Annotated in this window: 53 protein-coding genes and 2 pseudogenes (2 of these 55 cut by a window edge); 24 read left to right on the top strand and 31 right to left on the bottom strand. The window is 57.3% G+C overall.

Annotation, left to right across the window (positions count from 1 at the left end):
• The 3 genes from M5B43_RS01795 to M5B43_RS01785 form a co-directional block, all read left to right on the top strand.
• Positions 1-257, top strand: partial view of a hypothetical protein gene (locus M5B43_RS01795; RefSeq protein WP_248748513.1) — the 3' portion only. Its footprint begins 28 nt before the window's first position; 257 of the gene's 285 nt are visible here — the last part of the coding sequence; its start codon lies beyond the left edge, outside the window; the stop codon is at positions 255-257.
• Positions 258-409: 152 nt separating this feature from the next.
• Complete coding sequence (locus tag M5B43_RS01790; protein ID WP_248748512.1) at positions 410-664, top strand: TIGR02647 family protein; 255 nt, start codon at positions 410-412, stop codon at positions 662-664.
• A 179-nt stretch (positions 665-843) separates the two neighbouring features.
• Entirely contained in the window at positions 844-3,684 is a 2,841-nt protein-coding gene (locus M5B43_RS01785; protein WP_248748511.1) for a class I adenylate cyclase, read from the top strand.
• Here the strand turns inward: M5B43_RS01785 and rnk are convergent.
• From rnk to cyaY, 3 genes are all read right to left on the bottom strand, one after another.
• Complete coding sequence (gene rnk, locus M5B43_RS01780; protein WP_034129049.1) at positions 3,681-4,094, bottom strand: nucleoside diphosphate kinase regulator; 414 nt, start codon at positions 4,092-4,094, stop codon at positions 3,681-3,683. The two genes, M5B43_RS01785 and rnk, sit on opposite strands and share 4 nt — an antisense overlap.
• Positions 4,095-4,225: 131 nt before the next feature.
• On the bottom strand, positions 4,226-4,444 hold the full coding sequence (locus tag M5B43_RS01775; protein WP_248748510.1) for a DUF1289 domain-containing protein: 219 nt from the start codon (positions 4,442-4,444) through the stop codon (positions 4,226-4,228).
• Positions 4,445-4,446: 2 nt separating this feature from the next.
• Positions 4,447-4,779 carry an iron donor protein CyaY gene (gene cyaY / locus M5B43_RS01770; protein WP_248748509.1) on the bottom strand — a complete coding sequence of 111 codons (333 nt, stop codon included), beginning with the start codon at positions 4,777-4,779 and terminating at the stop codon, positions 4,447-4,449.
• Between the two features lie 239 nt (positions 4,780-5,018).
• Between cyaY and M5B43_RS01765 the strand changes: the two genes are divergently transcribed.
• The 6 genes from M5B43_RS01765 to M5B43_RS01740 are packed head-to-tail and all read left to right on the top strand — an operon-like array spanning position 5,019 to position 9,595.
• Positions 5,019-5,180 carry a lipoprotein gene (locus M5B43_RS01765; protein ID WP_248748508.1) on the top strand — a complete coding sequence of 54 codons (162 nt, stop codon included), beginning with the start codon at positions 5,019-5,021 and terminating at the stop codon, positions 5,178-5,180.
• Positions 5,181-5,189: 9 nt separating this feature from the next.
• A complete protein-coding gene (gene lysA / locus M5B43_RS01760; protein ID WP_248748507.1) occupies positions 5,190-6,437 on the top strand; it encodes a diaminopimelate decarboxylase in 1,248 nt (415 codons plus the stop codon).
• Between the two features lie 3 nt (positions 6,438-6,440).
• Complete coding sequence (dapF, locus tag M5B43_RS01755; RefSeq protein WP_248748506.1) at positions 6,441-7,271, top strand: diaminopimelate epimerase; 831 nt, start codon at positions 6,441-6,443, stop codon at positions 7,269-7,271.
• A gap of 13 nt (positions 7,272-7,284) precedes the next feature.
• Positions 7,285-8,001, top strand: coding sequence for a DUF484 family protein (locus M5B43_RS01750; RefSeq protein ID WP_248748505.1), 717 nt, complete (start codon positions 7,285-7,287; stop codon positions 7,999-8,001).
• A gap of 2 nt (positions 8,002-8,003) precedes the next feature.
• Positions 8,004-8,903: a tyrosine recombinase XerC gene (xerC, locus tag M5B43_RS01745; protein WP_248748504.1), complete on the top strand. Its 900-nt coding sequence runs from the start codon at positions 8,004-8,006 to the stop codon at positions 8,901-8,903.
• Positions 8,900-9,595, top strand: a complete 696-nt coding sequence (locus M5B43_RS01740; RefSeq protein ID WP_248748503.1) for an HAD-IA family hydrolase — start codon at positions 8,900-8,902, stop codon at positions 9,593-9,595. Before xerC ends, M5B43_RS01740 begins: the two co-directional genes overlap by 4 nt.
• A 119-nt stretch (positions 9,596-9,714) precedes the next feature.
• On the opposite strand, the gene sutA is transcribed toward M5B43_RS01740, so the two are convergent.
• From sutA to glnK, 4 genes are all read right to left on the bottom strand, one after another.
• Positions 9,715-10,041: a transcriptional regulator SutA gene (gene sutA, locus M5B43_RS01735; RefSeq protein WP_248748502.1), complete on the bottom strand. Its 327-nt coding sequence runs from the start codon at positions 10,039-10,041 to the stop codon at positions 9,715-9,717.
• Positions 10,042-10,143: 102 nt separating this feature from the next.
• Positions 10,144-10,569, bottom strand: a complete 426-nt coding sequence (locus M5B43_RS01730; RefSeq protein ID WP_248748501.1) for a secondary thiamine-phosphate synthase enzyme YjbQ — start codon at positions 10,567-10,569, stop codon at positions 10,144-10,146.
• Between the two features lie 209 nt (positions 10,570-10,778).
• Positions 10,779-12,119 carry an ammonium transporter gene (locus M5B43_RS01725; protein ID WP_248748500.1) on the bottom strand — a complete coding sequence of 447 codons (1,341 nt, stop codon included), beginning with the start codon at positions 12,117-12,119 and terminating at the stop codon, positions 10,779-10,781.
• Between the two features lie 35 nt (positions 12,120-12,154).
• The gene (gene glnK / locus M5B43_RS01720; protein WP_002555808.1) at positions 12,155-12,493 is read right to left on the bottom strand and encodes a P-II family nitrogen regulator; all 339 of its coding nucleotides are present in this window, start codon (positions 12,491-12,493) and stop codon (positions 12,155-12,157) included.
• A gap of 421 nt (positions 12,494-12,914) precedes the next feature.
• Between glnK and M5B43_RS01715 the strand changes: the two genes are divergently transcribed.
• The 4 genes and pseudogenes from M5B43_RS01715 (at position 12,915) to M5B43_RS01700 (ending at position 16,262) form a co-directional block, all read left to right on the top strand.
• Positions 12,915-13,178 (top strand): accessory factor UbiK family protein, encoded by a 264-nt coding sequence (locus M5B43_RS01715; protein WP_248748499.1) that lies wholly within the window; start codon positions 12,915-12,917, stop codon positions 13,176-13,178.
• Between the two features lie 331 nt (positions 13,179-13,509).
• Positions 13,510-14,350: pseudogene (locus M5B43_RS01710) on the top strand (magnesium chelatase domain-containing protein); the annotation flags it as partial.
• Between the two features lie 999 nt (positions 14,351-15,349).
• On the top strand, positions 15,350-15,511 hold the full coding sequence (locus M5B43_RS01705) for a hypothetical protein (protein WP_248748498.1): 162 nt from the start codon (positions 15,350-15,352) through the stop codon (positions 15,509-15,511).
• On the top strand, positions 15,495-16,262 hold the full coding sequence (locus M5B43_RS01700; protein WP_248748497.1) for a reverse transcriptase domain-containing protein: 768 nt from the start codon (positions 15,495-15,497) through the stop codon (positions 16,260-16,262). The genes M5B43_RS01705 and M5B43_RS01700 overlap by 17 nt, the downstream gene beginning before the upstream one ends.
• Positions 16,263-16,727: 465 nt before the next feature.
• Here the strand turns inward: M5B43_RS01700 and M5B43_RS01695 are convergent, their stop codons facing one another.
• From M5B43_RS01695 to M5B43_RS01665, 7 genes are all read right to left on the bottom strand, one after another.
• On the bottom strand, positions 16,728-17,723 hold the full coding sequence (locus tag M5B43_RS01695) for a TIR domain-containing protein (protein WP_248748496.1): 996 nt from the start codon (positions 17,721-17,723) through the stop codon (positions 16,728-16,730).
• Positions 17,724-18,021: 298 nt separating this feature from the next.
• Complete coding sequence (locus tag M5B43_RS01690; protein ID WP_283099309.1) at positions 18,022-19,194, bottom strand: S8 family serine peptidase; 1,173 nt, start codon at positions 19,192-19,194, stop codon at positions 18,022-18,024.
• An 11-nt stretch (positions 19,195-19,205) separates the two neighbouring features.
• On the bottom strand, positions 19,206-20,198 hold the full coding sequence (locus tag M5B43_RS01685) for a caspase family protein (protein ID WP_248748495.1): 993 nt from the start codon (positions 20,196-20,198) through the stop codon (positions 19,206-19,208).
• Positions 20,195-20,584 carry a TIR domain-containing protein gene (locus tag M5B43_RS01680; RefSeq protein ID WP_248748494.1) on the bottom strand — a complete coding sequence of 130 codons (390 nt, stop codon included), beginning with the start codon at positions 20,582-20,584 and terminating at the stop codon, positions 20,195-20,197. Before M5B43_RS01680 ends, M5B43_RS01685 begins: the two co-directional genes overlap by 4 nt.
• Positions 20,585-20,620: 36 nt before the next feature.
• Positions 20,621-21,109, bottom strand: coding sequence for a toll/interleukin-1 receptor domain-containing protein (locus M5B43_RS01675; protein WP_248748493.1), 489 nt, complete (start codon positions 21,107-21,109; stop codon positions 20,621-20,623).
• 28 nt (positions 21,110-21,137) lie between these two features.
• Positions 21,138-23,354, bottom strand: coding sequence for a S8 family peptidase (locus tag M5B43_RS01670; protein WP_248748492.1), 2,217 nt, complete (start codon positions 23,352-23,354; stop codon positions 21,138-21,140).
• The gene (locus tag M5B43_RS01665) at positions 23,351-24,526 is read right to left on the bottom strand and encodes an ATP-binding protein (protein ID WP_248748491.1); all 1,176 of its coding nucleotides are present in this window, start codon (positions 24,524-24,526) and stop codon (positions 23,351-23,353) included. The genes M5B43_RS01670 and M5B43_RS01665 overlap by 4 nt, the downstream gene beginning before the upstream one ends.
• Positions 24,527-25,131: 605 nt before the next feature.
• Between M5B43_RS01665 and M5B43_RS01660 the strand changes: the two genes are divergently transcribed.
• Together M5B43_RS01660 and M5B43_RS01655 are read left to right on the top strand one after the other, a co-directional pair.
• Positions 25,132-26,784, top strand: coding sequence for a hypothetical protein (locus M5B43_RS01660; protein ID WP_248748535.1), 1,653 nt, complete (start codon positions 25,132-25,134; stop codon positions 26,782-26,784).
• A 92-nt stretch (positions 26,785-26,876) separates the two neighbouring features.
• A complete protein-coding gene (locus M5B43_RS01655; RefSeq protein ID WP_248748490.1) occupies positions 26,877-27,095 on the top strand; it encodes a hypothetical protein in 219 nt (72 codons plus the stop codon).
• 125 nt (positions 27,096-27,220) lie between these two features.
• Here M5B43_RS01655 and M5B43_RS01650 read toward each other — a convergent pair whose 3' ends face one another.
• The 4 genes from M5B43_RS01650 to M5B43_RS01635 form a co-directional block, all read right to left on the bottom strand.
• Positions 27,221-27,982 carry a hypothetical protein gene (locus M5B43_RS01650; RefSeq protein ID WP_248748489.1) on the bottom strand — a complete coding sequence of 254 codons (762 nt, stop codon included), beginning with the start codon at positions 27,980-27,982 and terminating at the stop codon, positions 27,221-27,223.
• A gap of 1,749 nt (positions 27,983-29,731) precedes the next feature.
• Positions 29,732-30,622: a TniB family NTP-binding protein gene (locus M5B43_RS01645; protein WP_248748488.1), complete on the bottom strand. Its 891-nt coding sequence runs from the start codon at positions 30,620-30,622 to the stop codon at positions 29,732-29,734.
• Complete coding sequence (locus M5B43_RS01640) at positions 30,619-32,547, bottom strand: Mu transposase C-terminal domain-containing protein (protein WP_248748487.1); 1,929 nt, start codon at positions 32,545-32,547, stop codon at positions 30,619-30,621. Before M5B43_RS01640 ends, M5B43_RS01645 begins: the two co-directional genes overlap by 4 nt.
• Entirely contained in the window at positions 32,534-33,088 is a 555-nt protein-coding gene (locus M5B43_RS01635; protein ID WP_315872754.1) for a TnsA endonuclease N-terminal domain-containing protein, read from the bottom strand. Before M5B43_RS01635 ends, M5B43_RS01640 begins: the two co-directional genes overlap by 14 nt.
• Before the next feature lie 255 nt (positions 33,089-33,343).
• On the opposite strand from M5B43_RS01635, the pseudogene M5B43_RS01630 reads away from it, so the two are divergent.
• Positions 33,344-33,997 (top strand): annotated as a pseudogene (locus M5B43_RS01630) (ATP-binding protein); the annotation flags it as partial.
• A 68-nt stretch (positions 33,998-34,065) separates the two neighbouring features.
• Here M5B43_RS01630 and M5B43_RS01625 read toward each other — a convergent pair.
• Positions 34,066-34,644, bottom strand: a complete 579-nt coding sequence (locus tag M5B43_RS01625) for a TetR family transcriptional regulator C-terminal domain-containing protein (protein WP_248748485.1) — start codon at positions 34,642-34,644, stop codon at positions 34,066-34,068.
• A gap of 111 nt (positions 34,645-34,755) precedes the next feature.
• Between M5B43_RS01625 and M5B43_RS01620 the strand changes: the two genes are divergently transcribed.
• The gene (locus tag M5B43_RS01620; protein ID WP_248748484.1) at positions 34,756-35,670 is read left to right on the top strand and encodes an ABC transporter six-transmembrane domain-containing protein; all 915 of its coding nucleotides are present in this window, start codon (positions 34,756-34,758) and stop codon (positions 35,668-35,670) included.
• A 3-nt stretch (positions 35,671-35,673) separates the two neighbouring features.
• Here M5B43_RS01620 and M5B43_RS01615 read toward each other — a convergent pair whose 3' ends face one another.
• Positions 35,674-37,650 (bottom strand): methyl-accepting chemotaxis protein, encoded by a 1,977-nt coding sequence (locus tag M5B43_RS01615; protein WP_248748483.1) that lies wholly within the window; start codon positions 37,648-37,650, stop codon positions 35,674-35,676.
• A 178-nt stretch (positions 37,651-37,828) separates the two neighbouring features.
• Positions 37,829-38,749 (bottom strand): LysR substrate-binding domain-containing protein, encoded by a 921-nt coding sequence (locus M5B43_RS01610; protein ID WP_248748482.1) that lies wholly within the window; start codon positions 38,747-38,749, stop codon positions 37,829-37,831.
• A gap of 152 nt (positions 38,750-38,901) precedes the next feature.
• Here M5B43_RS01610 and M5B43_RS01605 point away from each other — a divergent pair, with 152 nt between their 5' ends.
• Positions 38,902-40,305 carry a NorM family multidrug efflux MATE transporter gene (locus tag M5B43_RS01605; RefSeq protein WP_248748481.1) on the top strand — a complete coding sequence of 468 codons (1,404 nt, stop codon included), beginning with the start codon at positions 38,902-38,904 and terminating at the stop codon, positions 40,303-40,305.
• A 66-nt stretch (positions 40,306-40,371) separates the two neighbouring features.
• On the opposite strand, the gene M5B43_RS01600 is transcribed toward M5B43_RS01605, so the two are convergent.
• Positions 40,372-42,036 (bottom strand): bifunctional diguanylate cyclase/phosphodiesterase, encoded by a 1,665-nt coding sequence (locus M5B43_RS01600; RefSeq protein ID WP_248748480.1) that lies wholly within the window; start codon positions 42,034-42,036, stop codon positions 40,372-40,374.
• 257 nt (positions 42,037-42,293) lie between these two features.
• On the opposite strand from M5B43_RS01600, the gene rep reads away from it, so the two are divergent.
• Both rep and M5B43_RS01590 read left to right on the top strand, forming a co-directional pair.
• A complete protein-coding gene (rep, locus tag M5B43_RS01595; protein WP_248748479.1) occupies positions 42,294-44,303 on the top strand; it encodes a DNA helicase Rep in 2,010 nt (669 codons plus the stop codon).
• Between the two features lie 58 nt (positions 44,304-44,361).
• A complete protein-coding gene (locus M5B43_RS01590; RefSeq protein ID WP_053258645.1) occupies positions 44,362-44,934 on the top strand; it encodes a xanthine phosphoribosyltransferase in 573 nt (190 codons plus the stop codon).
• Between the two features lie 148 nt (positions 44,935-45,082).
• On the opposite strand, the gene M5B43_RS01585 is transcribed toward M5B43_RS01590, so the two are convergent.
• From M5B43_RS01585 to dadA, 6 genes are all read right to left on the bottom strand, one after another.
• Entirely contained in the window at positions 45,083-47,005 is a 1,923-nt protein-coding gene (locus tag M5B43_RS01585) for an acetyl-CoA hydrolase/transferase C-terminal domain-containing protein (RefSeq protein ID WP_248748478.1), read from the bottom strand.
• Positions 47,006-47,138: 133 nt separating this feature from the next.
• Positions 47,139-47,555 (bottom strand): c-type cytochrome, encoded by a 417-nt coding sequence (locus M5B43_RS01580; protein WP_248748534.1) that lies wholly within the window; start codon positions 47,553-47,555, stop codon positions 47,139-47,141.
• 182 nt (positions 47,556-47,737) lie between these two features.
• Entirely contained in the window at positions 47,738-48,286 is a 549-nt protein-coding gene (locus M5B43_RS01575; RefSeq protein WP_003176893.1) for a cupin domain-containing protein, read from the bottom strand.
• A 116-nt stretch (positions 48,287-48,402) separates the two neighbouring features.
• Entirely contained in the window at positions 48,403-49,476 is a 1,074-nt protein-coding gene (gene alr, locus M5B43_RS01570) for an alanine racemase (RefSeq protein ID WP_248748477.1), read from the bottom strand.
• Between the two features lie 78 nt (positions 49,477-49,554).
• Positions 49,555-49,908, bottom strand: coding sequence for a RidA family protein (locus M5B43_RS01565; protein ID WP_248748476.1), 354 nt, complete (start codon positions 49,906-49,908; stop codon positions 49,555-49,557).
• Positions 49,880-51,181 carry a D-amino acid dehydrogenase gene (gene dadA, locus M5B43_RS01560; protein WP_248748475.1) on the bottom strand — a complete coding sequence of 434 codons (1,302 nt, stop codon included), beginning with the start codon at positions 51,179-51,181 and terminating at the stop codon, positions 49,880-49,882. Before dadA ends, M5B43_RS01565 begins: the two co-directional genes overlap by 29 nt.
• A gap of 156 nt (positions 51,182-51,337) precedes the next feature.
• Between dadA and M5B43_RS01555 the strand changes: the two genes are divergently transcribed.
• The gene (locus M5B43_RS01555; RefSeq protein ID WP_003176896.1) at positions 51,338-51,826 is read left to right on the top strand and encodes an Lrp/AsnC ligand binding domain-containing protein; all 489 of its coding nucleotides are present in this window, start codon (positions 51,338-51,340) and stop codon (positions 51,824-51,826) included.
• A 65-nt stretch (positions 51,827-51,891) separates the two neighbouring features.
• Here M5B43_RS01555 and M5B43_RS01550 read toward each other — a convergent pair whose 3' ends face one another.
• Positions 51,892-52,245 carry a YkgJ family cysteine cluster protein gene (locus M5B43_RS01550; protein ID WP_248748474.1) on the bottom strand — a complete coding sequence of 118 codons (354 nt, stop codon included), beginning with the start codon at positions 52,243-52,245 and terminating at the stop codon, positions 51,892-51,894.
• Positions 52,246-52,360: 115 nt separating this feature from the next.
• Between M5B43_RS01550 and M5B43_RS01545 the strand changes: the two genes are divergently transcribed.
• Complete coding sequence (locus M5B43_RS01545) at positions 52,361-53,653, top strand: FAD-binding oxidoreductase (RefSeq protein WP_248748473.1); 1,293 nt, start codon at positions 52,361-52,363, stop codon at positions 53,651-53,653.
• Here the strand turns inward: M5B43_RS01545 and M5B43_RS01540 are convergent, their stop codons facing one another.
• On the bottom strand, positions 53,654-53,878 hold the full coding sequence (locus tag M5B43_RS01540; RefSeq protein ID WP_248748533.1) for a DUF1127 domain-containing protein: 225 nt from the start codon (positions 53,876-53,878) through the stop codon (positions 53,654-53,656).
• Positions 53,879-54,044: 166 nt separating this feature from the next.
• On the opposite strand from M5B43_RS01540, the gene M5B43_RS01535 reads away from it, so the two are divergent.
• Together M5B43_RS01535 and M5B43_RS01530 are read left to right on the top strand one after the other, a co-directional pair.
• Entirely contained in the window at positions 54,045-55,469 is a 1,425-nt protein-coding gene (locus M5B43_RS01535; protein WP_248748472.1) for a PLP-dependent aminotransferase family protein, read from the top strand.
• Positions 55,470-55,531: 62 nt separating this feature from the next.
• Positions 55,532-57,100 carry a phospholipase D family protein gene (locus M5B43_RS01530; RefSeq protein ID WP_248748471.1) on the top strand — a complete coding sequence of 523 codons (1,569 nt, stop codon included), beginning with the start codon at positions 55,532-55,534 and terminating at the stop codon, positions 57,098-57,100.
• On the opposite strand, the gene M5B43_RS01525 is transcribed toward M5B43_RS01530, so the two are convergent.
• A protein-coding gene (locus M5B43_RS01525; RefSeq protein ID WP_248748470.1) for an MFS transporter crosses the window boundary here: on the bottom strand, positions 57,097-57,270 show its end. It continues 969 nt past the right edge of the window; only the last 174 of its 1,143 coding nucleotides appear in the window; its start codon lies off the right edge, out of view; the stop codon is at positions 57,097-57,099. The two genes, M5B43_RS01530 and M5B43_RS01525, sit on opposite strands and share 4 nt — an antisense overlap.

Raw genomic sequence — 57,270 nt, 5'->3', positions numbered from 1 at the left:
ACGAAGAAGAGTTCACCGAGAGCACGCTGACCCAGGCCATCGAAAACCAGATCGAAAGCGACAACCCGCCTGCCGCCAAAGCCACCTTCAACAAGCTGGCGTTGGTGGGCTATGAGCGCGAAGACATTCTGAACCTCATGGCCCACGTGTTGGCCGTGGAAATTGACAAGATGCTCGAAGAAGACCGCGCGTTCGATACCCAATGGTATGAAACAGCGCTGCGGGCATTGCCTGAGCTGCCACCCGAGAACGACTGAATCGAGCACCTTCGTGGCCTGGAAGCGCGCTTCCTCGCCACAAAACTGCGCCATATCAAGACCCAGGAGTTTCTCACTGGACAGCCCGGCAAAGTGCGTTCACCTTATGCCCTGCTAGCCTCTAATAAATTCTTAGAAAGTCTGGAGTCCTTATGTCGTATACCCCTGAGTTGGTTGCCGAACTGGAAATCCTTGCACTCTTCAACCTGGGCAGCTCCCAGGAGGGTTTGAAAGTCCATCAAACCGCCGCTCCCACTGCCATCGCCGCCGCCAAACGCCTATTCGACAAAAAACTGATCGATCAGCCGGATGGAGGCTACCTGACCAGCCTTGGCCGGGACGCTGCAGAACAGGCCCAAACCCTACTGACCATCTTGACCACTGCCCCGACCAAAGAAGCAGCCTGATACCCGATCCGCCCATGGAGTCCGCTCCTTGCGGATTCCGAGGGCGTCGTTGTGCCAAAAGGCTTGCGAGCAACCAGGTTTTTGACGTCAAAAACCACTCCCATCTAAAATTCCTACGCTTCTGTCTGTAAACTCCTACACGGCTGCCCACGTCGGGCCCTGCGAGCCCCGAGTTGGACATGACCCGCACTCATGAAATCCGCCCAGACCTGGACGAAGGCATCGACCGCAAGGTGCTGGCGCAACTGCGCGCGCGCTTCATGGCCCTTAACAAAGGGCGCATGGCCCGAGCCATCGAGGGGCTGACGCCGCGCCAGCAAAGCGTGCTGACGCTGTTGCCGCTGTTTTTCCACGTCAATCACCCCTTGCTGCCAGGCTATGTATCCAGCAGCACGCCAGCCGGGCTGTCGAACTTCGAACCCGACACCCAGGCATTGGCCGAGGCCCAGCGCCTGACTCGCTCGTTCTCCTATAAGCCACGCCACGGCAACCCTCCTCGGCCGATCCACGGCTTATTCCTGATGGGTAGCCTCGGCACGCTGGCTCAGGCTGATCAAAGCGATATGGACGTGTGGGTGTGTCATGCACCTGACCTGAACGAAAACGAACTGGCCGAGCTGCGCAAGAAGTGCCAACTGCTGGAAGCCTGGGCCCTGACCATGGGGGCCGAGGCGCATTTCTTCCTGATCGAACCGACGCGCTTTGTACTGGGTGAACGCGACACACAACTGAGCTCCGATGACTGCGGCACCACCCAGCATTATTTGCTGTTGGACGAGTTCTACCGCACCGCAATCTGGCTGGGTGGTCGTACACCTATCTGGTGGCTGGTGCCGGTGTACGAAGAAAACCGCTACGCCGAATTCACCCACACGCTGATTTCAAAACGTTTTATTCGCGCCGATGAAACCCTCGACCTTGGCCACTTGGCGCACATTCCCCCGGGCGAATTCATTGGCGCGGGGCTGTGGCAACTGTTCAAGGGCATCGAATCACCCTACAAATCCGTGCTCAAGCTGCTGCTGACCGAGGTCTACGCCAGCGAACACCCGAACGTGCACTGCTTGAGCCTGCGCTTTAAACGGGCAGTGTTCGCCAACCAGATGGACTTGGATGAGCTGGACCCTTACATCGTGGTCTATCGCCGCATCGAGGAGCACCTCAAGGCGCGCAACGAGCCGGAACGCTTGGAACTGGTACGACGCGCGCTCTACCTGAAGGTCAACCGCAAGCTCAGTGCCGGCCAGCGCAGCGCCAGTTGGCAACACTTGCTGCTCGAGCGCCTGGCCCATGAGTGGGGCTGGGACCCGCGCCAACTGACTCTGCTGGACAGCCGCAGCCAGTGGAAAGTGCGTCAGGTGGCCTCCGAGCGACGCGCCTTGGTCAATGAGCTGAACTACAGCTACCGCTTTCTCACCCAGTTTGCCCGTAGCGAACAAACCGTCAGCCTGATCAACAAGCGCGACCTCAACGTATTGGGCCGCCGCTTGTATGCAGCGTTTGAACGCAAGGCCGGCAAAGTTGAGTTCATCAACCCCGGGATTGCCCCGGACTTGGCCGAAGATACGTTGACCCTGGTGCAGTCGCCCAATCGCAAGGAACCCGGCCAACATCACTGGGGCTTGTACAACGGCAACCTCACCGCGCTGGAATGGGAGCATTTTGCACCCATCAAGCGCAGCCGCGACCTGCTGGAAATGCTGACCTGGTGCCACCGTAACGGCGTCATCGACAGCAGTACACGCCTGGCGCTGCACCCGGGCGTGAGCGACATGACCGAGTTCGAGCTGTTCAACCTGCTAGGCAGCCTGCAGCAGACCATCGCCTTACCCTTGGCCAGTGTCGATGAAGACCGCCTGTTGCGTTCGGCGGTACCGGAAGACGTATTGCTGCTGATCAACGTCGGCGTTGACCCACTCAAGCACCACCGCGACCTGAATATTCTGATGACCACCGAGCGCACAGACTCCCTGAGCTATGCCGGTGTACGCGACAACCTGGTGTTGACCCTGGACCAAGTCACGATCAACAGTTGGAACGAGGTGATGGTCAGCCGCTACGACGGCCCCCACGCGCTCCTCGACTGCCTGCGTGACTACCTCAACCAACTGCCTTGCGATCATTTGCCACGGCTGCGGGTACGCTGCTTCTGCCACAACCGTGCGCAATTCATTGCCCAACGCGTTGAAGAAATCTTCGACACGGCGCAAAACCTGCTGCTCGGCCAAGGCAATCACCGCTACTTGCTCCAGGTACAGCAGCACTATCACGTGATGGAACTGACACCGGGCCAAGCCAATCATGTGTCACTGCCGACTCAGGACGCGCTGATCGCCTACCTCAGCGAAGAGCTGGCCAGCTACAGCCCATTGCACCTGGACGCCATGGCCCTGGAAGACCACGACCTGGCGCTTTTGCTGCCCATGGGGCTGGCCGACCGTGTGCAAGTGTTCTACCGGGTCAATGAACGCATCGCCGAACTGTACGTTCTGGATGAATTCAATGCTCTCTGGCAACAACGCTTGCCGTTTCATGACGAGCAAAGCTTGTTGGCGCCGCTGCAGCGTTTCCTGCAATCGATCATCTATCGTCGCGAAGCCTTGTCACCGCTGGATATGCATCAACCGCTGGGCGCAGTGCAAACCTTGTATTACCAACTATTGCCGTCGGGCAGCACCCGCGCGCGCGTCGTCGAACCACGGCCAGCTCCGCAACATCCCACCCATAGAGGGTTTTATGATGTGCAGGCGATTATCGGCAAAGCCGCACCAGGCCAGGTAGGCATCACGCTGTACTGCAATCAGCGGGAGTTTTCCGAATTGGAATTTGGCGACCAACTGTTTGCGGTGGTCGCCCGGGAAATCGTCGGGCAGCGCCGGGAGGCCGAGCGTTACCGCTGCTACATCACCGACCTGGACCTGTCCGGCCTGCTCGGCGATGTGCAGAGCCCGAGCAACTTGTACCTACGTTACAAGGCCGAGCTGGAACTGTCGCTCAATGAGGCGCTGAACCAGATTTAGAGGGGGAAAGCGCCGCCGTCTTTGGGCTGGCCTTCAACGCTGAGCAGTTCAAGCTTGAGGGTCTTGCCGCCCGGCGCAGGCCAATCGATGTGCTGGCCCACTTGCAGGCCGAGCAAGGCACTGCCCACTGGCGCCATGATCGAGATTTTTCCTTCGTCGGCATTCGCGTGCTTCGGATAAACCAAGGTCAGGTGGTAGTCCTTGCCACTGCTTTGCTCACGGCAATGCACGCTGGAGTTCATGGTCACGACACCCGCAGGCACTTCATCGTGGCCAACCACATCTTCGGCGCGGTCGAGTTCGGCTTGCAACGCTTCAACGCCGGGAAACTCGTCGCCCAAGCGGTCGATCAGTTGCTCCAGACGCTGCACGTCAAGACGGGTGAGGATGATGGACGGTGCGGTGGTCATGATTCAGGCAGACTCCTTTTTTCTGCACAAAAAAGCAAAACCCCGCCAGAAAAAGGCGGGGTTCTCACGGGCCTCGATCAGTTGAGGCGTACCCGGACACTACCACAGCGTCACAAATAAACAAGACGACCTCAGGCGCGCGCCCGACGCTGTTCGGCCTCGACGCAAATCACCCGGCGCCGGGCATCGTCGGCGGAGCGCCATTCGCGGATGTCTTCCACGTGCCGGAAGCAGCCAAGGCAGACTTTATGCTCGTCCAGGCGACACAAACTGATACAAGGTGACGGCACCGCCGGGCTGACATTGCTGAACAGCGGCTTGGGCGGGCGTACAGAAGCAGGCTGGGTCACGATCAGATCTCGTCGAAGTCCAGGTCAGCGCCGGTATATTCTTGGACCAGACGTGTGAGCATCTCGCCCAACAACTCTTCGCTCTTGTCGCACTGCCATTTGCCGCTTTCTTCGTCGTAGTCGAAGTGAACGCCACCGGAGCGCGCCGCCAGCCACAACTGACGTAGCGGTTCCTGGCGACTGAAGATCAGCTGCTGGCCGCTCTCGAACTTTACGGTCAGCACGCCAGCCGAGTTTTCCAGGTCCACATCCAGGCCGCTGTCGTCGAAAATATCTTCCAGCGCCTGCTGGGTCGAATCCACCAGGTCGTGAAAACGGGCTTCGGTCAAACTCATTGTGGGAACCTCGAAAAGTGTCTGGTCACGCTCAAGCGGCGCACGATACGGACGTGCCATGATGATTGCAAAGGATACCGATTTCATTACCCGCAGCCGCGTGAAATATCCTCAATTAGCGTAGGCGTAATCGCGACATACTCAGCAAACCCCCGCCGGACGGGTATTCCGGCGCATAGGCAAGCTGGCAGGTGGTCGGTATACTCGGGCGCAATTAATGCATATTCAAGGATTTCGCCATGAAGCGCCTGATCTCTTCCCTTGCTGCGCTCGTCGCGGTCGCTTGCCTCGTTAGTGCCTGTGGTCAAAAAGGCCCGCTGTACCTGCCTGACGACAGCAAAGACCCGAATGACCAGGCGCAGACGTCGCAAACCAAAGCGCACAAGCACGACACCTACTAAGGGAAACTCATGGACGCTTTTAACTACCGGGACGGCGAGCTGTTCGCGGAAGGCGTGGCGCTGTCTGCGATTGCCGAGCGCTTCGGCACCCCGACCTATGTGTACTCCCGTGCGCACATCGAAGCCCAATACCGCTCCTTCACCGACCCACTGAACGGCGTTCCACACCTGGTGTGCTACGCGGTCAAGGCCAACTCCAACCTGGGTGTACTCAATGTCCTGGCGCGCCTTGGCGCTGGTTTCGACATCGTTTCCCGTGGCGAGCTGGAACGTGTGCTGGCTGCCGGTGGCAAGCCTGAAAAAATCGTGTTCTCCGGCGTCGGCAAGAGCCGCGAAGACATGCGCCGCGCGCTGGAAGTCGGTGTGCATTGCTTCAACATCGAATCCACCGACGAGCTGGAGCGCCTGCAAGTTGTCGCCGCCGAGATGGGCGTTCGCGCGCCGATCTCCCTGCGCGTCAACCCGGACGTCGATGCCGGCACCCACCCGTACATTTCCACCGGTCTCAAAGAGAACAAGTTCGGCATCGCCATCGCCGACGCCGAGGATGTGTACATCCGTGCCGCACAGTTGCCGAACCTGGAAGTACTGGGTGTCGACTGCCATATCGGCTCGCAACTGACCACCCTGCCACCGTTCCTGGATGCGCTCGACCGCCTGTTGGCGCTGTCCGACCGCCTTAGCGAGTGCGGCATCTACCTGCAACACATCGACCTCGGTGGTGGTGTGGGCGTGCGCTATCGCGATGAAGAACCACCAAAGATCGCCGACTACATCCAGGCCGTGCGCGAGCGCACCGAAGGCCGCGGCCTGACCCTGATGTTCGAGCCAGGCCGTTATATCGTCGCCAACGCCAGCGTATTGCTGACCCAGGTCGAGTACCTCAAGCACACCGAGTACAAGGATTTCGCCATCGTCGACGCGGCGATGAACGACCTGATCCGCCCGGCGCTGTACCAGGCCTGGATGGATGTGACTGCCGTCAAGCCACGTACTGGTGAAGGTCGCAACTACGACATCGTCGGTCCGATCTGCGAGACCGGCGACTTCCTGGCCAAGGATCGTCAGTTGGCCCTGGAAGAGGGCGATCTGCTGGCCGTGCATTCGGCCGGGGCCTACGGGTTTGTCATGAGCTCCAACTACAACACCCGCGGCCGTGCCGCCGAGGTGCTGGTGGACAATGATCAAGCGTTTGAAGTGCGTCGCCGCGAGACGGTAGCCGAGTTGTATGCTGGCGAAAGCCTGCTGCCGGAGTAAGCCATGCTGCTGCGTTTTACCAAGATGCACGGGCTGGGCAATGATTTCATGGTCCTCGACCTGGTCAGCCAGCACGCGCACATTCTGCCCAAGCACGCTAAACAGTGGGGCGACCGTCACACCGGTATCGGCTTCGACCAACTGCTGCTGGTTGAAGCACCGAGCAACCCGGAGGTGGATTTCCGTTACCGGATCTTCAACTCCGACGGTTCCGAAGTGGAACAGTGCGGCAACGGTGCACGCTGCTTCGCACGCTTTGTGCTGGACAAGCGCCTGACCGCCAAGCGCCAGATTCGCGTCGAGACCAAAAGCGGCGTGATCGAGCTGGATATTCGCAGCGACGGCCAGATCAGCGTCAACATGGGCGCGCCACGCCTGGCACCGGCGGACATTCCGTTCCAGGCCACCGAGCAGGCGACCCATTACCCGCTGGACGTCGATGGCAAGACGGTGGATATCGCCGCCGTGTCGATGGGCAACCCCCATGCCGTGCTGCGGGTCAACGACATCAATAACGCGCCCGTCCATGAACTGGGGCCGAAGATCGAACATCACCCGCGCTTTCCGGCACGGGTCAATGTAGGGTTCCTGCAGGTGGTCGACCGTACCCGCGCGCAATTGCGCGTATGGGAACGCGGCGCCGGCGAAACCCAGGCGTGCGGTACCGGTGCTTGCGCCGCTGCCGTGGCCGCCATCAGCCAGGGGTGGATGGATTCGCCGCTGCTGATCGACCTGCCTGGTGGACGGTTGTCCATCGAATGGGCAGGCCCTGGCCACCCGGTAATGATGACCGGGCCGGCCTCGCGCGTATACGAAGGACAGGTCCGTCTATGAGTGAGCCAAGCTAATGACCGATAAGCCTCAAGTACCCGCCGAAGCATCCCCGAGCGAAAGTCTGGAGGCCGCTGCTGTCGCGGCGTACCTTGAGGCTAATCCGGACTTCTTCGTCGAACATGAAGAACTGCTGCCGGCTCTGCGTATCCCCCACCAGCGCGGCGATACCGTGTCGCTGGTGGAGCGGCAGATGAAGATCCTGCGCGAGCGTAATATCGAAATGCGCCATCGGCTTTCCCACCTGATGGACGTGGCCCGCGACAACGATCGCCTGTTCGACAAAACTCGCCGCCTGATTCTGACACTGATGGACGCCAGCAGCCTGGAAGAGACGGTGATTGCTGTAGAAGACAGCCTGCGCCAGGATTTCCAGGTGCCCTTTGTCAGCCTGATCCTGATCAGCGACAACCCGATGCCCGTGGGACGCTGGGTCAGCGGCGGCGAAGCGCAGACTGCCATCGGCGGCCTGCTTTCCGAAGGCAAGACCATCAGCGGCACCTTGCGCGAGCACGAACTGGACTTTCTGTTTGGCGCCGAGCAGCGCAAGCAGATCGGTTCTACCGCCGTGGTTGCCCTCAGCCATCAGGGCTTGCACGGCGTACTGGCCATCGCCAGCCGGGACCCTGCGCATTACAAGAGTTCGGTGGGCACGCTGTTCCTGACCTACATCGCCGAAGTGCTGGGCCGTGTCGTGCCGCGCTTCACCACCGCCCTGCGCGCGGTGCGCTGACCATGGAACGGCAACTGGACGCTTACTGCGCTCACCTGCGCAATGAGCGCCAGGTGTCGCCGCATACCCTGGAAGCCTACCGGCGGGACTTGAACAAGGTCCTGGCCTACTGTGAAAAACAGCACGTCACCAGCTGGAAGGCTCTGGATATCCAGGCCCTGCGCAGCCTGATCGCGCGGCTGCACCAGCAAGGTCAGTCATCACGCAGCCTGTCTCGCCTGCTGTCGGCGGTGCGCGGCCTCTACCACTACCTGAACCGCGAAGGCTTGTGCGACCACGACCCGGCCAATGGCCTGGCCCCGCCCAAGGGCGAACGGCGCCTGCCCAAGACCCTCGACACCGACCGGGCCCTGCAACTGCTCGATGGCGCCGTCGAGGATGACTTCCTGGCCCATCGCGACCAGGCGATCCTCGAACTGTTCTATTCCTCCGGCCTTCGCCTGTCGGAGCTCACTGGCCTGAACCTCGACCAGTTGGACTTGGCGGACGGCCTGGTGCAAGTGCTCGGCAAAGGCAGCAAGACCCGCGTACTGCCGGTGGGCAGGAAAGCCCGGGAAGCCTTGCAACGTTGGTTGCCCCTGCGCGCCCTGGCCAACCCGGTGGACGACGCGGTGTTTATCAGCCAACAAGGCCGACGCTTGGGGCCGCGGGCCATTCAGTTGAGAGTCAAGGCGGCCGGCGAGCGCGAACTTGGGCAGAACCTGCACCCGCATATGCTGCGGCACTCCTTTGCCAGTCATATGCTGGAGTCATCCCAGGACCTGCGCGCCGTACAGGAATTGCTCGGCCACTCCGATATCAAGACCACGCAGATCTACACCCACCTCGACTTCCAGCACCTGGCAACGGTGTACGACAGCGCCCATCCACGGGCCAAACGCATCAAGGGCGGCGACTCATGAGTATCAAGCTGATCACTTTCGACCTGGACGACACCCTCTGGGACAACGTTCCCGTCATCATCAGCGCCGAAGCGTCAATGCGCCAATGGCTGGCGACCCACGCCGCCAAGGTGGGCGACCTGCCCCTCGAGCACTTCGCCCGCCTTCGCCAGCAGGTTCTGGAGCGTCATCCCGAGCTCAAATACCGCATCAGCCTGTTACGCCAGCGGGTGCTGATGCAGGCCTTTGAAGAGGCCGGTTATCCTCAGCCGCAAGCCTCGGAAATGGCGGATGTGTGCTTCGAAGCGTTCATTCACGCGCGGCATCAACTCACCGTATTTCCCGAAGCAGAACCCATGCTTCAAGCACTGAGCCGGCACTTTCTACTGGGCGTCATCACTAACGGCAACGCGGATGTGCAGCGCGTAGGGCTGGCGGACTACTTCCACTTCGCCCTGCGTGCCGAAGACGTCGGCATCGCCAAGCCGGATGTGCGCCTGTTTCAGGAAGCCCTGCAGCGTGGCGGCGTGGAGGCCAGCGCGGCGGTGCATATTGGCGATCATCCTGGCGATGACATTGCCGGGGCGCAGCAGGCGGGGCTTCGTGCGGTGTGGTTCAACCCGACGGGGAAGACCTGGGATGCGGATAAGCGCCCGGATGCAGAGATTCGCAGCCTGGCTGAGCTGCCGGAGTTGCTGCGCAGCTGGCAGTAACACCGAAGATCAAAATGTGGGAGAGGACTTGCCCACTTCCACATTTGGCTCAACTAAATCATCCGGCATGAAAAAGCCCGCAGCGACGGCGGGCTTTTCTTACAAGCAGGTGGCAAACCTCAGATAGGTCGGCTGCCGTACTTGTTATCCGGCTTCTTCGGTGGATCTGCCACCACGTTAGCCTCGACTTCCTGCACTTTGCCGCCTTTAGCGAGGAATTCTTCCATCGCACGGGCCAGGGCATCGCGTTCTTTGTTCTTGGCTTCAACGCTCGGTAGTTCATCTACCGAAACAGCAGCCTTGGCTTTGCCTTTGGCCACCGGAACAGGTGCATCATCGCCACCATCGTCATCAGCAACGTCTTCCGCCGCCGCTTCAAGACCTTCTTCGGTGTCGTCTTCGTCACCTACTTCGAGTTCGTCGTTTTCCAGATCATCGTCGCTCATGTTCTACCTCATGACTTGCGAAAAGCAGATTAGTTATAGCCCAGCTTCACCCTCTGTCGAGGTCGCTGGAAAAAAATCAACATCCACCAGATAACCAGTGGCTTATGCCCCATCACCGTGCAAGGTGGCGAGGACTTTACGAGCACCGCCATGCTCACGGTGCTCGCCCAGATAAACACCTTGCCAAGTTCCCATCGCCAAGCGGCCGGCCTTCACCGGCAAACTCAGCTGGCAGCCCAGGAGACTGGCCTTGAAGTGCGCCGGCAGATCGTCCGGACCTTCGTCGTTGTGCTCATATCCCGCCATGCCTTGCGGCACCAGCGCATTGAAGAAACGCTCGAAGTCACGGCGAACCGCCGGGTCGGCATTCTCGTTGACGGTCAACGAAGCCGAGGTGTGCTGCAACCACAGATGCAACAGGCCCACGCGACAAGCCTTCAATTCAGGCAAGCCGGCAAGCAACTCATCCGTTACCAGGTGAAAGCCCCGGGGCTTGGCCCGCAGGGTAATCAGGGTCTGTTGCCACATACAGTTCTCCGCCCATCGGCGCGCATTCTAGCGCGCTCAGGGAAAAAACAAAGTGCCGAATACGCCTACGTGCCTGTAAGACATTCGCATCCCTAAAAACACCGTGTGGATCCCATCACAAAGTCGACAGAAAACCCATACACCTTTAGCCAAAGACAAACGCCAGACAAAAAAATGCCCGGCAAGCCGGGCATCTTTTTTTCGTGTACTTACAGGTTGTAGCCGCGCTCGTTGTGTTGCGCCAGGTCGAGGCCAACGGCCTCTTCCTCGTCGGTCACCCTCAGGCCCATGACCATATCCAGCACCTTGAGGATGATGAAGGTCACGACCGCTGTGTAGATCACGGTGAAGCCGACACCTTTGCACTGGATCCAGACTTGCGCCGCGATATCAGTGGTCGCCGCGTTGAAGCCGCCCAGCGAAGGTGCAGCGAACACACCGGTCAGGATGGCGCCGAGGATACCGCCGATACCGTGTACGCCGAAGGCGTCCAGGGAGTCGTCGTAACCCAGCTTGCGTTTCAGCGTCGTGGCGCAGAAGAAGCACACCACACCGGCTGCCAGGCCGATGACCAGTGCGCCCATCGGGCCTACAGTGCCAGCAGCCGGGGTGATCGCAACCAGACCGGCCACCACACCCGAGGCAATGCCCAATGCGCTTGGTTTACCGTGAGTGATCCACTCGGCGAACATCCAGCCCAGCGCCGCAGCGGCGGTAGCGATCTGGGTCACCAGCATCGCCATGCCGGCAGTGCCGTTGGCCGCAGCAGCGGAACCCGCGTTGAAGCCGAACCAGCCGACCCACAACATCGCAGCACCGACCAGGGTGTAACCCAGGTTGTGAGGCGCCATCGGGGTAGTCGGGAAGCCTTTGCGCTTGCCGAGGACAAGGCACGCCACCAGCCCGGCCACACCCGCGTTGATATGCACCACGGTGCCGCCTGCGAAGTCCAGCACGCCCCAGTCGCCCAGCAACGAACCCGGGCCGCCCCACACCATATGGGCAATCGGTGCGTAGACCAGAGTGAACCAGACGCCCATGAAGATCAGCATCGCGGAGAATTTCATACGCTCAGCGAAAGCACCGACGATCAGCGCAGGGGTAATGATGGCGAAGGTCATCTGGAAGGTGACGAACACCGCCTCGGGAAACAGCGCCGCAGGGCCGGTAATGCTCGCTGGGGTCACGCCCGACAGGAACAGCTTGGACAAGCCACCCACGAATGAGTTGAGGTTGACGACGCCTGCTTCCATACCGGTGGTGTCGAACGCCATGCTGTAGCCGTAGACAAACCACAGAATGGTGATCAAGCCGGTGATGGCAAAGCATTGCATCATCACGGAAAGAATGTTTTTGGAACGCACCATGCCGCCGTAGAACAGCGCCAGGCCCGGAATGGTCATGAACAGCACCAGCGCGGTGGATGTAAGCATCCACGCCGTGTCGCCGGAATTGAGGACTGGAGCAGGGACTGGGTCCGCCGCCAGGGCCAAGGCCGGCATTACGAGGGACAACAGGGCTCCTAGCCCTGCGAATTTACGCAGAGTCATATTGTTTTCTCCTGGGGCGTTGGGGGTTTGGCGGCTTAGATTGCGTCGGTATCGGTTTCGCCGGTACGGATGCGAATAGCCTGTTCCAGATTGACCACGAAGATCTTGCCGTCACCGATCTTGCCGGTGTTGGCCGCCTTGGTTATCGCCTCGATAACCCGGTCAAGATCCTTGTCGTCAATGGCGACATCAATCTTCACCTTCGGCAGGAAATCGACCACGTATTCCGCGCCGCGATACAGCTCGGTATGACCCTTCTGCCGACCGAAGCCCTTGACCTCAGTAACGGTAATGCCCTGCACGCCGATCTCGGACAGTGACTCGCGTACATCGTCCAACTTGAACGGCTTGATGATGGCAGTGACTAGCTTCATGAAAACTCTCTCCCGAATTGGTGGACTTGCCCCAGGAAAACAAACCCGTCTCAAGTCTAAGCGCAGTGCCTGGCTTTGTAACGCTTCGTCGCCTTGGCATAGGCCATTGCGACGTTCGCTAACCACTGGTGACGAAACATGTACCGCTGGTCCGTCGGCGCACTGCATCGTCACAGCGACTGCATCAGTGCATGGGTCATGAACGTCTAAGCAGAAAGCTTGCCAGCTCCGTAAAAACCACTGAAATCAGTCCTTTGCTCACGCATGCCCACCTTCGGGGCTTTTGGGCGGAGCCAATGCGCACAAAAACAGTGCGCCGTCGCCCGGCCGCCTGCGCGAAAAGCGTGCGCGCCAGGCCGTGAAAAAGACTATAGACGCTGCGTGATACACTGCTGGCCAACAGTTTTCCGGAATATTTCCCATGCTCGCGCCCAAAGACCTCCTCGACGCCCTGAGCGGCCACGCCTCTCGCCTGTTCAGCGGCGACACCCCGCTGCCCCGCAATGAAATCGAAAGCCAGTTCAAGGCCCTGCTGCAGAGTGGCTTCAGCAAACTCGACCTGGTGAGCCGCGAAGAATTTGATAGCCAGATGGTCGTGTTGGCCCGCACGCGTGCACGGTTGGAGAGCCTGGAGGCGAAGGTGGCGGAGTTGGAAGCGCGGTTGACGCCACCCGTTGCTGAGTAAACACGACGAGTGTGGAGGGGCGCTTGCCCCCGATAGCCATCGGTATCTACACAACTTTTGAAGGCAGTCATATTCCCCGGTGGCGAGCGGGCTCGCCCCGCGTTGGGCTGCGCAGCAGCCCCAAAACCTGGCGCTGAGTTCTTTCAGAAAGAATTTCAGTGCCTTTACTGGGGGGCCGCTTCGCAGCCCAACGCGGGCGGTGCGACGATTCGACAAGCCCGCTGCGTCGTTGCCTGGATACGTTCTGTAAAACCTCCCCCATCTCGCTCTTCCCTACCTCGTCTACCCTTGAAAAACCGCAGGAAGCGGCCCTCTCTCTCAAGGAACGAGCATGTCCCTCGCCATCGTCCACAGCCGTGCCCAGGTCGGCGTCGAAGCCCCTGCCGTCACCGTCGAAGTGCATATGGCCAATGGTCTGCCATCCCTCACCTTGGTGGGTTTGCCGGAAACTGCCGTCAAGGAAAGCAAGGACCGCGTGCGCAGCGCCATTCTCAACTCGGCGCTGCAATATCCGTCCCGCCGTATCACCCTCAACCTCGCGCCCGCCGACCTGCCCAAGGACGGCGGGCGTTTTGATTTGGCGATTGCCTTGGGGATTCTGGCGGCCAGCACGCAGGTGCCGGCGTTGATGCTCGATGACGTGGAGTGTTTGGGAGAGTTGGCGCTGTCCGGCGAGGTACGCGCGGTGAAAGGTGTGTTGCCAGCCGCGCTGGCGGCGCGCAAGGCCGGGCGCACCGTGATAGTGCCGAGGGCCAATGCCGAGGAAGCGTGCCTGGCGTCAGGGTTGAAGGTAATTGCGGTGGACCACTTGCTACAGGTGGTAGCGCATCTGGCAGGTACCGATCGAGCCGTATAAATCCGATGGCTTGTTATATCTGAACAAACCCTACCCGGACCTGAGCGAAGTACAGGGCCAGCTCGCCGCCAAGCGCGCATTGCTGATCGCGGCAGCGGGCGCGCATAACCTGTTGCTCAGCGGGCCGCCAGGCACCGGCAAGACCTTGCTCGCCAGCCGTCTGCCGGGGCTGTTGCCGCCGCTGAACGAGCATGAGGCCCTGGAAGTCGCGGCGATTCAGTCGGTGGTCAGCCTGGCACCACTGAGCCATTGGCCGCACCGGCCGTTTCGCCAACCGCACCATTCGGCGTCGGGGCCGGCACTGGTGGGCGGCGGGTGTAGGCTTTCGAATTAAATGAGAAACTTTTGAAATATATGCGACTGATGATATTGGCCGCTTGCGGAAGCTAAATAGCATATTCAGCCTAGACAGGAACCCGACGCTTCCATCAATGGGTGATGCCTTGGGCATCGTTTCCGTTGGGGCCGATCTGTCACGTTTACCGGTGAAAGGGTGGTTATTATTGTTTTTGGATACGGGAATCGACAAAGCTCACCCAGTCATCCGTGTGGTACGCTCAGAACATTGCCCGATTCACGAGGCTACCCAATGAGTAGGTTTCACCAGTCAGATAGCAGCTTTACCGAGATCATTGAAGGCAAGGCTCGTCGACGCGAAGAACTAATTAAAGCTATCCGAGAGGCGGACCCGGCTGTCTTCGCTGAAGTAACTGAGCGCCTCAGAGAGACTATGCGTAATAGAGATCCAAGCCAGCGACGTCGCCGGCTAGGCCCACTGTTGTAGCAGTTCCGGAGCCTTACCAGTTGCTCTTCCAGCAGCCAATCGCAGGGCGTTTCACAAGCGCAACTGCACCAGCTTCCGTTCGTTGATGCCCCCCTGACTCCGGTTGCTTCCGGGGACTACATCTAGGCCAGACACGCCCTCTAAATCGTCTCTAGCTTCCTAACCGAAACTTAGCCTTGCTGACTGGCAGGTTCTGCAGCCCAGCACGGAGACAGCTCTCGGCCAACAAATAAGAGCGCTTCGTGAAGGGCAGAGATCGATACATCGCGGCCATTTTTGGCCTCTAGAAAATTACCATCAACTCACAGGGCTATGAGCCAGAACTTTACGACGTTGCGGCTTTTCGACGTGAGGTGTTAGGATCCAATCTTCCTGGCGACAGGCTGCCCCGCAGCGTGTCCCTCATCGCGTCACTATGTGATCTCTGGGTTATCCGATATGACTCCTTTTCGTCTCATCGGTCTCCTCGTTGGTTGTAAAGCCATGCGCTTAGCGCTCGGTCAGCCAGGAATTTAGATGAGGTACGTAATCATGAAGAAATCTGATTACAGCCAAGCTCAGAAGCGTATTGAGTTTGCTACCAAGATCTTCACTTTGGCTACGGTCATTTTGAAGTTCGTGGATGCAGCTCTCCCGCTCTTGAGCGTGGCTTTTAACTATTCTGAGCCTATACCTGATGCAGAACTCTCATAAATGGCTCAGCAGATTTCGACTAAAATCTAACACTTGGGTGTATGTTCCGACTTTAGAAACTTTAAATGAAGGAAAACTTCTCAAGAAAATCATTGAATTCAGATGGCTCCCTCCAGCCAACTACTATCACTTGAAAAGTGGTGGACATGTTGATGCTGTCAAATACCACCTTAACGGAAAATTTTTCGTTCATGTCGATGTAAAAAAATTTTTTAATAGCATAAATCGAAGCCGTATAACTCGCGAATTAAAACCATACTTCGGATACGAAAAATCAAGAGCTATAGCTATGGAGTCAACTGTTTCGATACCGCTTGACTCAGGGCAGATTTTCGCGCTGCCATTTGGTTTTGTTCAGTCAACAATTATAGCGTCGCTATGTTTTCGAAAGAGCTCTCTTGGAAACACTATTGACATGCTGAACAAGGCTGAAGGTGTAAGGGCAAGTGTCTATGTTGATGATATTATCATATCTACTCAATGCTTCGAAAAGGCAGAGGCTGCCCTCTTGATGATCCAGAAAAGTGCAGCGCGGTCTGGATTTTCTTTAAATGAAGAAAAAACTCAAGGCCCATCCCACTCAATTACTGCATTCAATATAGACCTGCAATACCAATTTATGAAAATAACTGACTGGCGATTCAGTGAGCTTTTGTCAAGCTATAAAGATGCCTCAAGTGATAAGCAAAAAAGTGGGATATGGGGATACGTTAACTCGATAAGTCCTGCGCAAGCGTCTACGTTAGTGTAGATTTATATTCCCCACTTTAGCTTTGCTGAGTTTCCTCCCAAATTCGTAGAGTGCTTTTAACTAATGCTCTTGGCCGCCCGCCGCCTGTCGTGACCGCCAGAAACTGACCCGATGCAGCCGGTCAAGACAGACTACTAACGCACAAGCTGCCCTTCATAAGTGCTACTTTCACGCCCTGTAGGCGGCACCTCTACGGTCTCTGCGATTCGGGCCAGATCTTTATAAACTCTTCAGAAACAACAAAATGCTAGACCTTCTTCGCTTAGTAATTTTGCGTTGATAGATGGAAAAGCTGGAAATCCAACTGCCAAGCTATTCCAATCCATGTCTATTCAGAGTGATGCGTCTACAAAAAAAAGCGTTCAAACCCTAATTTCAGGTGGCTTAAGCGCCTTTTGCCACAAATATCTCAGAACAACCGATGAAGCGCTTTCTAAATTATGCGCCGATGGTAACCGTCCGTCATTAATCATAACGCGGCCGGACAAACTGTATCAAAGATGTCCTTCCCTGAATATAAATAATACGGACCTCCATAACTACGCCATTAGAGTCCTCAAGTTCAAATGGTTCATCAACCTTGAAATCGGCTGGCTGATTCTTGCCGCTATCAATCGCAATATTGTCCGCATACAGGTATGTTCTGTTGCCTGTGTCAAGTATAGGATTAAGCCGACCCTCAAGCCCAGGTATGTATCCAGTGCTATGACAAATTACTGATCCTGTGTTTTCAGTAGCTGCAAGGGTTACCTGAATGTCTTCAGCTGGATCCCAGGATGCGATCAAGGCGGCAGGAAAGTCGGGGTGTGCCACAAGCAGCTGATACTGACGGCGGGTGGGAATACTTAGTATGACTTTTCCGTTGGCGTCTGTTTGCCCGCTCTTTGTAGTATTGTTGTCTGCAATGGCCACAACAGTAGCCGAGGCTACAGTAGCGCCGGTGGAGGAGATCACCGATACGCTGGGTATCAGAGGGTCAAAGCGTGGGATTGTTGTAGTCGCAAAGAGCGCTTTGCGGATCGACCCAGAAGGCACTGTTCCACCATTGTTGATAAGCTTCTTATGGATCACTTCAACAAATTTTTCTGGAGAACGCTCGATAAGTGAGATGTAACCGGTGGTCGGCAGAATACCGGATATCTCCGTATCATCGAAGCGGGCCGGAAGTATGTATTCCTGGCTTTCTTGGAAAGCCCTAGCCTGCATGGCTGTGCGCTCATGGCTCGTCCACAGTTTCTTGGCATAATGCTTTGATACGAACATGATCGTATACATAGCCTTGTTCATGTAAATGTCAGATAAATAGTCGTAGAGGTTCTTACCCCAGAGGTTATCCTCTTCAAATTTATCGTAAAAAACCTTTACTCCGGAGTCTCGCAAAAGGTTTGCTACTTGGTCTACATAACCACGATCCTCTCCCGCAAATGAGAGAGCGATATCAAACTCACGTTGATCCGACATGTTCTAATCCTTTATGAACTGCTGCGTGTAGGCGGCGATCTCCAACGACACCGCACAGGGTATATCATTTGATTTGAAAGCTAATAATAGGCCACTACCTGCAGAGTGGGCGAGCCAAAAGGCCCGCACATTGACGGGCTTTGGCGTTATCGAGATTCTTTCCTACCGGTTCACATCGTAAGCAGCGGCGCGAGCCCGATCGGCAAGACCTACTTCACCATCTGCTGATTGGTCGCCAAATGGTTTCCGACAACCACCTCAACCTGGCCGGCGCCGCTTAAAAGCTCGGCTCCAATTACTACGCCGGAGATGTAACCAATCCAAAACCGAAATCACTTCGGTCAAACTGAACTGAAAACAATTTGCGTGCAGTAGATGTCAGCTGAGAAAAAACGGCAGTTGAAGTTACTGGAGCCCCCTCCTTCACAGCATACTCCCACCATAGTGCTGCGACGCCCGCAACATGAGGACAAGCCATGCTGGTTCCATTAAGCGAATGCAGTGTCCCTCCTGGCCAGGCCGATAGTATATCTACGCCAGGCGCGGAAATGTGAGCGAGGCTATTAGAGAAGTCCGCAATACCAAACTCTTCACCTAGCTGATGTGCTGCTGCTACTGAAATCACCCCGTCGGCTGCAGCAGGTACCGAAGCTGAAATTCTATATTCACTACGTAAATCTCGGCGACTTTCGTTTCCTGCAGCAGCGATGACAACTGGAGAGCCACGGAAAGCACCTTCAGCCTTAAACATTGCCATCAGCGCATCAAACATACGCAAATTTCCACGATAGGCTTCAAGTGCTTCGGAGGTAGCCAAATCTACCGGCCAACCCGCATCCACTTTACGTTGTACAGTTCCTGGAAAATCGAAGCCTAAGGACATCGAAATGATATCCGCCCGCTCCCGCAAAGCCCACTGAAGCGCCTGAAAAATCATTTCAGAACTTCCCCCACCATCGTCATCCAAAACTTTTCCAATCAGCGCTTTTTTTACGCCGCGCGCGATTCCGATCCGTTGGCCATTCACATCCCGGCCAAAGATTGTTCCTGCGCAGTGCGTACCATGCCCATTAGCGTCATGGTTACCGGTCCCGGAAAAGTCTTGCTGATTCAAATCTACTCCAGCGAAGGCTGGATGAGCCGCATCAATCCCCGTATCCAAAACAGCGACCGTTACGCCGTCACCGGTATACGGAGTAGAGTCCGCTCTAACTGCAGCAATTCCCCAAGCATCGCCCGTAAAGGTGGCTTGACTACTTAGCGGTTTGATCAAGCGAGTAGCAATTATAGGTGCTGCAGACTTCACTCGTGGATCTTGGCGAAGATCCGCGACAGCATGCGCGGGAACGCTTTCGATTTCTATTTTCAGCTGAGGTTTCGCACTGCTGATCGCCCGTGCCCCGATCATAGCGCCTCTCGTGAGCTGATGCGTTGCAGGTGCGACGTCTCTTAGTACAACGTACTTTTCCATGACATTACTCTCTAGATCCGTTTCATTTCAGCCAATTTTCTGTAGTGCGCTCCGAGAGCAGTAAGCTTGCAGCCTTTCGAGTCAATTGCCGCATAGTACATGTGTTCCGCACCATCAGGGACTACTAGACCATGGCGATTGAGGAGCTGTAATTCTTTAAACACTCGAACATTATCTTCATTAACCGGAAGCGCCCTAAACTCTTCAGGAATGTTATTCCGATCAGGCTCAAACGTCGGATTAAGAGAGAAAATACTAGATCTGTCAGGGAATAATTTTGGCAACCGCCTTAAAGTCTCGTCGGGAATTTTGCTGGATACTTTCCTTAAGGTTATAAAATTCTGGACATTCGCCTTATAAATTGGACGCTGTTCCCATGAACCGAGCGTCTGATCTACATAAGAATAAATAGATGCAGGTGTAATATTTCCTCGAATATCGGCGCATCCACCAGAAAGTCCATCGACCAATAAATCAGTAAATACTCCGCCATACTGCCCTTCCATCGCAGCTTCGTCGCGATGGCAGGCAGTTAAAATAGTGACGCCCGTACCGATCTCAGCCGTACCTTTCGCGCCAACTCTATCTGGCTCACCGAGTTTCCCCGAATGACAGCAGTCTAATATGATAACACTTGACTTAATTTTAGGATAAGCCGCATTTGCTAGGGCTAGCACTTCCGAAAGAGAAACCCCCCAACCTGGCTTTTTCCCATCTTGACTAACCAAATGACCATGGTTGGTGGTTTCGTCAATAATCCCATGTCCTGCAAAATACAAAACTGCAGTCTCTGCGTCACCCGAAAAAAGCTTCTTCATTGATTCAAGCATTAATTCATATGTAACATCACACTCACTACTAAGAAGCTCTATGACACTAAAGTTAGGATCACCATTTCCGTGACTATCAAGTAATTTAGACACGGACACAGCATCTTTAACGCATCCTTTAAGTGGATATTCGGAATAATCATCGATACCAATAATCAGAGCTTTTTTAGTCATCTGGCACCTCCGATCAAACTTTTCAAGTTCGGCCAAGTCCACTTATATATCTGATCTGAGAGCTTAGCTGCCAGTGGTTTAACACAGTTTTTGTCGGAATACCCCCACAAGAGAAAATAAGGCACCCCCTCTTCTTGGGCTATTTTGATTTCGGCGCTGACACCTGTAGCTGAGTTCGTATGCACTCCACAAATTACGCATACAACATCAACGGCTCTAATTCTCTGACGAGCTTTGTCCTGCCAATTTTTGTCTATATGTTCTTTTATTGACCAGTCTGCAAGCTTAAACGGACTATCTGGGTTTTTTGCCTGACCAACCAAAAGCATTTTGAGAACATCGTCATGATCATAATCAAAGCTTATAAAAACTCGAGTTGTTGTCATGCCCTCTCCCTAGCATAGTTTTTAAAGCTAAAATAATTACTGCCCCAACTTAGTACGCAGCGAACGATAAAATTGTTTTGTTCCACTACGGTTTGCACTGGCTGTAACAGAGTCCAGTGTGCCGTACTTCTCGAAGCTTTCAGTAATGATCATTTCAGATACCGTCGACGCATACTTATCTAGATCACTATAGCTCTTTAAATAGGGCCACTTCATCAGGTATTCAGGCAACACGACATTGGTGCCAAATGTGGCAAGCGGATAGTCCTTTTCCGTAGCAACGCCAATTTCCCATGGCACCCACCATGAAGCCTTTGTCGCATCAGACACGATCGCCAGAAGATGAGTACACCGATTGAGCTCCGATCGGACGTGCTCAGCAATTTCCTCCCCCCTTTTAAGGTTCGGATCAATAACATCAAGATAGCACTCAATATTGTGCTTCTGCTTTAGATGCGACTGAACAGCAATCGCCGAGTTAGAATCTTGCTGTTGATGCGAAATAAAAATCTTTGCCCTAGACATTACTTACAAGCTCCTTGTTATAAAAAAATCAAACCCTGATTGGGATTGAGACTTGCGGTTGAATTGGCGTAAGTATTCTCGCGTAGGCACTCAAAATGTCAGCATACAGATCTGGATGTTTCGGCGCTTCAACCGTGATAATCAACGCGTATCTGATTTTCTTCGCGTGATCAGCAGCCCCGCCCCCCTCACGAGCGTTGTAATGGATATCAAACGCGGGCTCATCCAAACTTGTACCTCGCATTCTACTTTGATCATGCAGTACCGTTTCCCACTTACCGGAATCCGAACGAAGCTCTGCCTCCGTCGCAAACTTCTTTTTCTTGAAAAAAGACTTAGGCTCCGCATTGGCCTTACCTTCCTTGACCCTTCCTTCATTTGGCCGAAAGGTCACCTCCAACCCTGCCCGCGTGTATGAAGCAGAGTCTTGGGGGTCCGTTGCGCTCGCAAAAGTGAAGGTAGCTTTAACGTTCACCATTCCTGTTAGCCCGCCAACCGGTAGAGGCAATGGTGCTCGTAAGTATTTTCCAGGTTTCAATTCCCCCTGATACACAATCCTAGCGACGCCCGACGGACATGCAATGATCGCCATCAACTCTTCAGGAACTTTACCCCAGCCAACTTCAGCAGTTTCATGACCATTTGTGTCCGCAGCATGAATCAGAAGGGCTTTGATAGCGAGAGGTGAAAGACCCGCACCTAGTACGGCTCGAACTCCAACCGCGCTTCGAAGAACATTAGGTGCAGCGAAGCTTGTCCCTTGAAGCGGTACTAGCTCGGACTGTACGCCTGGGACTAACGCGTGAAAATACTCTTTACTTGAACCACCGAAAGCCATGAGATCCGGTTTGATGAATCCTGGACTTCGCCCTGGGCCCTTGGCACTGTAGCGGGCTCTCCGCCAAGTTGCATCAGAACTGTTTGTAGCTCCCACTGCAACTGCATTAACGGAGTCCGCAGGCACCTGAACTCTGTCATAACGTAGAAAGGCGTCTCGAAGTCCGTTGTTTCCAACCGCGACGGTCATGAAGGTTTCACCATCGCTCAGCAACTCATCTATTACAGAAGTCCAAGTGTGAACCTCGGTGTCCTCCATTGGGACATCTGGGCCAATACTGAGGTTGATAAACTCATACTGGCGCGAGAGCAAAACCTCTTCCACATGCCCCAAAGTACGATAAAGGACTAGAGGATCTTCACTGTTCGCACCATCATCCAATACACGTAAATGATCCACATAGGAATAGGGCCGCTCAGCCATCTCCTCTGGTTGAATGGCCCCAAATAAAAAAGCAGATGTCGCAGCTAACCCGTGCTCAGGCCCATCGAGATCATCAGAAGAATATGGATCCAAAACCCGATAATTTCTTACCCAGCGCCCAACGGGGTGAACCTTAGGTAGTCCGCCATCCAAAATGGCTACCCGGGGATCAGAAGACAAAGGATCTTGAGCGGGAAGAGAGCACTCAATAGCAGGTCCACTACGCCGAACACTCGGCAAAAGTCCTCGCATCTTCGGCACAGGCCGAACGACCCGTACAAATACAAATCTCGATAAGCTGAGGACCTTCTCTTGAGCTCCCTCGACCGGTACGAACCACAACGTACCTGCCTGAAAGCTCAGATCCTGATGAATTTTAACGCCGAGCTCTGCAGCGAATTCAGTAAAGGCCTGCTGAATGAAATTGCTCCCATCATCGGCCAGTAGGTGAATTCCGACCTCATAAAAACGATCTTTCTCAGTACCCGCGTCAGCGACTCGTTGCGATGGCTCAAAAACTCCAATTTGCTCAATGCGACGTAGATCCAAGGCCTCATCAGACTCCGAGTCGACATCGAGCATCCAATCACTTAACGAGCGAAAGGCCTGACGCTTGCCGGCTACGAATATTTCTGTTGTGGAACATTCTCTTGGATCGCCCTTACGTTTCCATCCATCCGGACGAATTGTCACCCTACGGCTGCCTATCGATTTAAGACCGACGGCACGAAACAAATCGGAAGGAAAAAATGAACGCGCAATGTAGCTTGGATTGAGTACAAACCTTGCGACACCGAAGTCATTTGGACAAGCGCCTTTAGGCAACGCATCTAGAGCTACAGCCGTATCGCGAGCCTGGTCAAATAAGCGATCTTGCGATTGCTTGAGGGTGTAAACCTCAGATTTGTCTGGATTTCGGCGCGGCCCCTTGATGTCATGAGTCAACAACTCGCCTCGGCCTATTAAAAAGTTAGTTTGAGTCATGCATCCTTTCTCGCCCTTGATGACCGCCCACTAACTATCCGTGTACTCGGTCTGTGTTTTCGAATGGTATCGCGACTGACACCCGTGATTTCGCTGACACGCCGCTGAGAAAGTCCAGTATGGCCGTCGAGCAAAACCGCAAAGTCAATCTGAGCCTGTCGATCAAGAGAAGCACATTTCGCCCTCACAAGATCTTCAATTAGGCTTTCAGCACTCCCTCCTCCGACTACAAGGCCCCTTCGCATTCGTCGCAATAGCCTTTCAATATCACTAAACGATTCACCTTGGAAAGAGTACGAAAGAACTTCTAGCCATTCTTTAAACAGATCGAGATCCGGCCCCAGAAAACGCTGGATCGCTGCGTCGACCGCGCCTGCTTCAGGAGCGCCGAATTCGATGACAAGGTCGAATCGCCGCCATAACGCAGGATCAATGAGCTCTGGGTGATTGGTGGCTGCAAGCAAAAGCCCAGTTGCTGGCCATTCATCCACCTCTTGGAGAATTACCGTTACCAACCGTTTCAGCTCACCGATGTCGCTGTCGTCACTACGGCGCTTTGCAATCGCATCCAGCTCATCAAGTAAGAGCACGCATGGGGTTCGCTTGGCATAATCAAGTGCATTACGCAGATTTGAGCCGCTTCGTCCCAAAAGACTACTCATGACAGCAGACAGATCCAAAACATACAGTGGGACACCAAGCTGTGCTGCCATCCAACGCGCTGTAATCGTCTTTCCTACACCTGGTGCACCAACGAAAACAGCCGACTTGGTTGGATCCAAACCTCGCGCAGCAAGCTCTTCAATCTGTTTTCGTTCATTGAGGATTTGCTCCAACGCTCGCTCGATGTCTTTAGAAAGCAAAGGCTTTGGAAGAGATTCGGTCTCGACAAAGCGCTTCAAAAGAGCGAGTTGCGAATCGTCATCAACTGGTAAAGCGCTGCGGCCCGTCTCTGCACTCTCGCGTGTTCGTCGCATTGCGGTCGGCGCAGCCTTGGGAGCGTTAGTTTTCAGGAACCCGGCCAACTCCTGCGCCAGGCTGGGTTCAGTACCTCGATACTGTCGCACCAACCTGGCTACGAAGAGACGAATGTCTTCACTCTTCTCTTCCAGTGCAAGACGAACGACCTGGGCTAAATCAAACTTAAATTTCTCGCATTCGTCCACAGACATCGCAAACCGCCGTATTTAAAGGGTTGAAAGCATTAAAAACATGGACTACATCCTATCATAAAATGAGAATCTCGCCCTAACGACTGCTGAACGGCACGAATTCCTCTATAGCTAAAGCTTTAGCCCTACGACTAACGGGCCCTCAGACCTCATAAATTTTTGGATGGCGAGGAGGAGGAGCAGCTTGAAACAGGATAACTGTATATATATACATATTTCTTTAAAATTTACCCCAATTTCATCACCACCACCCATCGCGACAGCATCAATTACAGATGCCCAGCCCCACGTTTGTGGCCTCCATGGATGAGTTGACTGCTACTGTTGATTTGAAGAGCCTCCCGACGTAACGCTGGCGCCAATTTTCATCGCGCGAAACAAAACGACTAGATACACTGGCGCCGCAAAGTGATGTCAAAAAAGTGGCACGCCGGCGCTATCGATGAGGCGCGGAATGGGTTGAGCTGCAAGTCAGGAGAGAATGGTCAGTGACCGGAGCAGTTACGCGTTGCAATTTTGCCTACCGAAGGCCAGACCTCAGGAATCCTGATAGCAAAACCCAAAACTGGGTAGGCGACTACATCGTCTGGTGGTATGGCCCCGTGATGCGTAATAACAGGGCGATGTCTATCCCTCTTGCGGCCGTACTGTTCCGCGAACTGAAGGATAACGTCCCTGGTGAATTTAAGGTGGCCCACGTTCCCTTCACCAGCCTCCCCCATTACCGAGTCGGCACAATCTGGCGCAATGGCCACTGCATCTCAGACACCAAGCTTGCCACCGCAAGGCTCGCGGTAAACTTCAGCACAGAAAAACGGCGGATTACTTCACGCAGAGAGCTCATCGCCGCAGATCAAGGAAAACTCTTCGCAGATGAGGAGTATCCGTTACTCAGGGAAAACGAAGATGCCTGCAAGCTTCTCGACTTCTCGTTAGATGATGATAAAAACCTATTGATCCCCTGCACAGAGTACTTCGTACGTGCCTATGCCAGAAACATGGAAATCTGCAGGACGCTTGCGAATTTACGTTGGGACGATGTTTTTAACGTTCTTTATCAAAACCCGAAAGCAGAGCGTAATCTGCCCGTTTGGCTAGTTCGCCCAGACCCGAGAATGCGCTTCTTCGACGCAGTGTTCCTGGCTCATATTCTCTACGACCCGCACACGGCTAGCGTTGTAAAAAGGGTGAATTCGCAATTCATGTCCCAAGCACCAGGCAAGCCCATGCTCCTCAAATGCGAACCATGGTTCGAAGGTCATGGTGAGATCCTCGGTCGGGGCAAATGGCTGAATGGCGGGAAAACTTTTTTGTGCTTGGATCTGATGGGAACAAGCATGCCCAAAGGTCCTGAAGTTGAATTTCAAAAACTGAAGTTCGACAGCAGCGAAGGCGTGGATGGACTGGGAAGAATCGTGCTGCCGCGCCCGATCAAAAGCGCTGCCCTTGAGGAGTTCCTCCAAGAGCGTTCCACGATTGAGCCCGATAGGCATGCCGAAATCTATGAGGCCAAAGCCGCGCCGTTCAAAGTGCTTGGCGAAAAACGGCCAGTGAAGAAATCAAAATCTGTCGTGAAAGCCAATAAAAGTCCACTTGGCCCAGCACCACCTAAGGCAGATGGAGTTTCTGCAGGTACTGGCACCGGAAGTGGAAAGAACGTCGGCAAGCTTGAGACCGTATCGGATGCAGAGCATGAGACAGCACCTGACGTGGCGCTGGAAACTCAAGGCTTTTTTATGGACATCTGGAATGCACTCAAATCAATCGCTGCTGACAATCCGGAAAAGATCCTACGCGTTGACTGGTACACGCCCCTCGCACGGTTCAGCAGTAAGCCGCCACTCGGTGTCGTTGAGCTCGTGGTCGAAAACGAAGAGGAGCTTCCATCAGATGTTCGCTCCTGGCTGTATCTCGACCGAAGCGCCGGACTGCGGCGGGGAATATTGATCGTCCGCATCAAGACGACCAAGGGCAATTTCTTTTGCTTCGAGGTTCAGCGAAAGGACGGGAAAGAAGGTGAAATCCCTCCGGGATCTGCAGGGCTGTTGATGACGTTCAGCGGAAATGAAGAGGCATTCAAGCATTTCGTCAACGAGCTATGCCGAAGGATTCCCGGCTACAGAGGGGTATTCAGCAAACTCAAGAAGCTGTACCCAGAAGAATACGTCACCTTTAACCATGGCAAACATGACAAGGAAATTCTTTATCGGAACATCCTCATCAACAAATTTGGTGAGCTTGATCTAGCGCTTGTCTAATCTTGGAGCTCTACCGACTCCCTAGAGAAGCGCCCCGCTGTAGCCGGCGAGATGAACTAGGCTTCCAGAAGCTCTTTCCAAGGACGACCATCATGACTGACTACTCAGATTGCAAGATCGCCACGGCTGATGCTCTGACACTGCTCCTGCACAACCAGCACGCCCTAGGCGCGGCGATCGAAGAAATCACCAAGTGGCTTTCTGAGAATGATGTAGAGAGTGTTGCAGCCAATGCAGTGGGAGCTATGGAAACCCTGGATGTAAATTCAAAAGCGATTGCGGACGCGATCATGCAACTACGGCAGTGCTAGATAACTACCCCGGACTCTGGAGTCATAGATGACTTACCGCGACGGGACACTCTCCGCAGGCCGCGGCCGCGCTGCATGATGGTCAGGTAGAATACAGAGAGATGGCTAAGTCCATGGATTACCCTTTAATCGACGATGGGTCGCTCATAGGTGCCCGCTGATGGCACCCACAGCACCCCTTGTGGGCATTCAATGTTGAATCCTGCAGTCCCTTGATAGGTTGCCGGAACATAAACCAGTGCCTTGCGACTGATCCTGCCGATACCATGAAAATAGGCCAAGGCCTTAGCAATCCATCGAGACTCAAAATCACTTGTCTCGTCACGTTGTGGCAGCAACTCGACAAGCTCTCGCTCGCGTTTCGCTAGCTTCTGCTGTCTTGCCCAATTCGCATCCGGACGAGAGTTCAGTCCCGCGCTGTAAACCCTGTTCAAGTACCCGATGAACCCGGTGACACTTGCCACCGCCCCCGGCGACTTACGCCAATAACTATCGAGCGCTTTCTGGTCAACCATGGCGCCGGCCTTCAGCCGCGAGTGTCCCAGCAAATCAGAGGCAGATCGTAAAGCGAGCCTGGTTGATCTTAGGCTAATGTCACCGGCCGCCAAGCGGCTTTGCAGCATGCGGTAATAACCGACAATCAATTGCTCGGGCCAGAGTTCTCGGGGTTGCTCCATGATGCCCTGCACACGTCGCTGCTCAGAATCTGTTTCGCGGGCCAGCGCGCACATCATTAAACCGTCGAGCTCGCTCAGCCAACGCATGGGAACGCGTGCACGGCGCAATCCTTCAGCCGAGAAATGCCGCAGCAATTCAACGTACGGAGGCACATCCTGCCAGACGTTTTCGAGTTCTTTGAAGAACTTGTAATAAGTGTTGATCTTCAAGGCTCCCGCCTTGGGACCAAGCTCAAGCAAAGCCCAACTTCCGAATCGCTGAAACCGCTGCGCCATGGATTGAACGCTCAATCCGGCAACATTAATTGCCAAGCGCTTGTGGAAGGTTCTCTCCCAATAGCATTGCTCACATTCTTCGCCACGCCCGGCTGGTGTACTGACACGACAAGTCACACACGCATGCACACCTGCTGTGATGCAGACCTTGCAGCGCCGGCGACCATCAGATCCCGCAATCAGTACGCGATGTCGCCGGCAGTCAGGACATGTCTCGGCAGCAGGACCACGGCATTTTGGGCAGAGCAATTTGCCAGTCAGCGTATTCCTCGCTACTCGCTGTGAATGCGTCCCGCAGGATTCGCAGATTGCCGACTCACGAAAGTGCACCGCGCAAGGCTTGCACACAGCCCCATATGGGGTAATTCGCCCGACTTTGAAATCGACCTTGTTGCATCGGGCACATGGCCCACTCCTCAAACAGGCGCTGCAGCGAGCGGCCTTATCAAATGTCGGAAGCCTGGAGAAATTGCCGCAGCCAGGACAGAGTCGACGCTTGAACAGCCGTGGATAGCAGTTCCCGCAATAGCGCTTTTCTTGGTAAATCCTTTTGGGCTGCTCAATGGCACGGCCACAGCCGTCGCATTCACAGCGATCCAAATGCTCAACAGATGCCACGTCGTCTGACCTTTCGTTTCAGTCGCAACCACATACGCAGCGTCTGCGCGGGGCTACTGGTAAGTTCACGGCCAACACCACTCATCAAATGATGTCCAGGCGACCGCAGTGCTGCGACCAAATCCAGCAGAACTGGGGGCGCACTACTGGGGGAGAAATGCAGAGTCGAGGCTGGAAGTGATTCATGTCGTGCTGCTTCGATAAACGTTCGTGGCCCGGCTGACATTATCACCCACACGATGCTGAGCAGCACAGAGCGTTCAGCGGGAGAAAGGTATTCAAAGGGTAAACCCAATGGGATCGGTTGAAGGGACTCAAGCGGTATGCCCAGTGATTGAAAGAAACGTCCGGCAGCAGCGCTATGGCGACGTATTGCTACCTGGGCAAAACTCACCATGGTTCGAGCGATAGCTAACCAATCGCGTAAATCGAGAGACGATATTCCGTAAAGGGGGCGCAGGCCAATGCTTTCGTCTACGTACCTCTGAAAAGCCAGCGCAGCTTCTGCAGCAGGGCTCCGAGCTCCACCGCTTAACGCAGCACCGCACCTATGGCAGTCGCTGAACATGGCACCGGCTCTTAGTTGCTCCGGCTGCAGAGGAGCCAGACAACGTCCACACCGATCAACAAGCTCTACTCCATGGATAGGGCAGCAGGTATGCCAGGCCAAGCGCGATTGAATGCAGTACCGCGAGTTGTATTGCGCAATGCAATCTGGGCAGCATTGCAGCCCCCCACTATGATACCCCCCTCTGCAGCCCAGCACTGTTAGCCATGGCCAATTCCCACGCGGCAGTCTGTCCGGACGATGCACAATCGAAGACATCGCATGCCCAAGGGTAGCGAACTGCAGACTCGCGCAAGGTACACCCGACAGCCGGCTCAGAACCGCAAGCCTATTCTCTGCCACAGTTCGACCCAGGTCACTTGCCCAAGCTCTAAAGCCAGGCCATGCGATTGCGGTCAACGCTGCTGGGGAGCAGCCGTGAGCAAGTGCCATCCTGACAATCCACGAAGTCAGAAGCTCGTCGGCGAGCAGCGGTTTACTGAGAGGCCAGATCGAGTTTACAGGGCCTGCTCCCGGATGCCACGAGTAGGACGTAACCATGACATGCTCTCGATAAGTTCTATCTCAATGCACTCCTTACCAGAAGCTATGGCCTGCTTCGTACACTCCATCAGAAGGCGGTGCACATTCCCGAGATTTCCGCCGGAAATGGCGTGTATACGCCGAGCTTTGTCTGGATGTGCCAACCCAGAGGGCTTCTTCAGCGGCAGTACCGACTCAAACCCTTTGAGTATGCGCTGGAATTCGGGATCAAGCTTCCACTGATCGAGTTTGATGACATCGAAGCGACTGGCATGTTGTGGGTCATGATGAAGGATACGAACGGCATCCGTTGTTCCGACGCCAATGATCGGTATTACCAGTTCATTGCAGAGCGACTTCAAGGCGTTCATCACCTCACGTTGCTTGATCGCAGAGCCCGTCAGCAACGAATGAAACTCATCAATGATCAGCATTCTGACCCTGAGCTCACGGAAAGAATGGATCACTTGGTAACGCAATGCCAACTTGGTATCCGTGATTCTGTAAGGCATCCATAGCTGCTCCAACAAAGCCACATACAGCGCCTTCTCGTCAGCAGCCGAAGGTGCCTCCGCAAGAATCAACGGGCGGACCGGGTCATCATTTTCGTCGACGTACCCTTCACCATGCGTTTTCTGGAAGCGCCGAATGATGGTCGTCTTGCCGTTGTTGGAATCGCCCACAATCAGCAGATTAGGCATTCGCGCTCGCTTGGGCATGACGATCAGGTCATTAAGCGTATCCAGGATCGTACGAGCCGATGCATACCCGATCCAGCGCTCCTCTCCCATGAAAAGGATCCGTTCCCGGTCACTCAGCTGCAACACCGGTCGAAAATCAGAATGGATGTGTTCGTATGTGCTCATTCGACTTCACCTGTCGATTCGACCTCCGAAAGCATAAGTAGGTCAGAATCCTCCTGAATGGGCTCCAGTACCAGCTTCGCAACGGGCTTGCTCGGTTGGGCCGGCGTACCCTTCCTGCTGTGGGTACGACTCTTCTGAGCGTCTTTGCGGGCTTTCTTGCTGTTCGCGGACGCCTCTTGGACAAGCTTTCGGTTTTCGACGGCGTACTCGGCGATCAACGCATCGTCTATGTTCTCGCGCCCTTCGCTGACAGCTTTGTCCTTGGCAGCGTGATACTCCCAGAGGGTTACCGCAGGAAATGCCTGGTATGAGGCCGGCACTCGAAAGTATTGCTTCAGAACAGGGTCGTAGAACCAAATGACGCTTACATCCCTAGGATCCCGCCTGAAGAGCAGTTTGAGAGCCTTTCCGGTCGCGGGATCCTTTTGATTGATCCAATGACGCAGCGCCTCGGAGTAGTAGAACAGATCCCACTGCACACCATACGTCTGCACTGTCCTGCGAACAGATGGGAGGAAGTCCAGCTGTACCGCCAAAGGATCCGTCGGTCGCGCCGGCACGCTGATCAGGGGATCTACCTCCCGATTGCCGAAGAATGCCAACTGCCACTTGCGAGCTGGGCTCATGTGGAGCTTTTTATGGTAGGTCTGGTGGTACTTCAGAATTGACCGAACCAGCCATACCTCGAATTCCGCCATTGTGAGAACGGCTTTAGCATCCGAGTCATAGCCCTCACGCTCCTGAGGGTTACTGAAGGTGGTTCCCGGTAGCTCGTGCACCATTCTCATGAAGGTACCAAGCACCCGCTCAATTCGACCACCGTACTTTGGAACCTTGGATGGTCGGAAGACGCTGTCTATCCCGTAGTTCTTGCAAGAATCTACGATGTTCTGCGCCCTGAAGTCTGCACCGTTATCAGTGTGAATCGTGCGCGGAAAGCCCCATACCGGCCACTCTCCACGGATGTCGTGGGCAGCCAGCCAGGCTTCCTTGGGCAAAATCGAATGTGCGATGCACATCGCCACAGATGTCTCGGAAGGCGACTCGAACGCCAAGTAGTAGCCAACGATCATGCAGGAGTAGATGTCGATGGCAAGGGTGAGCCATGGCCGACCAATTGGCTTGCGATGGCGCTCGTCCACCACAATGAGATTGACCGGGGTATGGTCGATCTGCACAACGGCTAGGGGATAGCCTTCGTCTGGAAACTGACCGACTGAAGGTGTGTGTCTATTGTTCGCCTGCTCGGCATATCCGCGCCGGCGAAGCTTCACCACCTCGGGAATCTGTCGGATCCGGGCCCTGATGGCGGATGCACCCGGAGGCTGAATGTCTAGCACTCGCGCTCTACGTTCGACTTCCGAAATGGTGGACTGAACCGTGTACCTTTGCTCAGTCAGGTAGTAATCAGCCAGCACCTCTTGTACGAGCTTTTCTCCTTCAACAGAAAGACGCGTACTGCCCTCACGCCATCCTCGTTTGCGCGGTACGAGAGCCAAGACCTCATTCCATCGATTGTAGCGATCTAGCCAACGATAAAGGGTTGCCGGGCTGATTCCTGTCGCCTTCGCACGCGCCGCAACGGTTTCTTTGGATAAGACCGTGTTGCCTAGCAACGGCAGAATTGCGGAGTAACGCTTTTGCGCAATAGCCCAGGCATCTGAGCTGATGCTGCTGATATCGTGGTTAACGTATAGGCCGTCCAGTTTTTCCGCATCCACAGCCCTAAGGTCCAGAATCTGTAGAGCCGTACTGCGACCGGTCTCGACCTCCGTCGCGATCACCGTTTGCAGATCCAAGATCTGAACAATCCGGTAGACCTGCCTGTCTCGCCGCACCATCGCGCCGACCTCAATGGCAACGCGAGACCGAACGGGCTCAAACGGGACCAGATGCTCGCTGGTGTCGTCTTCATACAGTTTCATGATCAGGCACCCAGAGTTCGAGGTCATGATTCAGCGGTTCAGTAATGTCGCAGTCAACCTGACGCGTGGCGATCAGGTGCCACAGTAGCGATACGCCCCGATCGCGGAAAATACCGTTGAAATGCCGTGCCAGGAGGTAGTGCACCGGAGCAACTTCCATCTCGTGCAGCGTATTCAGCACTGTATCGATGTCACTTTGTTCAAAGATCATTCGCTCAAAGCGCTCGAGGAACACAATGTTTTCGAGCGGAAGGCCACGAATCCGCGACTCGTCATAAATGCGGAACTGCCACCCCTGGCTACGAGCCAACCGGCGTGCTTCCTTCCACTTGCCTGACCAGGCTCGCCAGTTCTCTACCCATTGTTCCCTCGGTTTTACCTCCACAAGCAGCGGCCGTAGCACGCCAAAGTAAGGCAAGTTCTGCTGGTGGTAAAAAACAAGATAATCAGGCGTGTAGATCTGCGGGCGTCCTAGGGAGTCGGAGAAAGGAACCTCGACCGGTTGGGAGATAACCGACTCAACCTGGTGAGAGAAGCGCATACGCTTCAGAAAGTCTCTTTCCAATGACGACTCAAAAGCGACCCCACCTAGCCCTTTGAAAGCCATCACTCCTGAAATGCTGCGGCGAGTCGGCTTGATCTTCCGAACCGGCTTAATCTGGTCGCATCTATTTCCGATCATTTTCTATCTGGTCTCATTTATTACCGACAAGCTTCTCAGTAATTTCAGAAGGTTTTGATGGCCAATAGCGGCCTCTAGCGTAGCTACTTATCATGTATTTCGAAAGCCTACAGCGGGTCAAAACCGCAACCGGGGGAGATCACCCTCGCCCACCATGGCGTTTTGTTTCTGGACGAGTTGCCGGAGTTCGATCGCAAGGTCCTGGAGGTGCTGCGCGAGCCGTTGGAGTCCGGGCATATCGTGATTTCCCGCGCGCGCGACCGAGTGAGCTTCCCTGCACGCTTTCAACTGGTCGCGGCCATGAACCCCTGCCCCTGCGGCTATTTGGGTGAACCCAGTGGGCGCTGTCGATGTACGCCGGAGCAGATTCAGCGCTATCGCAATAAACTCTCGGGGCCGTTGCTCGACCGGATCGACTTGCACCTGACCGTGGCTCGGGAAACCACCGCGCTGAACCCAACCCAGCAGGTCGGTGATGACACAGCGAAGGCATCCGCCCAGGTGGCCGAGGCCCGGGAGCGCCAGCGAAAACGCCAGGGCTGCGCCAATGCCTTCCTCGATCTGCCAGGGTTACGCAAACACTGCCAACTGGCGAAAGCCGATGAAGGCTGGCTGGAAAGCGCCTGCGAGCGGCTGACGTTATCGCTGCGCGCGGCTCATCGCTTGCTCAAAGTGGCGCGCACGTTGGCCGACCTCGAACGGGTTGAGAACATCGCCCGGCATCATTTAGCCGAGGCGCTGCAGTACCGGCCTGCGGCGGTGGGCTAGTCTGAAAGCGCAAAATTTTGGCAAGCCCACGGTCGTGGTGAGCGGGCCGTCGCAAGGTGTATGAGTGCCTATGCGGGGAAATCCAGCAACAGCCTCGCCACTTCCATGACCTCGTCCAACACCGCCTCTGCCGACTCGGTGGATGGATTCAGCATCAGGTCATCGGCATAACCCATCGCCAGAGCGAAGATCTGCCGGGCAGCGCGCCGGGCCGAATCACAACGGAAAACGCCAGCCGCGAGACCCCGCTCGATTACCTCAGCAAGCATGCCTTGCCACTGGGCGTTGATCACCAAGTAAGTCTGGGCCATTTGCGGATCGTGCATGGCCTCATCCCAGGCATCCAGCCATAGCGCCCAACCCGCATCGGCGGTGCTCGGCAGGCAGTCGCGCAAGAACCCAGCCAGTGCCTCCAGCGGTGGCGCATCCGCCAACGGCCCGCGCACTTCATCCAATTGTTCATTGGCAAAACGCACAAAGGCTTCGCGGCGCAGCTCATTCCAGTCGCTGAAATAGTGATAGACATGGCTGCGCGACAACCCGGCATGTTCGGCCAAGTCTCGGGTGGAAACATCGGCAAAGCCCTTGCTGCGAAACAGCTCCAGGGCAGCGGCGATGATCTGGTCTTTACGGTCGATACGCGACATGGCAGTTCCTTCGAGCGACGGTAGATAAGCGGCGCTTGCTTTTTGAGCGATCGCTCAAGGATACTTGAGCAGTCGCTCAATAATAGCGCCTATCACTCCCTCGGTGCAGCCATGTCATCCGTCACTCCGCAAATTCTGATCGAAGAAAGTAAGAAAATCGGCCAACAATCCGCCAGCCAGACGCTCAAGGCCATTGCCAAAGCCTATCCCGGCAAGCTGTTCTGTACGCTGTCGCTGGTGGCGCTGGAGAACGCGCTGCTGCTGGCTTACCCGCTGTTTGCCGGGTTCGCGGTGGATTCAATTATCCGCGGCGATGCCACCAGTGCGTTGTTCTACGCCGCTGTGGTCATGGCGTTCTGGGTGGTCGGGGCTGCGCGGCGTGCGCTCGACACGCGCACGTTTACACGCATCTACGCCGACCTTGCGGTGCCGGTCATCCTCAACCAGCGCCAGCAGAATCACAGCACCTCGAAATCGGCGGCACGGGTGGTGCTTGCACGGGAGTTTGTCGACTTCTTTGAAAAGCACGTGCCAATCATAGCCACGGCGTTGGTGTCGATTGTGGGCGCGGCGGTGATGCTGATCGTGATTGAGCCCTGGGTAGGTATGGCGTGCCTGGCCGCACTGCTGCTGTGCATCACCTTGTTGCCACGCTTTGCCCAACGTAATCAGGAGTTGCACGAGCGCCTGAACAACCGTTTGGAGAAAGAAATTGGCCTGGTAGAAAAGGTTGGCGCTCCGACCCTGCGACGCCACTACCAGGTACTGTCACGCCTGCGCATCTGGCTTTCAGACCGCGAGGCCGCGGCGTACTTGTTCCTCGGCGCGCTTGCAGCCGTGCTGTTTGTAGTCGCGATCAGCCAGCTGGCCTTGTCCCCAGCGGTCAAGGCCGGTCACATCTACGCGGTCATGACTTACCTGTGGACCTTCGTCACCAGCATGGACGAAGCGCCAGGCATGGTCGACCAACTGGCGCGGCTCAAGGATATTGGTAAACGCGTGGATCCTGGGCTCGGGGATCACTAAGCCTCAACGAAACCTATCCACCTCGTGGCGCAGGCTCGCCGCCAAGGTCTCCAGCTCCTTGGCGGTAATCGCCAGGTTGGAGACCACTTCGCGCTGCTCGCTGTTGGCCAGCGCGATGCTCTGCAGGTTACTGCTGAGCAAGGTCGCGGTGCTGCTCTGCTCCTGGGTCGCGGTGGTGATCGCGGCGAACTGCTGGCCGGCCGAGCGGCTTTGCTCATCGATGCGCGCCAGGGCCGAGGCCACGTCGGCGTTACGCGACAAGCCTTCCTGCATCAGCACATTGCCGTGTTCCATGGTGCTGATGGCGTTGCCGGTTTCCTGCTGGATGCTTTGGATCATCCCGGAAATTTCATCGGTCGCTTGGCGGGTACGCGATGCCAGGTTACGCACTTCGTCGGCAACCACGGCAAAACCACGGCCTTGTTCACCGGCCCGCGCGGCTTCGATGGCGGCATTGAGCGCCAACAGGTTGGTCTGCTCGGCGATTGAGGTAATCACGCCGACGATCCCGCCGATTTCCTGGGAGCGCTGGCCCAAGGTGTTGATCACCGTAGCGGTGCTGTTCAGGGCGGTGGCGATATGTTCCAGCGACGACGACGCCTCTTGCATCGACGTACGACCGATACGGGTCTGCTGGGCGTTTTCCTGGGCCAGGCGTTCGGTACTGCCCATGTTGTCGGCGATGTTCAGGGAAGTGGCGCTGAACTCTTCTACCGCGCCGGCCATGCTGGTGATCTCGCCCGATTGCTGCTCCATGCCTTCATAAGCGCCACCGGACAGGCCGGATAACGCCTGGGCACGGCTGTTGACCTCTTCGGCCGCCCTGCGGATATGCGAAACCATGGTCGACAGCGCTTCACCCATCTGGTTGAAGCTGCCGGCCAGTTGGCCGATTTCGTCATGGCTGGACACATTCAGGCGCGCACTCAAGTCACCTGCGCCGAGGGCTTCGGCTTGGCGTACCAGCTCGCTCAAGGGCTGCAATTTGCTGCGCAGCAGCCACACTGCCGCGCCCACTGCCAGCAACATCGCCAACACGCTGCCAATCACCAGGCGAATACCCACCGCCCACGTCACCGCACGAATCTCCGACTTCGGCATAGTCGCCACCACCGACCACGGGCCACCGTCGAACGGCACCGAGACGCTGTAGAAGTCTTCGTTCTTGTCGCTCCAGAAGCGCCCTTCGCCAGGCTTTTTTGCCAGGTCGAGCATCAACGGGATCGCCTGATCCGGCGCCTGCACGCCTGCCGGCGGCACCAGCCAGTGTTTCTGCTCATCCAGCAACGCCAGGGAGCCCGTCTGGCCGATACGAAAACGCTTGAGGTTGTCGAACTGGGCGCTCTGGGCGTCGGTGTAGTCAAAGCCGACAAACAGCACGGCAATAACCTTGCCGCCGGCATCACGCACGGGCGTGTACTGGGTCATGTAGGAGCGTTCGAAAAGCACCGCACGGCCAACGTAGCTCTGCCCGGTGAGCAGACGTTGATAAGCCGGATGCTGATGGTCCAGGGCCGTACCGATCGCACGGCTGCCATCTTGCTTGGTCAGGGATGTACTGATGCGGATGAAGTCTTCGCCGCTGCGCACGAACACTGTGGCCACCCCGCCAGAGGTGTCCTTGAATTCATCGACTTCAGCAAAATCGTTGTTCAACACCTCGCCGCCCAGGAACAGGCTCGGGGTCTGCACACCGGCCACTGTGACCTGCTGGTCTGGCCGCACGCTCAAACCGGCGCCGAAACGCTTTTCAAACAGCCCGCTCAAACGCTGGGTACTTTCGCGCAAGGTGCTGTGGAAGGTATTGAGTTGATCGGCCAGCAAACGGGCCTCGCTGGCCAGGTGCTCCTCACGGGTGTCGAGGTTGGCGGAGTCGAGGGAGCGCAGGGCAAAGACGGTACTGCCACTGATGACGACCGCCAGAATAACGGCCAAGGCAAAGCCTAACTGCGAGGCGATCCGAGCGCGAGGTTGAGACATGACAGCTCCTGGCCGAGGCCAGGATCATCCTGATCTCATAGCGCTGTTCGGCAAATTATCAAGTGGGAAACGTTGGTGCACGATGGTTCCAACCCCCCTTTATTCGGCGGATGTCGGCAATACTTGAGCGAACCGCAAGGGTATCCCGCAAACGATTGCACCAACGGTCTGTATCCACTCAATCAAGGCGTTCGACCGGGGGCAGTTCCATCGCTTTGACTTCACCTTGAAGAAACTCCGCCAATCGCCGCAGACGCTCCCCGCCCGGACGGGTTTTCGGCCACACCAGATAGTAATTTTCCCCACTGGCTACTGCCGTCGGCCACGGCAGGCTCAATCGCCCTTGGGCAACGTCTTCGGCCACCATCAACAGGTCACCCATGGAAACCCCATAACCCCGGGCTGCAGCGATCATGCCCAGTTCCAGGGTGTCGAATACCTGCCCGCCCTTGAGTGAAACCTGGGACGACAACCCCATGCGTTCCAGCCAATTGCGCCAGTCGCGGCGGTCGGGCGTGGGGTGCAGCAGCTCGGCACTGGCCAGGCGCGCGGCGTCCCACGGGCCATCGCTCAACAGGTTCGGCGCCCCTACGGGGATCAGCAATTCGGGGAACAGGTAGCTGGCCTCCCAGTCCGCCGGAAAATGCCCATGGCTCAATAGCACCGCGCAGTCGAAAGGCTCTTGGTTGAAATCCACCTCATCCACGCTCATCCACGCGCTGGTCAGTTGCACTTCATTGCCTGGCTGCAACGCCCGGAAGCGGCTCAACCGCGCCAGCAGCCAGCGCATGGTCAAGGTGGAAGGTGCTTTCATGCGTAGGATGTCATCTTCGGCATTCAAGGTATGGCAAGCACGCTCAAGCGCGGCAAACCCCTCACGCACGCCGGGCAACAACAGGCGCGCCGCTTCGGTGAGTTGCAGGTTGCGGCCGCTGCGCTGGAACAGGCGGCAAGCGAAATGCTCTTCAAGTGTGCGGATATGTCGGCTGACCGCACTCTGCGTAATGGAAAGCTCCTCTGCCGCGCGGGTGAAGGAGTTGTGCCGCGAAGCGGCTTCAAATGCACGCAGGGCATACAGCGGAGGAAGGCGACGAGACATAGGGAAAGCTCCGACAGCACGATACCAAAACCCTACCAGAATCAAACAGACATGAGTTTTAATCATGCAAACGATCGCTTTTATCCTTTTGTGCAATGCGCTGAAAGCGCCGAGAATCGACCCTCTCCCAACTCTCTGACTTTTCGAGCGTGATGATCATGCAACATCCGGCGCGTAGCGAACTCTGGGCCATTCTGCGGCTGTCGGGGCCGTTGATTGCCTCTCAGTTGGCGCACATGCTGATGGTGCTGACCGACACTCTGATGATGGCTCGCCTGAGCCCCGAAGCCCTGGCCGGTGGCGGCCTTGGCGCGGCGAGCTATTCGTTCGTGGCGATTTTCTGCATCGGTGTGATTGCGGCCGTGGGCACCCTGGTGGCAATCCGTCACGGCGCGGGCGACATCGAAGGCGCCACCCGCCTGACCCAGGCCGGGCTGTGGCTCGCCTGGCTGATGGCCCTGGCAGCGGCGCTGCTGCTGTGGAACTTGAAGCCGGTGCTGCTGATGTTCGGCCAGACCGAAACCAATGTGCACGCGGCGGGGCAATTCCTGACGATCCTGCCGTTTGCCCTGCCCGGCTACCTGAGCTTCATGGCGCTGCGCGGCTTTACCAGTGCCATCGGCAAGGCAACCCCGGTGATGGTGATCAGCCTGTGCGGCACCGTGGTCAATTACCTGCTCAACCACGCATTGATCGAAGGCATGTTTGGCTTGCCGAAACTGGGCCTGATGGGGATTGGCCTGGTCACGGCCATCGTCGCCAATGGCATGGCGCTGGCACTGATGTGGTACATCCGCAGCAACCGCGCCTATGCTGCCTACCCGTTGGGTACCGGCCTGCTGCGTCTGAATACCCAGTATTTACGTGAACTGTGGCGCCTGGGCCTGCCGATTGGCGGCACCTATGCGGTGGAAGTCGGGCTGTTCGCCTTTGCGGCGCTGTGCATGGGCACCATGGGCAGTACGCAATTGGCTGCGCACCAGATTGCCCTGCAAATCGTGTCAGTCGCGTTCATGGTGCCGGCGGGGATGTCCTACGCAGTGACCATGCGCATCGGCCAGCATTACGGTGCCGGGCAGTTGCTGCTGGCGCGCGTGGCCGGACGGGTCGGTATCGGCTTTGGCGCAGCGGTGATGCTGGGGTTTGCCGCCGTGCTGTGGCTGTTTTCCGACCCGCTGATCGGGCTGTTCCTCGACCATAACGACCCGGCCTTCCATGATGTCATCGTCCTGGCCGTGAGCCTGCTGGCCGTCGCCGCCTGGTTTGAGCTGTTCGACGGCGTGCAAACCATCGCCATGGGCTGCATCCGTGGGCTCAAGGATGCCAAGACCACCTTTCTGGTGGGCTTAGGCTGCTATTGGCTGATCGGCGCACCCTCGGCGTGGTTGATGGCCTTCACCCTGGGCTGGGGCCCAACCGGCGTGTGGTGGGGTTTGGCGCTGGGCCTGGCCTGTGCGGCCGTCAGCCTGACGTGGGCGTTTGAAGCGAAGATGACGCGGATGATTCGCCGGGAGCCTGAAGCTCATGGTTCGTTTCAAGCCGCACAGACAGAGTGAGGGCCTCACTCAGCAATCGGGGGCAAGCCCCCTCCCACCGGTTTGATCGGGTTTACCGCCGGATGTCTAGCCAAGCAATGCCTGTTGGCTTTTGCCAAACATCAGGTACTCCACCAACTCCGCCAACGGGAGCGGCTTGCTGATCAGGTAACCCTGGGCCTGATCGCAACCGAACAACCGCAAAAGCGCCAGCTGCTCTGGCGTTTCCACGCCTTCGGCCACCACTTCCAGGTTGAGGTTGTGCGCCAGGTTGATCATGGCGTGCACCAACTTGCGGTTTTCTTCGCGCTCTTCCATGCCGCCCACAAAGCTCTTGTCGATCTTCAACAAGGCAATCGGCAGGCTGTTGAGGTGCACGAACGATGAGAAACCGGTCCCGAAGTCATCCAGGGAAAACCGCACACCCAGCCGACCAAGGGCATCCATGGTTTGCTTGACCAGGTCACTGCGACGCATCACGGCGGTTTCAGTCAGTTCGAACTCCAGCCATTGCGCTTCCACGCCACGCTCGGCGATCAACCGGCTGAGGGTCGAGAGCAATTGGCTGTCCTGGAACTGACGAAACGACAGGTTGACCGCCATGTGCAGCGCCGGCAGGCCGCGCTCGCGCAGGTCTTGCATATCGCGCAGGGCCCGGGAAATCACCCAGTAACCCAACGGTACGATCAGGCCACTCTGTTCGGCCAGGGGCACGAATTCGCTGGGCGGCAACAACCCGCGTTCGCCGTGGCGCCAACGCACCAGCGCTTCCAGGCCGACGATATGGCCGTCGTCCAAGTCCAGGCGCGGCTGGTAATGCAGCTCCAACTCATCGCGGCGCAAGGCTCGGCGCAGTTCGCTTTCCAGGTCGGCCAGGCTGCGGGCGTTGCGGTTGATGCGTTCATTGAAGATATGAAAGGTGCAGCCCTGGGTGCTTTTGGCCTGCTGCATGGCGATATGCGCATGCCACATCAGCGGGTCCGCACCGGCACGGGCGCGAGCATGTGCCACGCCCAGGCTGCAGCCAATCAGCAGGCTTTCACCATCGACCCAATAGGGCTCGGCCATCACTTCGGTAATACGTTCAGCCATCCATTCGGCGCGCTGGGGCGCACGGCGGGTATCAATCAGCAAGGCGAATTCATCGCTGCCCAGCCGCGCCAGTTGATCCCCGGCTTCAAGCTGGCTCTTGAGCCGCGACACCACTTGCAGGATCAAACGGTCACCGGCCTGGTGGCCCAGGGCATCGTTGGCGTGGCGGAAGTTATCAAGGTCCAGATGGCCGAGGGCCAAGCCGCGGCCTTCGTTTTCCACCAGCCGCGCCGCCAGCAAGGTCTGAAAACCCTGGCGGTTGGCGATCCCGGTGAGCGGGTCTTGTTCGGCCAGGCGCTGCAAGGTGCTCTCCAACACACCCCGCTCGCGCACATGGCGCAAACAGCGACGCAATGTATCGGCGTCCAATACATTAAGGGTCAGCCAATCACTCACACCGATCGGCGAAACCAGCGGCTCCTGCTCCAGCAGCAACACGCACGGCAAGCTGCAACGGCCGGGCGCGGGTTGCAGGCTGGGCGTGGTCAGTAGCACCGCCGTCTGGTCATCATCGAATAAACGACTCACCGAGTCCCAGTTGGGCGCACTGATCAGCACAGCCCCATCGCCCATCGGCGCCAGGCACTCGCGCAATAACGCTGCCCACACTGGCTCATCGGCCAGAAGCAGCAAACGCAAGGGTTCGACAGGCGTAGACAAGCTAGCTCCCTAGACTCTGCAAAATTTCGTTGGCGGCGGGCATTATGACGTGCAGCCTGACAATGACAAATGATAGGTGTTATCAAAGGCGCAGACTGTAAACAATAGTCGCGAATATTCCCCGACATCCTGCGGCAAAGTATCAAAACCGGCAAATTTAGATCGAGTGGTACGTCACACCGTCGTTCTATGGCAGCAGAATCTTTCCAGCCTGTTAAAATGCCCGCCCTTTTGAACAACGACTCCCTGAACTCTGTATGTCCCGACTCAATCCCCGGCAGCAAGAAGCCGTGAACTACGTCGGCGGCCCTCTATTGGTGCTCGCCGGTGCTGGCTCCGGCAAGACCAGCGTGATCACCCGCAAGATCGCGCACCTGATCCAGAGCTGTGGCATCCGCGCCCAGTACATCGTCGCCATGACCTTTACCAACAAGGCGGCGCGGGAAATGAAAGAGCGTGTCGGTACCCTGCTCAGGGGTGGCGAAGGCCGTGGCCTCACCGTGTGCACCTTTCACAACCTGGGCCTGAACATTATCCGCAAGGAGCATGTGCGGCTGGGCTACAAGCCGGGCTTTTCGATCTTCGACGAGACCGACGTCAAAGCCCTGATGACCGACATCATGCAAAAGGAATATGCAGGCGACGACGGCGTCGACGAAATCAAGAACATGATCGGCGCCTGGAAAAACGACCTGATCCTGCCTGCCGAAGCCCTGGAAGCTGCGCGCAACCCCAAGGAACAGACTGCCGCCATCGTCTATACCCACTACCAGCGCACGCTCAAGGCGTTTAACGCGGTGGACTTCGACGACCTGATCCTGCTGCCGGTCAAGCTGTTCCAGGAACACAAAGACATCCTGGAAAAGTGGCAGAACAAGGTGCGCTACCTGCTGGTGGACGAGTATCAGGACACCAACGCCAGCCAATACCTGCTGGTGAAACTGCTGATCGGTACGCGTAACCAGTTCACCGTGGTGGGCGACGACGACCAGTCGATCTACGCCTGGCGTGGCGCCCGCCCGGAAAACCTGATGCTGCTCAAGGACGACTACCCGTCCCTGAAAGTGGTGATGCTGGAGCAGAACTATCGCTCCACCAGCCGTATCCTGCGTTGCGCCAACGTGCTGATCTCCAACAACCCCCACGAGTTTGAAAAACAACTGTGGAGTGAGATGGGCCACGGCGATGAGATCCGCGTGATCCGCTGCCGCAACGAAGATGCCGAAGCCGAGCGCGTGGCCGTGGAAATCCTCAGCCTGCACCTGCGCACCGACCGGCCCTACAGCGACTTCGCGATCCTCTATCGGGGCAACTACCAGGCCAAGCTGATCGAGCTGAAATTGCAGCACCATCAGGTGCCGTATCGCCTGTCGGGCGGCAACAGCTTTTTCGGACGCCAGGAAGTAAAAGACCTGATGGCCTACTTCCGGCTGATCGTGAACCCGGATGACGACAACGCCTTCCTGCGCGTGATCAACGTGCCGCGCCGGGAAATCGGTTCCACGACCCTGGAAAAGCTCGGCAACTACGCCACCGAACGCAAGATTTCGATGTACGCCGCCACCGACGAAATCGGCCTGGGCGAACACCTGGACACGCGCTTTACCGATCGCCTGTCGCGCTTCAAGCGCTTCATGGACAAGGTGCGCGAGCAGTGCGCCGGCGAAGACCCGATCAGCGCCCTGCGCAGCATGGTCATGGACATCGACTATGAAAACTGGCTGCGCACCAACAGTTCAAGCGACAAGGCCGCGGATTACCGCATGGGCAACGTCTGGTTCCTGATCGAGGCGCTGAAGAACACCCTGGAAAAAGACGAAGACGGCGAAATGACCGTCGAAGACGCCATCGGCAAGCTGGTACTGCGCGACATGCTCGAACGCCAGCAGGAAGAAGAAGACGGTGCCGAAGGTGTGCAAATGATGACCTTGCATGCCTCCAAGGGCCTGGAATTCCCCTACGTGTTCATCATGGGCATGGAAGAGGAAATCCTCCCGCACCGCTCCAGCATCGAAGCCGACACCATCGAGGAAGAACGGCGCCTGGCCTACGTGGGCATTACCCGCGCGCGTCAGACCCTGGCCTTCACCTTCGCCGCCAAGCGCAAGCAGTACGGCGAAATCATCGATTGTGCGCCCAGCCGGTTCCTTGACGAACTGCCGCCGGATGACCTGGCCTGGGAAGGCAATGACGACACCCCGACCGAGGTGAAGGCTGTTCGCGGCAACTCAGCCCTGGCGGATATACGCGCGATGTTAAAGCGCTAGAATCGACTACTTTTTAATCTACTTTCGGCGCCTGTTGCGCCAACAGAGGAAGCTTTCCGTGGAAGCACTGCACAAGAAAATTCGCGAAGAAGGCATCGTGCTTTCCGATCAGGTACTCAAGGTCGATGCCTTTCTGAACCACCAGATCGACCCGGCGTTGATGAAACTGATCGGCGACGAATTTGCCGCGCGGTTCAAGGACTCGGGCATCACCAAGATCGTCACCATCGAAGCTTCAGGCATAGCCCCGGCAATCATGACCGGCCTGAACCTCGGCGTACCGGTGATCTTTGCACGCAAACAGCAATCCCTGACCCTGACGGAAAACCTGTTGTCGGCGACGGTGTACTCGTTCACCAAGAAAGTGGAAAGCACGGTGGCGATCTCCCCACGCCACCTGACCAGCAGCGACCGCGTCCTGGTCATCGATGATTTCCTGGCCAACGGCAAGGCGTCCCAGGCACTGATCTCGATCATCAAGCAGGCCGGTGCGACCGTTGCCGGCTTGGGGATTGTGATCGAGAAGTCGTTCCAGGGCGGCCGTGCGGAATTGGATGCGCAGGGTTATCGGGTTGAGTCGCTGGCGCGGGTGAAGTCGTTGGCCGGTGGCGTGGTCACCTTCATCGAGTAATTTGCTATACAGCAGATGCTAGGTGAACACAGATCAAAATGTGGGAGGGGGGCTTGCTCCCGATTGCGGTGTATCAGTCACCAGATGTGTTGGCTGACCCACTGCTATCGGGAGCAAGCCCCCTCCCACATTTGCCCTCTATTGCCTGTTAGTGCGCGGTGGCCTGGAGGCCGGCGAGTAACAGGCGCTGATACAGATCCTCCTTGAACCCCTCCGGCTGATCCAAGCGCATACGTTTGAGATGCTCGGAAAACGCCTCCGGCTCCGGTGCATCCAGCGCCGCCTTGCCCAACTCCAGAATCTCGGTCAGCTTGAATTTGCTCTTGAGCCAGTTCAACGCCCGCAACAAATCCCGCTCCTCATCCGTGAAGTCACTGCCCAGCGGATACTCCGGGAACAACCGACGATGACGCGCCTGTATCCCCTTGAGACGCTCCGGCGTGTTGTCGGTAAAGCGCGGGGCCAGTTGGAAATCCTTGGGCAACTTGCCAGCCTTTTGCGCGTGTTCGATCAAGTCGTCCTGGAACCTGGAGTCAGTGATATTCAACAGGGCCTCGATCACCTTGGCATCGGTTTGCCCACGCAAGTCGGCAATGCCGTATTCGGTGATGACAATATCCCGCAGGTGCCGTGGGATAGTGCAGTGGCCGTACTCCCAGACAATATTGGAACTGACCTCCCCCGCCGACTCACGCCAGCTGCGCAGGATCAGGATCGAGCGCGCACCTTCCAGTGCATGCCCTTGGGCAACAAAGTTGTATTGCCCGCCGACACCGCTGAGCACACGACCGTCTTCCAACTGGTCGGCCACGCCGGCACCGAGCAATGTCACCATGATCGCGCTGTTGATAAACCGCGCATCCAAGCGCTGCAGGCGTTTGAGTTCCTCCTGACCGTGCAGCTCGTTGATATAGCTGATACGGGTCATATTGAATTCCAGGCGCTTACTGTGGGTCATTTCCTGCAAGCGCTGGTAAAAACTGCGCGGCCCCAGGAAGAAACCGCCATGGATCGAAACACCGTCGGACTGCGCCGCATCGTCCAGAGTGCCTGCGTTGGCCTGCGCCTGGGTCGCCACATCCGGGTATACCTTGCGCCGCACAATCCCGGCATCCGCCAGCACCAGCAGGCCGTTGACGAACATCTCGCTGCAACCGTAGAGGCCACGAGCAAAAGGTTCGACACCGCCTTCACGACTGATCAAAGGCGCCCACTGGTACACATCCAGGTCCGTCAGCAGCAACCGATAGGCCTCGTTATCGCCCTGGCGCGCCAGCAAGGCGGCGGTCAGCGCATCGCCCATCGAGCCGATGCCAATCTGCAACGTGCCGCCATCGCGCACCAAGGTGCTGGCATGTAAGCCGATAAAGTGGTCCTGAAAACCCACTGGCATATTCGGCGTGGAGAACAGCGTGGTGCTGTCCTTCTCGTCGATCAGGTAGTCGAAGGCATCCATGCCCAGTTCGGCATCGCCAGGCATGTAGGGCAAATCGCTGTGGACCTGGCCGACAACGAGGATGGTTTCGCCTGCTTCGCGGCGCTTGGCGATCATGGGCAGCAGATCGAGGGTGATATCGGGGTTGCAGCTCAGGCTCAGCCGGTCGGGGTGCTCGGCGCTGCTGGCGACCAATTGCGCCACCAGGTTCAAGCCGGCGGCGTTGATATCGCGGGCAGCGTGGCTGTAGTTGCTGCTGACGTAATCCTGCTGCGCCGAAGCGCTGTGCAACAGGCTGCCAGGCTGCATGAAGAATTGCTGCACGCGGATGTTCTTGGGCAGGCTGTCCTTGTGCAAATCCGCCAGGAAATCCAGCTCGGGATAATCGCCGAATACCCGCTCGATAAAGGGTTCGAGAAAGCGCTTCTGCAACCCGTCACCCATGGTCGGGCGGCCCAGGGCCAGTGCGGTGTAGATCGTCAGCTCGCGCTCCGGCAGCTTGGCGATACGCCGGTACAGCGCGTTGACGAACAAGTTGGGCTTGCCCAGGCCGAGCGGCATGCCCATGTGGATATGCGCCGGCAACCGCGCCAGTACGTCGTCAACTGCTTGCTCGATTGAACACAACTGCACCATCCGACCCTCCTGAACATTCCGTGATTAGGGGTTGGACCGAGCTTGCCGGGTCTTTGCTGCAATGAACAGCATCGAAGTACAAATGGCGGGCACAAAAAAGCCGCTGGTCAGCGGCTTTTTGGCGAAGATCGGTTTATTTAAGCCCCGACATCTTCTCGATTGCGCCCTTAAGCTCGGCATCCGAGCAATCGGCGCAGGTGCCTTTAGGCGGCATGGCATTCAGGCCGGTGATGGCCTTGGCCAACAGGCCATCGAGGCCGCCTTGATGATCGGCGCGGTCTTTCCAGGCCGCGGTGTCACCGATTTTCGGTGCGCCCAGCAAACCCGTGCCGTGGCACGCATTGCAGTGCTTGGCAATCACGTCATCCGGCGTCTTCGCGCCACCGCCGCCGCCCACTGCCACGGCCACTTCCATCCCTTTGCATTCCTGACCCTGGACACACACCTGGCCGACAGGCTCCAGGCGCTTGGCAATCTCATCATTGGTCGCAGCTTGAGCGCTGACAGCCCATAGGGCCAGTACGGTTGCTGGTGCGGCCAGCATTTTCATAATTAGGTTCACGCGTTCACCCTCAATGGTGGCTATTCACGCCTGCGGCCACGGTTTCGCAGGCGGCGAAAGTATAACGGTTAGCCCGCCCGGCCGAAACAACCCTATTAAACAAAGGGAGATTCAACCTCACGGAATACAGCTACGGGCACCTCTGCAACGCTGGCACGACGCCTCTATTCTTAAAAGTTCGCGGGTGTGGCTGCGCTGATTAGTCGCGCCGGCACGTCGAACGGATTACGAAAACGATGGGGCTTGGTGCTTTCAAAGTAGTAGCTATCGCCCGCTTCGAGCACAAAAGTTTCAAGACCGACCACCAACTCCAGGCGTCCTTCCACCAGGATCCCGGTTTCCTCGCCTTCGTGGGTGAGCATTTCTTCGCCCGTATCGGCGCCCGGCGGGTAGATTTCATTGAGAAACGCAATGGCCCGGCTGGGGTGCGCCCGACCCACCAGTTTCATGGTGACAGCGCCGTCGGAGATGTCGATCAGCTCATTGGCTTTATAGACGATCTGCGTCGGTATTTCCTGGAGGATCTCCTCGGAAAAGAACTCGACCATGGACATAGGGATACCGCCCAGCACCTTGCGCAAGGAGCTGATCGAGGGGCTGACGCTGTTTTTCTCGATCATCGAGATGGTGCTGTTAGTGACGCCCGCACGCTTGGCGAGCTCACGCTGGGAAAGACCTTTGAGTTTACGGATGGATTGCAGTCGTTCGCCGACGTCCAATGCAGGAGCCTCCTAGAATTCAGGCTTTGTTGTAATTGAGCGTTATCATGGCGACAGCGTTCAGTATTTACAACACTTGGGCCTAAATCCTGGCCAGCTCCATTCGTAAGCGGCGTTCAACCGCCGGAGTAGAGCCTCGGCACCCGACGCAGGTTGCAGAAAATCTGATAGGGAATGGTCTCGGCGGCAACAGCGACGTCACTGGCGAGGATGTTTTTACCCCACAGTTCCACGGTAGAGCCAAGGCCCGCCTGCGGGACGTCGGTTAGGTCGATACACAGCATGTCCATGGACACGCGCCCCAACAACTGGCTGCGCTGGCCCGCCACCAACACCGGTGTACCGGTTGGCGCGTGGCGTGGGTAGCCGTCGGCATACCCCATGGCAACCACGCCGATCCGCATCGGTTTGGGCGTGATGAACTTGGCGCCATAGCCCACCGGCTCACCGGCTGGCAGTTCGCGCACGCAGATGACTTTCGACTCCAGGGTCATCACCGGCTGCAAACGCGCCGCCACAGCCTGGTCTTCGCCAAACGGCGTCGCGCCATACAGCATGATGCCCGGACGTACCCAGTCGCTGGACACATTCGGCCAGCCCATCACCGCTGGTGAGTTGCGCAGGCTGACCTCAGCCGCCAAGCCCTGGCGCGCGGCGTCAAACACCGACACCTGCTCATTACTGCGCACGCAGTCGAGCTCATCGGCGCGGGCAAAGTGGCTCATCAACACGATCTTGGCCACTTTGCCACTGGCCAACAGGCGCTGATAAGCCTCGTGGTAATCCTTGGGATGCAGGCCGACGCGGTGCATGCCCGAATCCAGTTTGAGCCAGATGGTCAGCGGTTTACTCAGTTGGGCTTGTTCAATGGCGTCCAGCTGCCACAGCGAATGCACCACGCACCAGAAATCATGCTCGATGATCAGCGGCAGTTCGTCGGCTTCGAAAAATCCTTCCAGCAACAGCACCGGCGCGCGAATACCGGCAGCACGCAATTCCAGGGCTTCCTCGATGCACGCCACGGCAAACCCATCGGCCTCGGCTTCCAGCGCCTGGGCCACGCGCACGGCACCATGGCCGTAGGCATCAGCCTTGACCACGGCGAGAGCCTTGGCCCCCGTGACTTCACGGGCCAGTTGGTAGTTATGACGCAGGGCTTGGAGGTCGATCAGGGCACGGGCAGGACGCATGGCGGCAGGCTTCTAGGCGGCAGGTAAAGAAAAACCGGTGCCGACCAACAACGTCGGCACCGGGAGAGGGATCAGGGTTTAAGGCAGCGCGGCCACGACGGACAGCTCTACCAGGATTTGCGGTTCGCACAACTTGGCTTCAACCGTGGCACGGGCCGGGGCCACGCCTTTGGGCAGCCACGTGTCCCACACCGCGTTCATGCCGGCGAAGTCGGCGTCGATGTCTTTCAGGTAGATCGTCACCGACAGCAGCTTGGTCTTGTCGGTGCCGGCCAGGTCCAGCAACCGCTCGATATTGGCCAGGGTTTCACGGGTCTGCTTTTCAATCCCGGCACTCATGTCGTCGCCGACCTGCCCTGCCAGATACACAGTACCGCTGTGAACAACGATCTGGCTCATGCGTTCATTGGTGAGCTGGCGCTGGATTGACATGTCTTGCGGACTCCTGGTGGTTGCCATAACGGGAAATATCGAGGCCTTCAGCGCTGATTTGCGGCGTTTTCTTCGCCATCAGGTCGGCCAGCAAACGACCGGAGCCGCAGGCCATGGTCCAGCCGAGCGTGCCGTGGCCGGTATTCAGGAACAGGTTCTTGAACGGCGTGGCACCGACAATCGGCGTGCCATCGGGTGTGGTCGGGCGCAGGCCGGTCCAGAAACTGGCTTCGGTCAAATCGCCGCCCTGAGGATAAAGGTCGTTGACGATCATCTCCAGGGTTTCACGCCGACGTGGGTTCAGCGACAGGTCAAAGCCGGCTATTTCAGCCATGCCGCCGACGCGGATACGGTTGTCGAAACGGGTGATCGCGACCTTGTAGGTCTCGTCGAGAATGGTCGACGTCGGGGCCATCGCCGGGTTGGTGATCGGCACGGTCAACGAGTAACCCTTGAGCGGATACACCGGCGCCTTGATCCCCAGTGGCTTGAGCAGCTTCGGCGAATAGCTGCCGAGGGCCAGCACGTAGCGGTCGGCGGTTTCCAGCTTGCCATCGATCCAGACGCCATTGATGCGGTCGCCGGCATAGTCGAGGCGCTGGATGTCCTGCTCAAAGCGGAACTCCACGCCCAATTGCTTGCACATGTCGGCCAGGCGCGTGGTAAACATCTGGCAGTCGCCGGTCTGGTCGTTAGGCAGGCGCAGGGCACCGGCGAGGATATCGGTGACGCTGGCCAAGGCCGGCTCAACGCGAGCAATGCCGGCACGGTCGAGCAGTTCAAACGGCACACCGGACTCTTTCAGCACTGCAATGTCCTTGGCGGCGCCATCAAGCTGGGCCTGGGTACGGAACAGCTGAGTGGTACCAAGGCTTCGGCCTTCGTAGGCAATACCGGTTTCTGCGCGCAATTCGTCGAGGCAGTCACGGCTGTACTCAGACAGGCGGACCATACGCTCCTTGTTCACCGCATAACGGCTGGCGGTGCAATTGCGCAGCATCTGCGCCATCCACAAGTATTGATCGATATCGGCGGTGGCCTTGATCGCCAGCGGCGCGTGGCGCTGCAACAGCCACTTGATGGCCTTGAGCGGCACGCCCGGTGCGGCCCATGGCGAGGCATAGCCAGGCGATACCTGGCCAGCGTTGGCGAAACTGGTTTCCATGGCAGCGGCGGGCTGACGGTCGACGACTACAACGTCAAAGCCGGCCCGCGCCAAATAGTAGGCACTGGTCACCCCAATGACACCGCTACCCAAGACCAGAACGCGCATTTTTATATCCTCATCACGGGCTTAGCCGCTGACGTGTGTTATTCGAGCAATGATGGGCGCAGTATAAAAAGCAATCACCAGTGCATTTCACTATATAAATGCCTATATTTGGCGACAATTCTCGGCAAAAACCCTTTTCACAGAGGCGTATCCCCTATGCGTACCAACACACAGACCAAGCGGGAGCTGGACAAGATCGACCGCAACATCTTGCGCATCCTGCAAACCGACGGGCGTATTTCGTTCACGGAGCTGGGTGAGAAGGTCGGGCTGTCCACCACGCCGTGTACCGAACGGGTACGGCGCCTGGAGCGCGAGGGAATCATCATGGGCTACAACGCGCGGCTCAACCCGCAGCATTTGAAGGGGAGTTTGCTGGTATTTGTCGAGATCAGCCTGGATTACAAGTCTGGCGACACCTTTGAGGAATTCCGCCGTGCCGTGCTCAAATTGCCCCATGTGCTGGAGTGCCACTTGGTGTCAGGGGATTTCGACTACCTGGTGAAAGCGCGGATCTCCGAGATGGCTTCGTACCGCAAATTGCTGGGCGATATTTTGCTCAAACTCCCTCATGTGCGCGAATCCAAGAGCTATATCGTGATGGAAGAGGTGAAGGAGAGCCTGAACCTGCCGATTCCGGACTGACTAACACAACTCAATCGAATGTGGGAGGCGGCAAGCCCCGTCCCACATTTGACCCCGTAAACCTGTCAGACCAGCACTTGCCGGGTACTCGCCATGTACGCATGGATCTGCTTTTCAACTCGAGGATGAATCAGCTCCACCGGCCCCCGGCCATTGGGGCACGGCAAGGTCTTGGTGGTACCGAACAGGCGGCAGATCAGCGGCCGTTCGTCATACACGGTGCAGCCGTTCGGCCCCAGGTGCACGCAATTCAACTCGTCCATGGCCGCCTCCTGCTCGGCGGCGGTCTTGCGGGGCAGGCGCGACATTTCCTCGGGTGAGGTGGTCACTGGCCCACAGCAGTCGTGACAGCCGGGGACGCACTCGAAAGAAGGAATCTGTCGGCGCAGCGCACTGATTTTCTGACTGTTACAACTCATCGAAACATGTACCGAACGGCGAATAGGCGTGGATTCTGCAGCAAAACGGCCTGCGCAGACAGCTTCATCCGACCGCTGTATCCTGCGTCAAATTTTCCAAACAGGGATGCTCCCCATGACTGCCAGCGCCCGGCACACCACGTCCTACTACGCCGCCAGCAGCGTGCCGCAACCCGATTACCCGGCGTTGACGGGCGATGTGAGCGCCGATGTGTGCGTGATCGGCGGTGGTTTCTCCGGGCTCAATACCGCCTTGGAGCTGGCCGAGCGTGGTTTCAGCGTGGTGCTGCTGGAAGCGCGCAAGATCGGCTGGGGTGCCAGCGGGCGCAATGGCGGCCAGTTGATACGCGGCATTGGTCACGGTCTGGACCAGTTCGCCAATGTGATCGGCACCGACGGTGTTCGCCAGATGAAACTGATGGGCCTGGAAGCGGTGGAAATCGTGCGCGAGCGTGTTGAACGCTTCCAGATTCCCTGTGACCTGACCTGGGGTTACTGCGACCTCGCGAACAAGCCCCGCGACCTGCTGAGCCTGGCCGAAGACGCCGAAGAGCTGCGCAGCCTGGGCTATCGCCATGAAGTGGAGCTGCTGCAAGCCAGCCAGATGAGCCGCGTGATCGGCTCCGAGCGCTATGTCGGCGGTATGATCGACATGGGCTCCGGCCACCTGCACCCGCTGAACCTGGCGCTGGGCGAAGCTGGTGTTGCCCGGCAGTTGGGCGTGAAGCTGTTTGAGCAATCTGAAGTGACACGCATCGACTACGGCACCGAGGTCAAGGTGCACACCACCCAAGGCAATGTGCGCGCCAAGACCCTGGTGCTGGCCTGTAACGCCTACCTCAATGGCCTCAACCCGCAACTGAGTGGCAAGGTGCTGCCAGCCGGCAGCTACATCATCGCCACCGAGCCCTTGAGCGAAGCCCAAGCCGCCAACCTACTGCCGCAAAACATGGCCGTGTGTGACCAGCGGGTAACGGTGGACTACTTCCGACTGTCTGCCGACCGCCGCCTGTTGTTCGGCGGCGCCTGTCACTATTCCGGTCGCGACCCGAAGGACATCGGCGCCTATATGCGGCCGAAGATGTTGCAGGTGTTCCCACAACTGGCCAACGTGAAAATCGACTACCAATGGGGCGGCATGATCGGCATCGGCGCTAATCGACTGCCGCAGATTGGCCGGCTGGCAGATCAGCCCAACGTGTATTACGCCCAAGCCTATGCAGGCCATGGTCTCAACGCTACGCATCTGGCGGGCAAGCTGCTGGCCGAAGCCATCAGCGGCCAGCAACAGGGGCGCTTCGATCTGTTCGCCCAGGTGCCGCACATCACCTTCCCCGGCGGCAAACACCTGCGTTCGCCGCTGCTGGCACTCGGGATGCTCTGGCACCGCCTCAAAGAGCTGGTTTGATCAACCGCGCCAGAAGGGTTTCAAACCCTCATGGCGCGCCTGTTCTGCCGTCAGCCCTACATCGCGCAATTGCTCGGGGGTCAGGCTCATCAAGACTTTGCGTGTGCAACGGCGATGCCAGAACAGCACCCAGCGGCTCTCCGTGAGCCCCGACATCACCCGCCCCTGCCCCACTTCCAGTTCCTGGCCGTGTAGCGCCAACCGCACATCACCCATGCCGTTCATTTTGCAGTCCCTCATTTGCCTGTTGCCATGAGTGACTAGGATGGGCGCACAGGCAAAGCCATTACAGATTCAGCCAATTTTTATTAAATCCATACAGACACTGACTCTGGACGCCTGAATCCTGTATTTTGCCTCTATCTGTACTGGTCTCTCAGGAGCAACTGTCATGACGCTCTACGTCAACCTCGCCGAATTGCTGGGCACTCGCATCGAACAAGGCTTCTATCGCCCTGGAGATCGGTTGCCCTCAGTGCGGGCATTGAGTGTGGAGCATGGGGTTAGCCTGAGCACTGTGCAGCAGGCTTATCGACTGCTGGAGGATAACGGCCTGGCGACGCCCAAGCCTAAGTCCGGCTATTTTGTGCCTGTTGGCCGCGAGTTGCCGGCACTGCCCGAGGTGGGGCGCCCCGCGCAGCGGCCGGTAGAAATCTCCCAGTGGGACCAAGTGCTGGAGCTGATTCGCGCGGTGCCGCGCAAAGATGTCATACAGATGGGGCGTGGCATGCCGGATGTATTATCACCCACCCTCAAGCCCCTGCTGCGCAGCCTGGCACGTGTAAGCCGGCGCCAGGATCTGCCAGGGCTGTATTACGACAACATCCTCGGCTGTATGGAGCTACGTGAACAAATCGCTCGACTGTCATTGGATTCCGGCTGCCAATTGAGCGCCGAAGACATTGTAGTGACTACGGGCTGCCATGAGGCACTGTCCGCCAGCATCCACGCAATCTGTGAGCCCGGCGACATCGTCGCGGTGGATTCGCCCAGCTTCCACGGGGCCATGCAAACCCTCAAGGGCCTGGGCATGAAAGCCCTGGAAATCCCCACCGACCCGCTCACCGGCATCAGCCTGGAAGCCCTGGAGCTGGCGTTGGAACAGTGGCCGGTCAAAGTCATTCAACTCACCCCAAACTGCAATAACCCCCTGGGTTACATCATGCCCGAGGCGCGCAAGCGCGCACTGCTGACCCTGGCTCAGCGCTTTGACGTGGCAATTATCGAAGACGATGTGTATGGCGAACTGGCCTACAGCTACCCGCGCCCGCGCACCATCAAATCGTTCGACGAAGATGGCCGCGTATTGCTGTGCAGCTCGTTCTCAAAAACCTTGGCGCCTGGCCTGCGCATTGGCTGGGTCGCACCGGGTCGGTACCTGGAGCGGGTGCTGCACATGAAATACATCAGCACCGGCTCTACCGCCACACAGCCGCAGATCGCGATTGCCGAGTTCCTCAAGGGCGGTCACTTCGAGCCCCATTTGCGCAGGATGCGCACGCAATACCAGCGTAATCGCGACTTGATGCTCGACTGGGTCAGCCGCTACTTCCCGGCCGGGACGCGTGCCAGCCGGCCGCAGGGCAGCTTTATGCTATGGATAGAGCTGCCTGATGGTTTCGACACATTGAAACTCAATCGTGCTCTGGTGGAGCAAGGCGTCCAGGTGGCCGTAGGCAGTATCTTTTCCGCGTCCGGCAAATACCGTAATTGCCTGCGCATGAACTACGGAGCCAAGCCAACGCCGCAGATTGAAGAAGCCGTGCGCAAGGTCGGTGCCACCGCGAGTAAAATGCTGGCCGAGACCGACGACTGACCTTTCCCGAGCCATTGCCGTCATATGCCGACAACCGCCCTGATCCGGAAGCAGTTTCCTTGATGATTCGACGGCTCTTACCGTTTTTGCTGTTAGGCGCATTGGCCCTGGGTGGCTGCGCTACGGTCGACAACCCACGTATCCCCAGCGACGCCCTGCCAGCGGCACAGTCGTCGTTCGGCCGCTCGATCCAGACCCAGGCGGCGCCGTATCAGGGACGCTCCGGCTTCCGCTTGCTGCCCAATAGCAGCGAAGCCTTCATGGCCCGTGCCGAGCTGATCCGCAACGCCCAGACCAGCCTCGACCTGCAGTACTACATCGTGCATGACGGCATCAGCACCCGGATGCTGGTAGATGAACTGCTCAAGGCCGCCGACCGTGGGGTGCGTATCCGGATCCTGCTGGACGACACCACCAGCGACGGCCTTGACCAGATCATCGCCACCCTCGCCGCCCACCCCAAGATCGAAATTCGCCTGTTCAACCCCCTGCATCTTGGGCGCAGCACGGGCGTCACGCGCGCCATGGGCCGCGTGTTCAACCTGTCGCTGCAACACCGGCGCATGCACAACAAACTGTGGCTGGCGGATAACAGCGCGGCGATCGTTGGCGGGCGCAACCTGGGGGATGAGTATTTCGACGCCGAACCCAACCTGAACTTCACCGATATCGACATGCTCAGCGTCGGGCCGGTAGCCGAGCAGTTGGGCCACAGCTTCGATCAATACTGGAACAGCGCCCTGAGCAAGCCCATCGATGACTTCATCTCAAGCAAGCCCTCCAAAGGCGACCTGGCCGCCGCGCGCACTCGCCTGCACGATTCGCTGGCCGAATCGCGCCAGCAGCATCACGCCTTGTACAACCGCTTGCGCACCTACCAGACCCAACCACACATGGACACCTGGCGCCGTGAGCTGATCTGGGCCTGGAACCAGGCGCTGTGGGACGCGCCGAGCAAGGTATTGGCCAAGGCCGATCCAGACCCTCGCCTGCTGCTGACCACCCAACTGGCGCCGGAGCTACAGGGCGTCAACCATGAGTTGATGATGATCTCGGCGTACTTCGTACCGGGGCAACCCGGGCTTGTGTATCTGACCGGGCGCGCCGACGCAGGCGTATCGGTGAGCCTGCTGACCAACTCCCTGGAAGCTACCGATGTACCGGCCGTGCACGGCGGTTACGCGCCCTACCGCAAGGCGTTGCTGGAGCACGGGGTCAAACTCTACGAGTTGCGCCGCCAACCGGGGGACGCCGGAGGCGGCAGCGGCCCGCATCTGTTTCGTCGAGGCAGCTTCCACGGTTCGGACTCCAGCCTGCACAGCAAGGCGATGATCTTTGATCGCGAAAAGTCGTTTATTGGCTCGTTCAATTTCGACCCGCGATCAGTGCTGTGGAACACCGAAGTCGGCGTACTGGTGGACAGCCCCGAGCTGGCGGAGCACGTACGTAACCTGGCACTGGAGGGCATGTCACCGGCCTTGAGCTATGAAGCGAAACTGCGCGATGGCCAAGTGGTGTGGCTCACTGAAGATAACGGCCAGTTACATACCCTGACCCAAGAGCCAGGCAGTTGGTGGCGACGGTTCAATGCCTGGTTCGCCACCACCGTCGGCCTGGAGCGCATGCTCTAGGCTGTTTGTGCTGCGCCAAACGCCCCTTGGCGCAGCAACAGCACCACCAACCCAGACGCCCCGGCGGCCATCAGCCACGGTAGCGCATGCCCACTGATCCACTGGCTGCCTGCACCCGCCACGAGCGGCCCGATCAGGCATCCGATACCCCACAGCTGCGCCACATGGGC

It is taken from the genome of Pseudomonas sp. MWU15-20650 (genome assembly GCF_023242475.1).
Taxonomy (GTDB): Bacteria; Pseudomonadota; Gammaproteobacteria; order Pseudomonadales; family Pseudomonadaceae; genus Aquipseudomonas.
This window is presented reverse-complemented; position numbering and strand designations above follow the sequence as displayed.

Bases quoted from the DNA above. Each gene is read 5' to 3' on its own strand.
- M5B43_RS01790 (WP_248748512.1), top strand. From the start codon at position 410: ATGTCGTATACCCCTGAGTTGGTTGCCGAACTGGAAATCCTTGCACTC.
- M5B43_RS01785 (WP_248748511.1), top strand. From the start codon at position 844: ATGACCCGCACTCATGAAATCCGCCCAGACCTGGACGAAGGCATCGAC.
- rnk (WP_034129049.1), bottom strand. From the start codon at position 4,094: ATGACCACCGCACCGTCCATCATCCTCACCCGTCTTGACGTGCAGCGT.
- cyaY (WP_248748509.1), bottom strand. From the start codon at position 4,779: ATGAGTTTGACCGAAGCCCGTTTTCACGACCTGGTGGATTCGACCCAG.
- M5B43_RS01765 (WP_248748508.1), top strand. From the start codon at position 5,019: ATGAAGCGCCTGATCTCTTCCCTTGCTGCGCTCGTCGCGGTCGCTTGC.
- lysA (WP_248748507.1), top strand. From the start codon at position 5,190: ATGGACGCTTTTAACTACCGGGACGGCGAGCTGTTCGCGGAAGGCGTG.
- dapF (WP_248748506.1), top strand. From the start codon at position 6,441: ATGCTGCTGCGTTTTACCAAGATGCACGGGCTGGGCAATGATTTCATG.
- M5B43_RS01750 (WP_248748505.1), top strand. From the start codon at position 7,285: ATGACCGATAAGCCTCAAGTACCCGCCGAAGCATCCCCGAGCGAAAGT.
- xerC (WP_248748504.1), top strand. From the start codon at position 8,004: ATGGAACGGCAACTGGACGCTTACTGCGCTCACCTGCGCAATGAGCGC.
- M5B43_RS01740 (WP_248748503.1), top strand. From the start codon at position 8,900: ATGAGTATCAAGCTGATCACTTTCGACCTGGACGACACCCTCTGGGAC.
- sutA (WP_248748502.1), bottom strand. From the start codon at position 10,041: ATGAGCGACGATGATCTGGAAAACGACGAACTCGAAGTAGGTGACGAA.
- M5B43_RS01730 (WP_248748501.1), bottom strand. From the start codon at position 10,569: ATGTGGCAACAGACCCTGATTACCCTGCGGGCCAAGCCCCGGGGCTTT.
- M5B43_RS01725 (WP_248748500.1), bottom strand. From the start codon at position 12,119: ATGACTCTGCGTAAATTCGCAGGGCTAGGAGCCCTGTTGTCCCTCGTA.
- glnK (WP_002555808.1), bottom strand. From the start codon at position 12,493: ATGAAGCTAGTCACTGCCATCATCAAGCCGTTCAAGTTGGACGATGTA.
- M5B43_RS01715 (WP_248748499.1), top strand. From the start codon at position 12,915: ATGCTCGCGCCCAAAGACCTCCTCGACGCCCTGAGCGGCCACGCCTCT.
- M5B43_RS01705 (WP_248748498.1), top strand. From the start codon at position 15,350: ATGAAGAAATCTGATTACAGCCAAGCTCAGAAGCGTATTGAGTTTGCT.
- M5B43_RS01700 (WP_248748497.1), top strand. From the start codon at position 15,495: ATGCAGAACTCTCATAAATGGCTCAGCAGATTTCGACTAAAATCTAAC.
- M5B43_RS01695 (WP_248748496.1), bottom strand. From the start codon at position 17,723: ATGTCGGATCAACGTGAGTTTGATATCGCTCTCTCATTTGCGGGAGAG.
- M5B43_RS01690 (WP_283099309.1), bottom strand. From the start codon at position 19,194: ATGGAAAAGTACGTTGTACTAAGAGACGTCGCACCTGCAACGCATCAG.
- M5B43_RS01685 (WP_248748495.1), bottom strand. From the start codon at position 20,198: ATGACTAAAAAAGCTCTGATTATTGGTATCGATGATTATTCCGAATAT.
- M5B43_RS01680 (WP_248748494.1), bottom strand. From the start codon at position 20,584: ATGACAACAACTCGAGTTTTTATAAGCTTTGATTATGATCATGACGAT.
- M5B43_RS01675 (WP_248748493.1), bottom strand. From the start codon at position 21,109: ATGTCTAGGGCAAAGATTTTTATTTCGCATCAACAGCAAGATTCTAAC.
- M5B43_RS01670 (WP_248748492.1), bottom strand. From the start codon at position 23,354: ATGACTCAAACTAACTTTTTAATAGGCCGAGGCGAGTTGTTGACTCAT.
- M5B43_RS01665 (WP_248748491.1), bottom strand. From the start codon at position 24,526: ATGTCTGTGGACGAATGCGAGAAATTTAAGTTTGATTTAGCCCAGGTC.
- M5B43_RS01660 (WP_248748535.1), top strand. From the start codon at position 25,132: ATGCGTAATAACAGGGCGATGTCTATCCCTCTTGCGGCCGTACTGTTC.
- M5B43_RS01655 (WP_248748490.1), top strand. From the start codon at position 26,877: ATGACTGACTACTCAGATTGCAAGATCGCCACGGCTGATGCTCTGACA.
- M5B43_RS01645 (WP_248748488.1), bottom strand. From the start codon at position 30,622: ATGAGCACATACGAACACATCCATTCTGATTTTCGACCGGTGTTGCAG.
- M5B43_RS01640 (WP_248748487.1), bottom strand. From the start codon at position 32,547: ATGAAACTGTATGAAGACGACACCAGCGAGCATCTGGTCCCGTTTGAG.
- M5B43_RS01635 (WP_315872754.1), bottom strand. From the start codon at position 33,088: ATGCGCTTCTCTCACCAGGTTGAGTCGGTTATCTCCCAACCGGTCGAG.
- M5B43_RS01625 (WP_248748485.1), bottom strand. From the start codon at position 34,644: ATGTCGCGTATCGACCGTAAAGACCAGATCATCGCCGCTGCCCTGGAG.
- M5B43_RS01620 (WP_248748484.1), top strand. From the start codon at position 34,756: ATGTCATCCGTCACTCCGCAAATTCTGATCGAAGAAAGTAAGAAAATC.
- M5B43_RS01615 (WP_248748483.1), bottom strand. From the start codon at position 37,650: ATGTCTCAACCTCGCGCTCGGATCGCCTCGCAGTTAGGCTTTGCCTTG.
- M5B43_RS01610 (WP_248748482.1), bottom strand. From the start codon at position 38,749: ATGTCTCGTCGCCTTCCTCCGCTGTATGCCCTGCGTGCATTTGAAGCC.
- M5B43_RS01605 (WP_248748481.1), top strand. From the start codon at position 38,902: ATGATCATGCAACATCCGGCGCGTAGCGAACTCTGGGCCATTCTGCGG.
- rep (WP_248748479.1), top strand. From the start codon at position 42,294: ATGTCCCGACTCAATCCCCGGCAGCAAGAAGCCGTGAACTACGTCGGC.
- M5B43_RS01585 (WP_248748478.1), bottom strand. From the start codon at position 47,005: ATGGTGCAGTTGTGTTCAATCGAGCAAGCAGTTGACGACGTACTGGCG.
- M5B43_RS01580 (WP_248748534.1), bottom strand. From the start codon at position 47,555: ATGAAAATGCTGGCCGCACCAGCAACCGTACTGGCCCTATGGGCTGTC.
- alr (WP_248748477.1), bottom strand. From the start codon at position 49,476: ATGCGTCCTGCCCGTGCCCTGATCGACCTCCAAGCCCTGCGTCATAAC.
- M5B43_RS01565 (WP_248748476.1), bottom strand. From the start codon at position 49,908: ATGTCAATCCAGCGCCAGCTCACCAATGAACGCATGAGCCAGATCGTT.
- dadA (WP_248748475.1), bottom strand. From the start codon at position 51,181: ATGCGCGTTCTGGTCTTGGGTAGCGGTGTCATTGGGGTGACCAGTGCC.
- M5B43_RS01555 (WP_003176896.1), top strand. From the start codon at position 51,338: ATGCGTACCAACACACAGACCAAGCGGGAGCTGGACAAGATCGACCGC.
- M5B43_RS01550 (WP_248748474.1), bottom strand. From the start codon at position 52,245: ATGAGTTGTAACAGTCAGAAAATCAGTGCGCTGCGCCGACAGATTCCT.
- M5B43_RS01545 (WP_248748473.1), top strand. From the start codon at position 52,361: ATGACTGCCAGCGCCCGGCACACCACGTCCTACTACGCCGCCAGCAGC.
- M5B43_RS01540 (WP_248748533.1), bottom strand. From the start codon at position 53,878: ATGAACGGCATGGGTGATGTGCGGTTGGCGCTACACGGCCAGGAACTG.
- M5B43_RS01535 (WP_248748472.1), top strand. From the start codon at position 54,045: ATGACGCTCTACGTCAACCTCGCCGAATTGCTGGGCACTCGCATCGAA.
- M5B43_RS01530 (WP_248748471.1), top strand. From the start codon at position 55,532: ATGATTCGACGGCTCTTACCGTTTTTGCTGTTAGGCGCATTGGCCCTG.